Source organism: Marinobacter gudaonensis (assembly GCF_900115175.1).
Classification (GTDB): domain Bacteria; phylum Pseudomonadota; class Gammaproteobacteria; order Pseudomonadales; family Oleiphilaceae; genus Marinobacter; species Marinobacter gudaonensis.
Genome location: NZ_FOYV01000003.1, coordinates 131,224 through 188,894, shown reverse-complemented (window position 1 = coordinate 188,894; position 57,671 = coordinate 131,224). Strand labels below are relative to the sequence as shown.

At 59.0% G+C, this 57,671-nt stretch carries 50 protein-coding genes (2 of these 50 only partly in view); 17 read left to right on the top strand and 33 right to left on the bottom strand.

The genetic code is table 11. The features are described 5' to 3' along the window. From lpxD to rpsB, 11 genes are all read right to left on the bottom strand, one after another. Window positions 1-119: the 5' end (the start) of a UDP-3-O-(3-hydroxymyristoyl)glucosamine N-acyltransferase gene (gene lpxD, locus BM344_RS15650; RefSeq protein WP_091992179.1), read on the bottom strand. The gene continues 907 nt to the left of window position 1, outside the view; the window shows 119 of its 1,026 coding nt (coding positions 1-119); the start codon lies at window positions 117-119; its stop codon lies beyond the left edge, outside the window. 46 nt (window positions 120-165) lie between these two features. Beyond that, window positions 166-663, bottom strand: a complete 498-nt coding sequence (locus tag BM344_RS15645) for an OmpH family outer membrane protein (RefSeq protein ID WP_091992126.1) — start codon at window positions 661-663, stop codon at window positions 166-168. 45 nt (window positions 664-708) lie between these two features. After that, window positions 709-3,027, bottom strand: a complete 2,319-nt coding sequence (bamA, locus tag BM344_RS15640; protein WP_091992125.1) for an outer membrane protein assembly factor BamA — start codon at window positions 3,025-3,027, stop codon at window positions 709-711. Between the two features lie 44 nt (window positions 3,028-3,071). After that, window positions 3,072-4,421, bottom strand: a complete 1,350-nt coding sequence (gene rseP, locus BM344_RS15635; protein ID WP_091992124.1) for an RIP metalloprotease RseP — start codon at window positions 4,419-4,421, stop codon at window positions 3,072-3,074. A gap of 48 nt (window positions 4,422-4,469) precedes the next feature. Then, window positions 4,470-5,654: a 1-deoxy-D-xylulose-5-phosphate reductoisomerase gene (gene ispC, locus BM344_RS15630; protein WP_091992123.1), complete on the bottom strand. Its 1,185-nt coding sequence runs from the start codon at window positions 5,652-5,654 to the stop codon at window positions 4,470-4,472. Window positions 5,655-5,656: 2 nt separating this feature from the next. Continuing rightward, entirely contained in the window at window positions 5,657-6,496 is an 840-nt protein-coding gene (locus BM344_RS15625) for a phosphatidate cytidylyltransferase (RefSeq protein WP_091992122.1), read from the bottom strand. A 21-nt stretch (window positions 6,497-6,517) separates the two neighbouring features. Then, window positions 6,518-7,288, bottom strand: a complete 771-nt coding sequence (gene uppS / locus BM344_RS15620) for a polyprenyl diphosphate synthase (protein ID WP_091992121.1) — start codon at window positions 7,286-7,288, stop codon at window positions 6,518-6,520. A gap of 71 nt (window positions 7,289-7,359) precedes the next feature. Further along, window positions 7,360-7,917, bottom strand: a complete 558-nt coding sequence (gene frr, locus BM344_RS15615) for a ribosome recycling factor (protein WP_091992120.1) — start codon at window positions 7,915-7,917, stop codon at window positions 7,360-7,362. 64 nt (window positions 7,918-7,981) lie between these two features. Continuing rightward, on the bottom strand, window positions 7,982-8,710 hold the full coding sequence (gene pyrH, locus BM344_RS15610) for a UMP kinase (protein WP_091992119.1): 729 nt from the start codon (window positions 8,708-8,710) through the stop codon (window positions 7,982-7,984). Between the two features lie 187 nt (window positions 8,711-8,897). After that, the gene (gene tsf / locus BM344_RS15605) at window positions 8,898-9,767 is read right to left on the bottom strand and encodes a translation elongation factor Ts (RefSeq protein WP_091992118.1); all 870 of its coding nucleotides are present in this window, start codon (window positions 9,765-9,767) and stop codon (window positions 8,898-8,900) included. A 92-nt stretch (window positions 9,768-9,859) separates the two neighbouring features. Next, window positions 9,860-10,612, bottom strand: coding sequence for a 30S ribosomal protein S2 (rpsB, locus tag BM344_RS15600; protein WP_091992117.1), 753 nt, complete (start codon window positions 10,610-10,612; stop codon window positions 9,860-9,862). Between the two features lie 253 nt (window positions 10,613-10,865). Between rpsB and map the strand changes: the two genes are divergently transcribed. From map to dapE, 6 genes are read left to right on the top strand one after another with little or no spacing between them, the layout of a single operon-like run. Further along, on the top strand, window positions 10,866-11,636 hold the full coding sequence (map, locus tag BM344_RS15595; RefSeq protein ID WP_091992116.1) for a type I methionyl aminopeptidase: 771 nt from the start codon (window positions 10,866-10,868) through the stop codon (window positions 11,634-11,636). Then, window positions 11,637-14,282 (top strand): [protein-PII] uridylyltransferase, encoded by a 2,646-nt coding sequence (locus BM344_RS15590; RefSeq protein WP_091992115.1) that lies wholly within the window; start codon window positions 11,637-11,639, stop codon window positions 14,280-14,282. It abuts the gene before it with no gap. After that, window positions 14,279-15,481, top strand: coding sequence for a succinyldiaminopimelate transaminase (dapC, locus tag BM344_RS15585; protein ID WP_091992114.1), 1,203 nt, complete (start codon window positions 14,279-14,281; stop codon window positions 15,479-15,481). The genes BM344_RS15590 and dapC overlap by 4 nt, the downstream gene beginning before the upstream one ends. Then, window positions 15,478-15,819, top strand: coding sequence for an ArsC family reductase (locus BM344_RS15580; RefSeq protein WP_091992113.1), 342 nt, complete (start codon window positions 15,478-15,480; stop codon window positions 15,817-15,819). Before dapC ends, BM344_RS15580 begins: the two co-directional genes overlap by 4 nt. A 54-nt stretch (window positions 15,820-15,873) precedes the next feature. After that, window positions 15,874-16,902 carry a 2,3,4,5-tetrahydropyridine-2,6-dicarboxylate N-succinyltransferase gene (gene dapD / locus BM344_RS15575; RefSeq protein WP_091992112.1) on the top strand — a complete coding sequence of 343 codons (1,029 nt, stop codon included), beginning with the start codon at window positions 15,874-15,876 and terminating at the stop codon, window positions 16,900-16,902. Continuing rightward, window positions 16,889-18,025, top strand: a complete 1,137-nt coding sequence (gene dapE / locus BM344_RS15570; RefSeq protein WP_091992111.1) for a succinyl-diaminopimelate desuccinylase — start codon at window positions 16,889-16,891, stop codon at window positions 18,023-18,025. The genes dapD and dapE overlap by 14 nt, the downstream gene beginning before the upstream one ends. 78 nt (window positions 18,026-18,103) lie before the next feature. Here dapE and BM344_RS15565 read toward each other — a convergent pair whose 3' ends face one another. After that, window positions 18,104-18,322 carry a SlyX family protein gene (locus BM344_RS15565; protein WP_091992110.1) on the bottom strand — a complete coding sequence of 73 codons (219 nt, stop codon included), beginning with the start codon at window positions 18,320-18,322 and terminating at the stop codon, window positions 18,104-18,106. A 222-nt stretch (window positions 18,323-18,544) separates the two neighbouring features. Between BM344_RS15565 and BM344_RS17750 the strand changes: the two genes are divergently transcribed. Further along, a complete protein-coding gene (locus BM344_RS17750; RefSeq protein ID WP_091992109.1) occupies window positions 18,545-19,072 on the top strand; it encodes a cold-shock protein in 528 nt (175 codons plus the stop codon). 47 nt (window positions 19,073-19,119) lie between these two features. Here BM344_RS17750 and BM344_RS15555 read toward each other — a convergent pair whose 3' ends face one another. From BM344_RS15555 to BM344_RS15545, 3 genes are all read right to left on the bottom strand, one after another. Continuing rightward, the gene (locus BM344_RS15555) at window positions 19,120-19,494 is read right to left on the bottom strand and encodes a hypothetical protein (protein WP_091992108.1); all 375 of its coding nucleotides are present in this window, start codon (window positions 19,492-19,494) and stop codon (window positions 19,120-19,122) included. Continuing rightward, entirely contained in the window at window positions 19,466-20,890 is a 1,425-nt protein-coding gene (locus BM344_RS15550) for an ATP-dependent Clp protease ATP-binding subunit (RefSeq protein WP_091992107.1), read from the bottom strand. The genes BM344_RS15555 and BM344_RS15550 overlap by 29 nt, the downstream gene beginning before the upstream one ends. A 97-nt stretch (window positions 20,891-20,987) precedes the next feature. After that, a complete protein-coding gene (locus BM344_RS15545) occupies window positions 20,988-21,428 on the bottom strand; it encodes a VOC family protein (RefSeq protein WP_091992106.1) in 441 nt (146 codons plus the stop codon). Between the two features lie 74 nt (window positions 21,429-21,502). Here BM344_RS15545 and BM344_RS15540 point away from each other — a divergent pair, with 74 nt between their 5' ends. Next, entirely contained in the window at window positions 21,503-22,399 is an 897-nt protein-coding gene (locus BM344_RS15540) for a DUF1853 family protein (protein ID WP_091992105.1), read from the top strand. Between the two features lie 15 nt (window positions 22,400-22,414). Here BM344_RS15540 and BM344_RS15535 read toward each other — a convergent pair whose 3' ends face one another. From BM344_RS15535 to BM344_RS15500, 8 genes are all read right to left on the bottom strand, one after another. Next, window positions 22,415-23,491, bottom strand: coding sequence for a hypothetical protein (locus BM344_RS15535; protein ID WP_091992104.1), 1,077 nt, complete (start codon window positions 23,489-23,491; stop codon window positions 22,415-22,417). 144 nt (window positions 23,492-23,635) lie between these two features. Continuing rightward, a complete protein-coding gene (locus BM344_RS15530; RefSeq protein ID WP_091992103.1) occupies window positions 23,636-24,091 on the bottom strand; it encodes a hypothetical protein in 456 nt (151 codons plus the stop codon). A gap of 154 nt (window positions 24,092-24,245) precedes the next feature. Beyond that, a complete protein-coding gene (locus tag BM344_RS17670) occupies window positions 24,246-25,229 on the bottom strand; it encodes a hypothetical protein (RefSeq protein WP_228143664.1) in 984 nt (327 codons plus the stop codon). Between the two features lie 152 nt (window positions 25,230-25,381). After that, window positions 25,382-25,774: a hypothetical protein gene (locus BM344_RS15520; RefSeq protein WP_139229652.1), complete on the bottom strand. Its 393-nt coding sequence runs from the start codon at window positions 25,772-25,774 to the stop codon at window positions 25,382-25,384. Window positions 25,775-25,794: 20 nt separating this feature from the next. Further along, a complete protein-coding gene (locus BM344_RS15515; RefSeq protein WP_208603459.1) occupies window positions 25,795-26,778 on the bottom strand; it encodes a hypothetical protein in 984 nt (327 codons plus the stop codon). A gap of 143 nt (window positions 26,779-26,921) precedes the next feature. After that, window positions 26,922-30,392 carry a toxin VasX gene (locus BM344_RS15510; protein ID WP_091992099.1) on the bottom strand — a complete coding sequence of 1,157 codons (3,471 nt, stop codon included), beginning with the start codon at window positions 30,390-30,392 and terminating at the stop codon, window positions 26,922-26,924. Window positions 30,393-30,413: 21 nt separating this feature from the next. Further along, complete coding sequence (locus tag BM344_RS15505; protein WP_091992098.1) at window positions 30,414-31,220, bottom strand: DUF4123 domain-containing protein; 807 nt, start codon at window positions 31,218-31,220, stop codon at window positions 30,414-30,416. Next, window positions 31,217-33,289 carry a type VI secretion system Vgr family protein gene (locus BM344_RS15500; protein WP_091992097.1) on the bottom strand — a complete coding sequence of 691 codons (2,073 nt, stop codon included), beginning with the start codon at window positions 33,287-33,289 and terminating at the stop codon, window positions 31,217-31,219. Before BM344_RS15500 ends, BM344_RS15505 begins: the two co-directional genes overlap by 4 nt. 178 nt (window positions 33,290-33,467) lie before the next feature. Between BM344_RS15500 and BM344_RS15495 the strand changes: the two genes are divergently transcribed. Next, window positions 33,468-34,493: an NADP-dependent oxidoreductase gene (locus BM344_RS15495; RefSeq protein ID WP_091992096.1), complete on the top strand. Its 1,026-nt coding sequence runs from the start codon at window positions 33,468-33,470 to the stop codon at window positions 34,491-34,493. Between the two features lie 34 nt (window positions 34,494-34,527). On the opposite strand, the gene BM344_RS15490 is transcribed toward BM344_RS15495, so the two are convergent. The 5 genes from BM344_RS15490 to BM344_RS15470 all read right to left on the bottom strand — a co-directional run bounded on the left by BM344_RS15490 (window position 34,528) and on the right by BM344_RS15470 (window position 40,323). Then, the gene (locus tag BM344_RS15490; protein WP_091992095.1) at window positions 34,528-35,496 is read right to left on the bottom strand and encodes an NAD(P)H-quinone oxidoreductase; all 969 of its coding nucleotides are present in this window, start codon (window positions 35,494-35,496) and stop codon (window positions 34,528-34,530) included. 72 nt (window positions 35,497-35,568) lie between these two features. Beyond that, window positions 35,569-37,308: a sugar phosphorylase gene (locus BM344_RS15485; RefSeq protein WP_091992094.1), complete on the bottom strand. Its 1,740-nt coding sequence runs from the start codon at window positions 37,306-37,308 to the stop codon at window positions 35,569-35,571. Further along, complete coding sequence (locus BM344_RS15480; protein WP_091992093.1) at window positions 37,305-38,528, bottom strand: glycosyltransferase family protein; 1,224 nt, start codon at window positions 38,526-38,528, stop codon at window positions 37,305-37,307. Before BM344_RS15480 ends, BM344_RS15485 begins: the two co-directional genes overlap by 4 nt. Window positions 38,529-38,543: 15 nt before the next feature. After that, window positions 38,544-39,356, bottom strand: a complete 813-nt coding sequence (locus BM344_RS15475; RefSeq protein ID WP_091992092.1) for an HAD-IIB family hydrolase — start codon at window positions 39,354-39,356, stop codon at window positions 38,544-38,546. Window positions 39,357-39,369: 13 nt separating this feature from the next. Further along, the gene (locus BM344_RS15470; RefSeq protein ID WP_091992091.1) at window positions 39,370-40,323 is read right to left on the bottom strand and encodes a hypothetical protein; all 954 of its coding nucleotides are present in this window, start codon (window positions 40,321-40,323) and stop codon (window positions 39,370-39,372) included. 74 nt (window positions 40,324-40,397) lie between these two features. Between BM344_RS15470 and BM344_RS15465 the strand changes: the two genes are divergently transcribed. Beyond that, the gene (locus tag BM344_RS15465; protein WP_091992090.1) at window positions 40,398-41,852 is read left to right on the top strand and encodes a protein adenylyltransferase SelO; all 1,455 of its coding nucleotides are present in this window, start codon (window positions 40,398-40,400) and stop codon (window positions 41,850-41,852) included. Between the two features lie 77 nt (window positions 41,853-41,929). On the opposite strand, the gene BM344_RS15460 is transcribed toward BM344_RS15465, so the two are convergent. After that, window positions 41,930-43,444, bottom strand: coding sequence for a fumarate hydratase (locus BM344_RS15460; RefSeq protein WP_091992089.1), 1,515 nt, complete (start codon window positions 43,442-43,444; stop codon window positions 41,930-41,932). A 182-nt stretch (window positions 43,445-43,626) separates the two neighbouring features. Between BM344_RS15460 and BM344_RS15455 the strand changes: the two genes are divergently transcribed. Together BM344_RS15455 and BM344_RS15450 are read left to right on the top strand one after the other, a co-directional pair. Beyond that, a complete protein-coding gene (locus BM344_RS15455) occupies window positions 43,627-44,400 on the top strand; it encodes an enoyl-CoA hydratase (RefSeq protein WP_091992088.1) in 774 nt (257 codons plus the stop codon). A 306-nt stretch (window positions 44,401-44,706) separates the two neighbouring features. Next, the gene (locus BM344_RS15450; protein WP_091992087.1) at window positions 44,707-47,634 is read left to right on the top strand and encodes a hypothetical protein; all 2,928 of its coding nucleotides are present in this window, start codon (window positions 44,707-44,709) and stop codon (window positions 47,632-47,634) included. 149 nt (window positions 47,635-47,783) lie between these two features. On the opposite strand, the gene BM344_RS15445 is transcribed toward BM344_RS15450, so the two are convergent. Then, window positions 47,784-48,845, bottom strand: coding sequence for a CaiB/BaiF CoA transferase family protein (locus BM344_RS15445; RefSeq protein ID WP_091992086.1), 1,062 nt, complete (start codon window positions 48,843-48,845; stop codon window positions 47,784-47,786). A gap of 191 nt (window positions 48,846-49,036) precedes the next feature. Here BM344_RS15445 and BM344_RS15440 point away from each other — a divergent pair, with 191 nt between their 5' ends. Continuing rightward, window positions 49,037-50,056 (top strand): AraC family transcriptional regulator, encoded by a 1,020-nt coding sequence (locus BM344_RS15440; protein WP_091992085.1) that lies wholly within the window; start codon window positions 49,037-49,039, stop codon window positions 50,054-50,056. A gap of 10 nt (window positions 50,057-50,066) precedes the next feature. Here BM344_RS15440 and BM344_RS15435 read toward each other — a convergent pair whose 3' ends face one another. Both BM344_RS15435 and rmuC read right to left on the bottom strand, forming a co-directional pair. Beyond that, a complete protein-coding gene (locus tag BM344_RS15435; RefSeq protein WP_091992084.1) occupies window positions 50,067-50,912 on the bottom strand; it encodes a hypothetical protein in 846 nt (281 codons plus the stop codon). Window positions 50,913-50,917: 5 nt separating this feature from the next. Beyond that, the gene (rmuC, locus tag BM344_RS15430; protein WP_228143663.1) at window positions 50,918-52,543 is read right to left on the bottom strand and encodes a DNA recombination protein RmuC; all 1,626 of its coding nucleotides are present in this window, start codon (window positions 52,541-52,543) and stop codon (window positions 50,918-50,920) included. Between the two features lie 313 nt (window positions 52,544-52,856). Between rmuC and BM344_RS15425 the strand changes: the two genes are divergently transcribed. The 4 genes from BM344_RS15425 to BM344_RS15410 all read left to right on the top strand — a co-directional run bounded on the left by BM344_RS15425 (window position 52,857) and on the right by BM344_RS15410 (window position 56,664). Continuing rightward, the gene (locus BM344_RS15425) at window positions 52,857-53,264 is read left to right on the top strand and encodes a hypothetical protein (protein WP_091992083.1); all 408 of its coding nucleotides are present in this window, start codon (window positions 52,857-52,859) and stop codon (window positions 53,262-53,264) included. 139 nt (window positions 53,265-53,403) lie between these two features. Next, on the top strand, window positions 53,404-54,201 hold the full coding sequence (locus BM344_RS15420) for an ATP-dependent zinc protease family protein (protein WP_091992082.1): 798 nt from the start codon (window positions 53,404-53,406) through the stop codon (window positions 54,199-54,201). Next, a complete protein-coding gene (locus BM344_RS15415) occupies window positions 54,198-55,715 on the top strand; it encodes an inactive transglutaminase family protein (RefSeq protein ID WP_091992081.1) in 1,518 nt (505 codons plus the stop codon). Before BM344_RS15420 ends, BM344_RS15415 begins: the two co-directional genes overlap by 4 nt. Before the next feature lies 1 nt (window position 55,716). Further along, entirely contained in the window at window positions 55,717-56,664 is a 948-nt protein-coding gene (locus BM344_RS15410; protein ID WP_091992080.1) for an alpha-L-glutamate ligase-like protein, read from the top strand. A 71-nt stretch (window positions 56,665-56,735) separates the two neighbouring features. On the opposite strand, the gene BM344_RS15405 is transcribed toward BM344_RS15410, so the two are convergent. Next, window positions 56,736-57,671: the 3' portion of a BCCT family transporter gene (locus tag BM344_RS15405; RefSeq protein ID WP_091992079.1), read on the bottom strand. It continues 654 nt past the right edge of the window; only the last 936 of its 1,590 coding nucleotides appear in the window; the start codon falls outside the window, past its right edge — the gene reads right to left on this strand; the stop codon is at window positions 56,736-56,738.

The window sequence follows — 57,671 nt, the reverse complement described above, 5'->3', positions numbered from 1 at the left end:
TGTCCGGGGCCTGCAGCTTGCAGCGTGGCCAGACCCGAAACCCGGATGTCGGGATCGCCCCGAAGCTCCGCACCGAGGGCGCTGGCGACATCTCCCAGGCGATACGTCCGATCTTTCATCATGCACTCTCCAGCCACATTCCTGTCGACCCTCTGGGCGTCAGGATCAACGGTTCAGTTTGTCCAGAAGCTGGGAGGTCAGATTCATTTCCGGCTTCACGTAAACCACCGCTTCGCTGGGCAGGATCAGGTCCAGATCGTTCTCTTCGAGCAGCTCCTTTACAGCGGCGTCTACCTCGGGCCGGGCCTGCTCCAGGAATGCCTGCTTGCGCTGGTTGACAGTCGAGTCGAGGCGTTGCTTCAGGAAGTTGAATTCCTTGACCTTTTCCTGGAACTCGCTGGCCAGCTTGTTACGCTCACTTTCATTCATCATGGCACCGTCTTTCTCCAGGCGCTCCTGCAGTTTGCGCGCGGCTTCCTGGGCTTCACGCACACGAGCTTCATCCCCGGCGAAGTCTTTCTGAAGCGTTTCACTGAAGGCCTTGGCGTCGTTGGAGGAAAAAAGCGCCTGGCGCAGATCGACAACTCCGATCCGGGTCTCTGCCATGGCCGGCGACGCCATCGCCATAACCGCTGCAGTGATGATCAAAAGGAATCGGGACATTGGTTTTCTCCTGGTTTTCATCCGTAGGTTGTTATTATCCATGCTTTAGAAGGTCTGGCCCAGCGAGAACTGGAACACCTGGGTATCGTCGCCCGCCTTGTCGTTCAGCGGGTACGCCAGACTGAAGGCCAGTGGGCCAACTGCGGTAATCCACTGGAAACCAACACCGGCCGCCGTCCGGATCTCACCGAGTTCAGGATCGAAACCACGGGCGGTATCAAAGACCTGACCGGCATCCAGGAAGAACGACGTCCTCATGGACCGAGTGTCACCCGCAAACGGTGTCGGGAAGATCAGCTCCAGGCCACCCTCGGTGAGCAGGTTACCACCGAAGGGGTCCGGATCAGAAAGGTCGTTGGGGCTATTGGTCGCCCTCAGGCCCAGCGAGTTGGCCTCATAGCCACGAACAGATCCGTAGCCGCCAGTGTAAAAGTGCTCGTAGAACGGCATCTGGGTGCGATCACCATAACCGTCGCCATAGCCGATTTCCGACCGTGCCCGGAAAACCCAGCGGTTGTTATCCGTAATCGGGAAATAGAAATCGGTCTTGTGAGTGGCCTTGTAGAACGTAAGGTCGCTGCCCGGCACCGCCACATCCAGCGACAGTGAATGACTGTAGCCGTCGGTGGGAAGAACCCCGCGGTTCAGGGTACTGCGACGCCAGCTTCCGAACAGGAAATAGTTGGTGAAAGAGTCACCTTCCTCATCGATGAACTCGGTTACCTCCTGTGAGGTGAACAGGCCTTCCTTGATATTGGACTGGGTAACACCCGCACCAAAGTTCAACCGGGTAATGCTGTCTATCGGATAGCCGAAAGTTACCCGGCCACCGTATTCGTCGAGCAGGAAGGAGGAAATATCCTCTTCCTCATAGTCGGTTTCCCGGGCAAAAAGGCTGAAGCCACGGCTCACACCATCCACCGTGTAGTAGGGGTCGAGATAGGAAATGTTGGCACTCTTGACCGAGTCGCTGACATTCACCCCAAAGGAGACCCGTTTGCCGGTGCCGAAGAAGTTGTTTTCCGACACGTTGGCCCCGAGGATGACGCCGGAATCCTGGGAAAAGCCCACGGAGGCGGAGAGACTGCCGGTCGGCTGCTCTTCCACGGAATAGTTCACATCCACCAGATCATCCGTACCCGGCACAGGGACCGTATCGACGTTGACAGTCTGGAAAAAGCCCAGGCGCTCGAGTTTGGTCTTGGAGAATTCAATCCGGTCCGAGGAAGCCACACCCCCTTCCATCTGGGTCATTTCCTGACGGAGAACATCATCTCGGGTGGAAACGTTGCCCTCGAAGTTGATACGGCGCACATAGGCGCGCTTGCCGGGCTCTACAAAGAAAGTAACCGCCGCAGTGTTGTTCTCACCCGGCTCCGGTACCGCGTTGACATTGGCAAACGCATAGCCCTCGCGACCAAGCCGGAAGGCCAACGCCTCGGAAATCGCGGTCATGCGGGAGCGGGAGAACACATCGCCCTCCTCCACCGGAATCAGGGATCGCAGTTCTTCCTCGCCGACAATCAGTTCGCCCCTGAGCCGGATCTCGGAAATGGTGTACTGCGGCCCCTCGTTGAGGGCTATGGCGATAAACACCTTCTGCTTGTCCGGGGAAATGGACACCTGGCTGGACTCGACGTTGAAATCCAGATACCCGCGATCCAGATAGAAGGAACGCAGCGATTCCAGATCGCCGCTCAGACGTTCACGGGCGTATTTGTCGGAGTTGGTGATCGAGTTCCACCAGCTGGTGGTCTCAAGCTCGAATAGCCCCTTCAGTTCCTCGTCGGTGAAGTCCCGGTTGCCGATCAGGTTGATGTGATGAATGGCGGCCACGGAGCCTTCATTAATCTCAAGACGGATTGCAACACGGTTACGGGGCAGCTCCTCAGCCGTCGCCTTCACTCTGGCGTTATAGCGGCCCTGGGCGATGTAGGAGCGCAGAATTTCCAGTTCCAGGCGTTCCAGGGTGGCGCGCCTGAATACCTGGCCTTCCTGCAGTCCGGCGCCGGCCAGCGCATCCATGAGCATTTCGGTTTCGATATTCTTGTTGCCCTCGATTTCGATATCGCTGATAGAGGGCCGCTCGCGCACCGTCAATATGAGAACGCCCGCATCCCGACTCGCCTCTATATCGGTAAAAAGCCCTGTTCTGAACAGGGCCTTTATGGCATCGGCCAGCTCGGTTTCATCCAGCTGTTCGCCAATGTTCACCGGGAATGCGGAAAATACCGTGCCTGCAGAAACCCTCTGCAAACCTTCAACTTCAATATCCGAAACGGTGAACTGATCGGCCATGGCCGACATCGGAACGGACACTGCCGCAGCGAGGCCGACGGCTACACCTAGAAGAGAACGTCTCATTCAAATATTTCGCCTGGTTAATGCGCGTAAGGAGCTCGCAATTCTCACAACCGCATCAGGTCGTTGTAAAGAGCAAACACCATTAATGTGAGGATCATTGCCATACCGATTCGTAATCCGAACGCCTGGGCCTGCTCGGACAGCGGCTTCCCACGGAGCGCCTCAATGGAGTAGTACACGATGTGACCACCATCAAGCACTGGCACCGGCAGCAGATTGAGAATTCCCAGACTCACACTCAGGTAGGCCAGAAACCGCACGAAGTCCTCAAACCCGGAACTGACGCTGGCCTCGGCTACCCGGGCAATGGTGATCGGCCCACTGAGGTTGTTGGGTGAAAGCAGCCCGGTGATCATTTTCTGGATGGCCACCAGAGTGAGCCGCGTGTCGGCCCAGGTCTCACTCAGGGCAACCGGCAAGGCCGCAATCGGACCATAGCTGACGTCCCGCAGCACGTCCTCGGGCCAGGTTACCGCCTCGACGCCTGCGCCAATAAAGCCGATTGTCTCGCCTCCCTCTTCAGTTCGGGCTTCCGGCGTCACCTGGAACACCCGCTCCGAACCGCCTCGATCCACGGTGATCTGCAGCGTCTGCCCCGGGGCATTGCGAACGCGCTCCACCAGATCAAACCAGCTACTGACGGGCTCGCCTTCCACCGCCAGCACTCGGTCTCCTGTCTTCAGGCCGGCCGCCTGGGCCCTGCCGTCATCGGAAATCTGGCCGAGCACCGGTGGAATCGCCGGACGCCAGGGAGTAATGCCGAACTCCGCCAGCGGATTGGGCGTGTCTTCACTCAGTCGCCATCCATCCAGTGGCCCACTCACGGTTCCACGAGCGCCATCGTCGGATACGCTGAGGGCGATCTGCCCATGTTCGCCCGTGCGCTCGAGAATACGCATATTCACATCGCGCCAGGAGGACACCCGATGTCCGTCCACGGAGTGGATTTCCATGCCCTCCTGCAACCCGATGCGCTGGGCAACGCTGCCATCAGCAACCTCGCCAACAATGGGAGCAACGTGGGTAACGCCAACCACGCCCAGCAACCAATAGGCCGCGATGGCAAACAGGAAATTGGCCACAGGGCCCGCCGCCGCGATAGCAATGCGCTGCCCCGGAGTCTTGGAGGTGAAGGCCTGGTCGCGGAGCTCCTCCGGAACAGGACCTTCGCGCTCATCCAGCATCTTGACATAACCACCGAGCGGAATGGCCGCAACCGCAAACTCGGTGCCATGCCGGTCGTACCAGGAAAACATGGGCTTGCCGAATCCAACGGAGAAGCGCAATACCTTCACCCCACACCGCCGGGCCACCCAGAAGTGACCGAATTCGTGCAAGGTCACCAGGATGCCCAGGGTCAGCGCAAGCGCAAGAACGGTTTCGATAATCTGCATAATCTTTCCGATTGATGGCTTCTGCAGCGCGCTTTTATGCTGCGACTCTCAGACAGTTAACAACCCTATCTGTTCCCGGGCACGGATACGCGCCTCGGCGTCCCTGGCAAAGATGATGTCAAAACTGTTGGCCGGCTCGACGGCAATCGCTGCCAGTGTTCGCTCTATGATAACGGGGATATCCGCAAAACACAGGTCGCCTGCCAAAAACGCGGCAACCGCCACCTCATTGGCAGCGTTCAGCACCGCCGGTGCGGTACCGCCCGCCTCGAAGGCCTCGGCCGCCAGCCGCAGGCAGGGGAAACGCACCAGATCTGGCCGCTCGAAATGGAACCGCCCAATGGCAAACAAATCCAGAGGCGCCACGCCTGCGTCAATGCGTTCGGGCCAGGCCAGGCCGTTGGCAATCGGCGTTCTCATGTCCGGACTCCCCATCTGGGCCAACACCGAACCGTCGGCATACTCCACCATCGAATGAATGATACTTTCGGGGTGAACGTGAACCTCTACGTTGCGGGGTGTGGTATTGAACAGCCAGCAGGCCTCGATCAACTCAAGACCCTTGTTCATCAGCGTGGCCGAGTCCACGGAGATTTTCTGCCCCATGGACCAGTTGGGATGCGCACAGGCCTGGGCCGGAGTAACCGACCGCAACCGCTCGGCGCTGAACTCGCGAAAGGGTCCGCCCGAGGCGGTCAGAAGGATCCGGGTAATACCAGCACCCTCCGGATCCCTCACCTTGTCCGCCGGCATGCACTGGAAAATGGCGTTGTGTTCGGAATCAATGGGCAGAAGTTCGGCGCCGGAGGCGGCCACCGCATCCATAAACAGCTTGCCCGACATTACCAGGGCTTCTTTATTGGCCAGCAGCACCCGCTTGCCCGCCCGTACCGCCGCCAGCGTGGGAGACAGGCCGGCAGCACCGACGATCGCAGCCATCACGGTGTCGGCTTCCGGGGCCGACGCAACTTCACACAGACTCTCCTCACCGCCCAGCACCTGAATGTCAGGCACGTCGGCGAGCAGAGCGGCCAGGGTTTTCGCAGCCTCGGGACAGGCCATGACGGCTACCTGCGGGCGAAACTCCCGACACAACACCGCCATTTCGTCGGCACGGGTGTTCGCAGTGAGCGCATGGACGGTAAAGCGCTCCGGATGGCGACGAACGACATCCAGCGTGCTGAGTCCGATGGAGCCCGTGGCCCCCAGAAGACTGATTCGGCGAACGACCATAGTCACCACTGCCCGGCTGACAGCCAACCCAGTTTGGTCACGATGAGCGCAAACACCGGAATAGCGGCCGTCAGGCTGTCAATTCGATCCATGATCCCGCCATGGCCGGGCAGCAACTGGCTGCTGTCCTTGATCCCGCGATAGCGCTTGAGCATGCTTTCAAACAGATCCCCAAGGACCGACACCAGACCGGTCGCAAGACTTGCAATCACCAGCAAGAAAATCTCGGAGAGTCCGGCGGAGGCGAGGAAACCGATCAACAGAGCAAACAGGCCAACTGCAAGAAGCCCACCCCAGACGCCGGCCCAGGACTTACCGGGGCTTACCCGGGGCGCCAGTTTGGCCTTGCCAAAAGCCCGGCCCGCAAAATAGGCGCCGATGTCGGCTACCCAGACCACGCAGAACACGTACAGGATCAGCAGCAAGTTGCTACTGCTGTCACCGAACTGAAAGCCACCGGTGCGCATATGGTTGAGCCCGACCCAGGCCGGCACAAGCACCAGCAGTCCCATGGCCGCCCTGACCGGCAGACTGCCCCATCGCTCAGAGCCGGCCGGATAGCTGCGCACAAGAAGGAAACACACCAGCCACCACACCAGCGCCAGCCAGAGCACGACTTCAAAAGGAACGTTCAGCAGGGCGAACAGGATTGCCGCCGTTATCAGGGCGTAGACTACCCGGCCGGCGCCACTGCCCACGCCTGCCATGTTCGCCCACTCCCAGGCGCCAACGGTGATGATGGCACCCGTGAACAATGCGAAGCCCAGAGGCGGAAGGAAAAAAATCCCGCCAATTGCGATCGGGGCGAGGACCAGTGCAGTGATAATTCGGGTTTTTAACACGAGTAAAGTCGCTATCGTTCGTTATTGTTGTAGAGCCTTGGCGGCGATCTGATCGTCCGTCTGGCCAAAACGGCGCTGCCGACCGGCGTATGCCTCCAGCGCCTTGCGCATTTCCTCATGCTGGAAGTCTGGCCAATAGACCGGTGAAAAGTACAGTTCCGTATAGGCGAGGTGCCAAAGCAGGAAATTGCTGATGCGCTGTTCACCAGCGGTGCGGATCATCAGGTCAGGTACCGGAAGATCGCCGATACTGACGTGTTGCTGAATCAGGTCGTCGGTGATATCGGAAGGCTCGATCTGCCCTGCCCGAACCTTCTCGGCTATCTGGCGCGTGGCCTGGCTGATGTCCCAATGTCCGCCGTAGTTGGCGGCGATGACCAGCGTCATCTGAGTGTTGTTGCGGGTCAGTTCTTCTGCCGCCGCCATATGCTCCTGAAGCGTGGGACTGAAGGCCGAACGGTCACCGATGATACGAAGACAGATGTTATTGCGGTGGAGCTTGCGAACTTCGCGCTCCAGCGCCAGCAGGAACAATCTCATCAGCGCCGAGACCTCGTCCTTCGGCCGGCGCCAGTTCTCGCTGGAGAAAGCGAACAGGGTCAGCACTTCAACGCCTGCACGGGCACAGGTTTCCACAACCGCCCGGACAGCATCCACGCCGGCCTTGTGGCCTGCTACACCCTTCAATCGGCGGGCCTTGGCCCAGCGATTGTTACCATCCATGATTATGGCCACATGCCGGGGCCGACTGTCTGCCGACACCGGAAACTCTGCGGATACCGTTCCCGTCATGAAATCCCCTGTGCGGCCGGGACAGCTTGCCCTCCCGGCCAATCAGTTCGCTTGCAAGTGAACCCGGCGGGTCAGACCGCCATCAGGTCCTCTTCTTTGGCCTTGAGCATTTTGTCCACTTCCGCGATGTAGCGGTCAGTGAGCTTCTGGATCTCATCCTCACCCTTGCGCTCGTCGTCCTCGGTGATTTCCTTTTCCTTCAGCAGTTCCTTGATCATGCTGTTGGCATCACGACGGGCGTTACGGATAGAGACCCGACCGTGCTCGGCATCCGCCTTGGCCTGCTTGACCATTTCACGGCGGGTTTCTTCCGTCAGCATGGGCATCGGCACGCGGATGATGTCACCGCTGGTGGCCGGATTGAGCCCCAGATCAGACATCATGATCGCTTTCTCAATGGTGGGCACGAGGTTCTTCTCCCACGGCGATACCGTGAGGGTACGATTGTCCTCGATGTTAACACTGGCCACCTGCTTGAGCGGTGTTTCCTGGCCGTAGTAATTCACCATGACGCTGTCCAGGATGGACGGATGCGCGCGGCCGGTCCGGATCTTGTTGAATGCCGAATGCAGAGCGTCCAGGCTCTTCTTCATCTTTTTCTCGGCTTCTGCTTTGATGTCGTCAATCACTTCATCATCCTCGATTCGTTCGTCAGTTCATTCGCTGATCAGGCTGCTGCATCGGACAGCCGTTTTATTCAATCAGTGTACCTTCTTTTTCGCCGGTTACGATGCGGGTCAGAGCGCCCGGGCGGTTCATATCGAATACCCGCAGGGGCATGCCATGATCCCGAGCCAGGCAGATAGCGGTCAGATCCATCACCCCGAGCTTCTTGTCCAGCACCTCATCGTAGGTAAGGTAATCGTATTTCTCGGCACTGGTGTCCAGATGCGGATCGGCTGAGTATACGCCATCCACCTTGGTGGCCTTCAGTACTGCGTCCGCCTCGATCTCGATACCCCGCAGGCAGGCCGCGGAATCCGTGGTGAAGAACGGGTTGCCGGTACCGGCACAGAAAATCACGACATCGCCGTCCTTGAGGTCACGAACGGCGCGCCTGCGGTCATAGTGCTCAACAATCCCGCTCATGGGAATGGCCGACATTACACGGGTACGGATGTTGGAGCGCTCCAGGGCATCGCGCATGGCAAGACCATTCATGACCGTTGCCAACATGCCCATGTGGTCGCCGGTCACCCGGTCCATGCCGGCGGCGTTCAGGGCCGCACCGCGGAACAGGTTACCGCCACCGATAACCAGGCCAACCTGCACACCGATGCCGATCAGCGCGCCGATTTCAAGGGCCATGCGGTCGAGAACTTTGGGATCAATACCGAAATCGTGTTCCCCCATCAGGGCCTCGCCACTGAGCTTGAGTAGAACACGCTTGTATCTGGGCTGGGTTTTCGATGAAGTCGGCATGATGATCCCCTTGTCGTCTGTTGGCTGCGCTCCGGCGTGGTATCCGTTGCAGGCTTGTATCTGACATACTCCTCCCAAAAAGGGGTATCTCAGATACAAGCCCGCCACGAGAGCCGGAACACCCGGCTAACGTGGCAGACTCAGGTGACGCAGCAAGCCCGAAGACCCGCTGCGCCAGAACGAAGGATCAGGCCTTGCCTGTGCCAGCTGCAGCAGCAACCTCGGCAGCGAAGTCCACCTCTTCCTTCTCGATGCCTTCACCCACTTCCAGGCGAACAAACCCAACCAGCTCACCGCCGTTGGACTTGATCAGCTCGCCCACGGTCTGGTCCGGGTTTTTAACGAAAGGCTGTTCAACAAGGCTGTTCTCCTTGAGGAACTTCTTGATGCGGCCGCCCATCATCTTCTCGACGATCTCGGCAGGCTTGCCTTCCATATCCGGCTGGGCCTTGATGACTTCTTTCTCTTTCTCGAGCTCTTCAGCCGGCATATCTTCCGGCTTGCCAACACGCGGGTTAACAGCCGCAGCGTGCATGGCGATGTCACGAGCCACCTCAGGATCGCCAGCGGTCAGAGCCACAACGGAAGCGATCTTGTTGTTGCTGTGCACATAGCCACCAACAACCGGACCTTCAACCTTGACGATGCGACGTACGGTGATGTTCTCGCCGATCTTCTGTACCAGCGCCTCGCGCTTGCCTTCCAGATCACCATCCATCAGTTTGGCAACGTCGGTTTCGCCCTTGCTGAAAGCAACGTCCAGCACTTCATTGGCGAAGTTCAGGAAGTTGTCGTCACGAGCAACAAAGTCGGTCTCGGAATTCACTTCCAGAATGTAGGCCACGGTGTTGTCGTCGGAGATCTTGATCAGTGAAGCGCCTTCAGCGGCAGTACGGCCAGCTTTCTTGGCGGCCTTCAGACCAGAAGACTTGCGCAGCTCTTCGATTGCCGCGTCAACACTGCCCTCGGCTTCTACGAGCGCCTTCTTGCACTCCATCATGCCAAGGCCGGTACGCTCACGCAGCTCTTTGACCATTGCAGCGGTAATTGCAGCCATGTTCAATCCTCTCAACTGTTCCGAATTCGGTGGGAAGGAGCGCCCGCAACCACCGCGAGCGCACCTCAGATCTTCAACGTGAAGGTAAAGCGTTACTCAGCGGCCGGAGCAGCGCCCTCAGCGTCTTCGCTGACTTCAACAAACTCGTCAGCACCGGCACCGGCAGACTGGGCTGCTTCGATGCAGGTATCAGCAACGGCTTTCACGTAAATCTGGATCGCACGGATGGCGTCGTCGTTGCCCGGAATGATGTAGTCCACGCCGTCGGGATCACTGTTGGTATCGACAACACCGATCACCGGAATGCCCAGCTTGTTGGCTTCCTTGATGGCGATGCGCTCGTGATCCACGTCGATCACAAACATGGCGTCGGGCAGGCCACCCATGTCCTTGATACCGCCGATAGAGCGCTCAAGGCGGTCCATTTCACGGGTGCGGTCCAGGGCTTCTTTCTTGGTCAGCTTGTCGAAGGTACCGTCCTGGCTCTGAGTTTCCAGGTCACGGTAGCGACGGATGGACTGACGAATGGTCTTGTAGTTGGTCAGCATGCCACCCAACCAGCGGTGGTTCACGTACGGCTGGCCAGCACGCTCAGCTTCTTCCTTGATGATCTTGGCGGCGGCACGCTTGGTGCCAACGAACATGATCTTGTTCTTGTTCTCTGCCAGCTGCTGAACGAACTTCAGCGCGTCGTTCATGGCAGGAACAGTCTGCTCGAGGTTGATGATATGAATCTTGTTACGGGCGCCGAAGATGAACTTCGACATTTTCGGGTTCCAGTAGCGGGTCTGGTGACCGAAGTGAGCACCTGCCTTCAGCAGGTCACGCATATTTACCTGAGCCATGATAGTTACCTTCTTTAGCTTCGGGTTAGTCCTCCACGTGTCCGATCATCCCAACCTGACTCCTTGAAACCAGAAGCAGGCACCCTGGGATAACGTGTCGACACGTGTGTGAATTTGCCGGATTCGTTTCCAGCGGGCGCGTTTATACCATAATCGGCCCATCGGACGCCATTATTTTTGCGCGTCCGCTTCCTTGTACCCGGGCAGCAGGCCCCTTAAAATGCCGGTTTGACACACATCGACGGGAAACCCAATGCAGGTATCGATCAAGACTCCGGAAGAAATCGAAAAGATGCGCGTTGCAGGTCGTCTGGCGGCCGACGTTCTTGAAATGATCGGCGAGCATGTGAAGCCGGGCGTTTCTACCGAAGAACTGGACCGGATCTGCCACGACTATATAGTCAACGAACAGAAAGCGATTCCGGCGCCGCTGAACTACAAAGGGTTTCCAAAATCCATCTGCACCTCGGTGAATCACGTCATCTGTCACGGCATCCCGTCCGAGAAGAAAATTCTGAAGGACGGAGACATCCTGAACATCGACGTCACCGTAATAAAGGATGGTTACCACGGCGACACCAGCAAGATGTGGATTGTCGGCAAGCCCAAGCCAGGCACCGAGCGCCTGATCCAGATCACGCAGGAGTGTCTTTACAAGGGCATCGAACTGGTGAAGCCGGGCACACGACTGGGCGATATTGGCCACGTCATTCAGCAGCACGCCGAAAAGCATCGTTATTCGGTTGTGAGGGACTACTGCGGCCATGGTATTGGCGCTGTCTTCCACGAGGAGCCCCAGGTGATGCATTACGGCAAACCCGGCACCGGCATGGAGCTGAAGGAAGGCATGACCTTCACCATCGAGCCGATGATCAACCAGGGCAAGTACCAGACCAAACTGCTACCCGACGGCTGGACAGTGGTAACCAAGGACCACAAGCTTTCAGCACAGTGGGAGCACACCATCCTTGTGACCGCAGACGGCCACGAGGTTCTGACCAAGCGAACGGAAGAATCCTTCTAAGTGGACCTGAGCGAGCTGGAATCCCGCATCAGTAACGACCCCTCTCCGGTAAAGGCGGCACGTGAGCTATTAAAGGAGAGATACAATGCGGATGCCGAGGCGTTCCGGCAGGGTGCGGATGTCCGTGCCCTTGTCCACTCCCGGGCCGACACCGTCGACACCGTGCTTCGGCTGATCTGGAACCGCTACCCCTTTGCCCAATCCTCCGACATCGCCCTGATTGCCGTCGGTGGCTATGGCCGGGGAGAACTGCACCCCCACTCGGACATTGACCTGCTGATTCTTACCCGCAACGGCATCGACGAAGCCTGGCAGGAAGACCTCGGCGCCTTCGTAACCCTGCTCTGGGATCTGCGACTGGATATCGGGCACAGTGTTCGCAGCATTAAGGAAAGCAAGGCTGCGGCCAGGGAAGACGTTACCATCCTCACCAATCTGCTGGAAACACGCACCATTGCTGGCCCGGATGAGCTGCGCAGTGAGTTAAGCGAGCAAGTCTATTCCGACAATGTCAGCACCGACCGCGACTACTTCATTGCCAAGCGGGAAGAACAGAAGGAGCGCCACGAGAAATACGGCGACACAGAGTACAACCTTGAGCCCAATGTTAAGGGTTCTCCCGGCGCCCTGCGCGACATACAGACCATTGGCTGGATCACCAAGCGCCACTTTGGCCTGCAGAACATCGCCGACCTGACCCGGTTCAGCATCCTGACCGAAGAGGAACACCAGATTCTGTTCCAGGGTGAAACCTTCCTCTGGCAGTTACGGTTTGGCCTCCAACTACTGGCGGATCGCAACGAGAACCGGCTGCTGTTTGACCACCAGCGTGCCCTGGCCCAGATGCTCGGCTACAAGGATGAAGGCAAGCGCCTGGGCGTCGAGCTGATGATGCAGTCCTATTACCGAACGGTACTGGCACTGGCCGAGCTGGCCGATGTGATCCTGCAGTACTACGACGAAGCCATCCTCGGCAGTTCGTCCGAGGACGCCATCCAGCCCATCAACAAACGGTTCCAGATCCGCAACTACTACATTGAGGCGGTGAACAACCAGGTGTTCGCCTACGCGCCCTACGCCATTATGGAAATCTTCGTGCTGATGGCCCAGCACCCGGAGATCAAGGGCATTCGCGCCACCACCATCCGCTCGCTCCGGGCTCACCGCCATCTGATTGACGACGCCTTCCGGTCGGACCTGGCCGTCACCACGCTGTTCATGGAGCTGCTGCGCACCCCGCATGCGCTAGACCAGACCCTGTCGGCCATGAAGAAATACAACGTGCTGGGCCGGTACCTGCCGGAGTTCGGCCAGATCATCGGCCAGATGCAGCACGACCTGTTCCACATCTACACCGTGGATGCCCACACCATGCGGGTGATTCGCAACATGGTCCGCCTGGGGAGCGCCGAGGCCCGCACCGAGTACCCGCTCGCCTCGCGCCTGATCCACCGGTTACCGAAACTGGAAACCCTGTACATCGCCGGCATCTACCACGACGTGGCCAAGGGCCGGGGCGGAGACCACTCGGAACTCGGCGCCATTGACGCCGAGGCCTTTTGCGCGCGGCACCACCTGAGCGAACGGGACACCCAGTTGATCTCCTGGCTCGTAGAAAACCACCTGCTGATGTCGATGACCGCCCAGCGCAAGGACATCTCCGACCCGGACATCATTCACGGCTTTGCCCGGGCGGTGCCCAGCCAGGCGCACCTGGATTACCTCTACGTGCTGACCGTCTGCGACATCAGCGCCACTAACCCCAAGCTCTGGAATACCTGGCGTGCCTCGTTGTTGCGACAGCTCTACATCGAGACCAAGCGCGCCCTGCGCCGTGGCACCGAGACGCCCATCGACCGGCAGGAGTGGGTGCGGGCGACCCAGTCCGAAGCGCGGGAAATCCTCCATGCCCAGAACATGTCGGACGAGCAGATCGACGCCATCTGGGACACCGTCGACGAGGACTACTTCCTCCAGGACTCCACCGTCGATATCGCCTGGCAGACCGCGGCAATCATCCGCCATGGCGACAACCCGGACCCATTGGTGCTGATCCGCGACACCCGGGGCGGCCCCACCGACGGCTACTCTCAGATCATCATCTATATGAAGGACCGGGTGGCCCTGTTTGCCGCCACCACCGCGGTGCTGGAGCAGTTGAACCTGAACATCGTTGATGCCCGGATCAGCTCCAGCGAAGGGCCCTACTCCATCAGCTCCTACGTGGTTCTGGACGAGAAAGGCCAGCCCCTGGGCATCGACCCGGCCCGCAAAGAGCGCGTGCGCCTGCGCCTGATCGAAGAGCTGGACGACCCGGAGGACTATCCGGACATCATCCATCGTCGCACGCCCCGGCAGTTGAAACATTTTGCCTTTCCGACGGAGGTGACCTTCTCCAACGACACCATCAACCAGCGCACGGTGATGGAAGTCATTACGCCGGACCGGCCGGGCCTGCTGGCCCGTATCGGCCAGGTGCTGCTGGAGCACCGGGTTCGCCTTACCAACGCCAAGATTGCGACCCTCGGGGAGCGAGTGGAAGACGTGTTCTTCGTAACCGACGAACACGGCGAGCCACTCAGGGACCCCGCGGTGTGCCACAACCTGCAGCAAGATCTCTGTAAAATGCTGGACGACATTCAATGAATCCGAACCTGGACAGACTTCAGCCCTACCCGTTCGAGAAACTGGCCAAGCTGAAAGCCGGCATTACCGTGCCCACGCACCTCCGGCCGATTTCCCTGGGTATTGGCGAACCGAAGCACCCGTCGCCGGAATTCGTCAAGAACGTGCTTGCCAACAACCTCGACAAGCTTGCCAACTACCCCACCACGCGAGGTACCGACGAGCTGCGCGAGGCCATCAGCGCCTGGGCAACCCGGCGGTTCAACCTCGCTCCGGGCAGCCTGAGCGCGGCCCGCCACATCGTACCGGTCAATGGTACACGGGAAGCGATTTTCTCCCTGGTACAGGCGGTGGTCGATAGCAGCAAACCGGCGAAGGTGGTCAGTCCCAACCCCTTCTACCAGGTGTACGAGGGCGCGGCTTTCCTGGCCGGGGCAGACCCGGTGTACCTGCCATGCGACGGCTCCAACGGCTTCATACCGGACTTCGATGATGTGCCGGAAAGTACATGGCGTGATTGCCAGGTGCTGTTTCTCTGCTCTCCCGGCAACCCCAGTGGCACCGTGATTCCCAGGGAAACCCTGGCAAAGGTGATTGAACTGGCCGACCGGCACGATTTCATTGTCGCATCCGACGAGTGCTATTCGGAACTCTACCCGGATGAAGGCAACCCTCCTGAGGGCCTGCTACAGACCTGTGCCGCTCTGGGCCGGGACGACTACGCGCGCTGCGTGGTCTTCCACAGCCTGTCTAAGCGCAGCAACCTGCCTGGATTGCGCAGCGGCTTTATCGCCGGCGACGCCCGGATTCTCGACGGCTACCTCAAATACCGCACCTACCATGGCTGTGCCATGCCCATTCATAACCAGTTGGCGAGCATTGCCGCCTGGAACGACGAGGACCATGTGCGGGAGAACCGCGCTGCCTATCGGGCCAAGTTCGAGGCCGTGGTGCCGATTCTTCGAGAAGTTATGGCGGTGGACTTTCCGGACGCAGGCTTTTACCTGTGGCCAGAGACGCCTCTGGACGACGAAACCTTCGCCCGTGAGCTGTCAGCGCAGCAGAACGTTCATGTACTGCCCGGCCGCTACCTCTCCCGAACGGTCAACGGCCACAACCCGGGCGAAAACCGCGTGCGGATGGCCCTGGTGGCTCCGCTGGACGAGTGCGTGGAAGCCGCGCACCGGATTGTTGAATTCGTAAAGGCAAACAAGGCATGAAGCTCTACGGCATCAAGAATTGCGACACCGTGAAAAAAGCCCGCAAGTGGCTGGATGAAAACGGCATCGGGCATGAGTTCCACGACTTCAAGAAAGACGGCCTGGATAGTGATCGGCTCTCACAATGGGAACAGGCCGTTGGCTGGGAAACCCTGCTGAACCGGCGCGGCACCACCTGGCGCAAACTTCCCGACGAGGTTCGTGATACCATTAGCGCCCAAAGCGCCCACGACATCATGCTGGAAAATCCGTCCATCATTAAACGCCCGGTCGTCGACCGTGACGGCGAGATCTCCGTCGGCTTCAATGCCGACGAATGGGCAAACTGGCGCAACTGATTCCATTATCAATTCCGAGAACAGGCAATTTCAGACAACAGGAGCAACCATCAGATGAGTTTTGCATTCGGTATCGGCATCGGCACCCAGAACAACCAGGGCGAGTGGCTGGAAGTGTTTTACCAGCAGCCGGTCATGACACCCGACAACACCCTGATGGATGTGGTCTCCAACGCCCTGGACTATCGCGGTGGCAACCAGGCCATCAGTGCGTCAGCGGAGCAGCTCAGCCATCTTTCAACCGCGCTGCGACAGGCCGGGCAAACCGACCAGGCCGCACTTGCGGAGAAAGCGGCCGGCAGCAAGCGCCCGGTGGTGGTCACCATCCTGGAAACCGACGACACCGCCTCCAGCACTCCGGAGGTCTACCTCAAGCTGCACCTGATTTCTCATCGCATGGCCAAGCCGCACGGCCTTAAGCTGGACGGCATCTTCGGGCTGCTGCCGAACCTGGCGTGGACCAACGAAGGCGCCATCGACCTGAACGAACTGTCCGAGCGACAGCTCCAGGCCAGGCTTGAAGGTCGAACCCTGGAAGTGAAGTCCGTGGACAAGTTCCCGCAGATGACCGATTACGTGGTGCCCAAAGGTGTGCGTATCGCCGATACCGCCCGGGTTCGCCTGGGCGCCTACGTAGGCGAAGGCACCACCGTGATGCACGAAGGGTTCATCAACTTCAACGCCGGCACCGAAGGCACCAGCATGATCGAAGGCCGCATCTCGGCCGGCGTTATGGTGGGCAAGGGCTCCGACCTGGGCGGTGGCTGCTCCACCATGGGCACCCTCTCCGGCGGCGGCAACATCATCATTTCCGTGGGCGAGAACTGCCTGATCGGCGCCAACGCCGGTATTGGTATTCCGCTGGGTGACCGTTGCAAGGTGGAAGCCGGCCTGTACATCACCGCCGGCACCAAGGTGGCTCTGCTCGATGACAACAACGAGCTGGTGGAAGTGATCAAGGCCCGGGACCTGGCCAACCAGCCCGACCTGCTGTTCCGCCGCAACAGCCAGACCGGCGCCGTGGAGTGCAAGACCAACAAGTCCGCCATCGAGCTGAACGAAGAGCTGCATGCAAACAACTGATTCCCCGACACTCGATCTGGCCATCGACCTGATCCGCCGGCCATCGGTCACCCCCGATGACGCCGGCTGTCAGGAGCTGATGATGTCGCGACTTGCCCCCCTCGGCTTCGCCGGCGAGCACCTGCGCTTTGGCGATACGGACAACCTTTGGGCCCGCAAGGGCTCTGACGGCCCGGTGCTGGCCTTTGCCGGCCACACCGACGTGGTTCCCACAGGCCCCGAAAAAAACTGGGCCCACCCCCCGTTTGATCCGGTGATCCGGGACGGCTATCTGTACGGTCGTGGCGCTGCAGATATGAAGGGCAGCCTCGCCGCTTTCGTCACTGCCTGCGAGCGTTTTGTGGCCGCCTACCCGAACCATCGCGGCTCCATCGCCCTGCTGATCACCAGCGACGAAGAAGGCCCGGCCCAGCATGGCACGGTAAAGGTGGTGGAAACCCTCGAAGCCAGGAACGAAAAGATCGACTGGTGCCTGATCGGCGAGCCGTCCAGCACCCGCGAAGTGGGCGATGTGATCAAGAACGGGCGTCGCGGCTCCCTTCATGGTTATCTCACCGTTCGTGGTGTTCAGGGCCACGTTGCCTACCCGCATCTGGCCGAAAACCCGGTACACTCGGTGGCGCCGGCTCTGGACGCTCTGGCCAGGGAGTTCTGGGATAACGGCAACGATTTCTTCCCGCCCACAACGTTCCAGATCACCAAGCTGGAGGCCGGTGTCGGCAGCAACATCATCCCGGGCGAGTGCCTGGTGCATTTCAATTTCCGCTACTGCACGGAAAACACGGCAGAGAGTCTCGAAGAACGGGTGGTGGCCATTCTTGATCGCCACGACCTCAAGTACGACCTGCAGTGGCATCTGAGTGGTCGCCCTTTCCTCACCGATCGCGGCGCTCTGGTGTCCGCGAGCCAGGACGCCATACGGCGGGTAACGGGCCGTGAAACCGAGCTTTCCACCTCCGGCGGCACCTCCGATGGCCGCTTTATAGCCCCCACCGGCGCACAGGTAGTGGAACTGGGCCCGATCAACGCCACCATCCACAAGGTGGATGAGTGTGTGAAGGCCGAGGATCTGGACACACTTTCTGAGATCTACGAGCAGATCCTGATCGACCTGCTGGCCTGATTTCCGGGTCAGATCACTGAAAACAAAAAGGGAAGAGTTCCATCCTCTTCCCTTTTCCGTTTCAGGGGACTGTCACCCTCAGTAATGCGGGGGTGGTGTCTCTTCCTGCTCGGACTTGATGTTTGACGGCGAGACATCCTTGAGCTGTTTATGCAGCAGGCGCTTCGCCTCCCAGAGTTCCCGGATGTCCATCTCCTGTTTCGCCACCTGTTCACTGAGGGTATTGATCAGGTCATCCTGGAACGCGAGCCGCGTTTCCAGCTCTTCCAGACGGGTCTCCAGATCGTTCTGGCTCATTGGCTTCGGGCTCTCCCCTGGGTCGCTCTCTGAAGAATGTGATCGATACCACTGACTGCGCCGTTGCTTAGTCAGCGCTCGGGATAATCTGGTATCATGCCGCTTTTGCCCGCCAGCGCTCCCTTTTCACGGGAATTGGCGGTTTTCACCGGCCGGATGTGCGATTTTACCCGATATCCGGTTTTTACCGTTAGCGTTACAAGAATGGAGAATTTTCAGTCAATGCGTAATCCATCCAAAGCGATCCTTATTGCTCTCCTGATCGCCATTCCAGCTCCCCTGGTTCTTGCCCTGCTGCTCTCTCTGACCCCGGAGCCGCTGCGCCTGATTGCCGCCGGCCAGCTTGTTGAAGCTCTGGGTAGCAACCGCGGCGTCCTGGCCTATATCATCACGCTGGTCCTCTTCGGCATTGCCGGTTTTCTCGCCGTCGCCATTGTTGCCAAACAGCCAGCACGCCAGCGTTCTGCATCGCGGCCCCAAAACCGCGCCCAGAGCCAGGCAGATGATGACGACGATGGCTACGACGACACCGGCCCTGAAGGCAATGAAGAGGGCACCGTTAAATGGTTCAACGTGAAAAAGGGCTTTGGTTTCATCGTCCGTGACAGCGGCGACGAGGTGTTCGTGCACTTCCGCGCTATCCGGGGCCGTGGCCGCCGTGTTCTGCGTCAGGGCCAACTGGTTCGTTTCAACGTTGTTGAGGCCGACAAGGGCCTGCAGGCCGATAACGTTTCCATTCTGAGTGACTGAAGCGCACCAGATCGGAATGTAAAAAGGCAGCCCTCGGGCTGCCTTTTTCAGTTCCAGACTACCTGTTGCTCTCCTCGATGGTCCAGCCGCCACCATTTTCCGTCCTCAACTGGCTCGCCCTCTTTCCAGTCCCCGGGGCTGCATCGGATTTCGGTGTCCAATGTTCGCCAGGCGCTGCGTGCGCAGTCCAGGTCGGAGCTCCAGGGCACAGTGCTCCCCTCAATCAGCAACGAGGTGAATCGCTTCCCGAACGCTTGGGGATAAAGGGTGATTCGCAGACGCCGCCCCTCGTATCGGGCCTCTCCCTTCACCACCCCGCTCAGTTCGCGATCATCCAGTTCCAGCTCCTCAACATGGCTAACCAGCCACTCGGACACGGCACCCGGTTTGAGGTCACGAATGTAAATTTCCAGATCCTGCACCCGCTGAATCTCCATCCTGCTGATGATAATGCCGGCTATAGTGAACCGGCCCGGGCCGGGCTGCAACCCATCGCTCCAGTTCCTGCCTCAGATCGTCAATGGTCAGTTCGCGGAGAGTACCTGCAGCCCTCCGTTCATGCCAGGCCACTTCCGAGGCCGCTCGATGCAGGTGCAACTCTTCGAGGGATGCCTCGATATCCACCGTTGATTCCTTTCGAGCCAGCGCCACCAGAGACTGCCGCTTGAGGGTATCGCTCTGGGCAGAGAGCGCCTGGGCCTCGGACGGACCTCTTCGGGCAAACAGGTTCAACCTGGCCGCCGCGCGCTCCAGCCAAAGCAGCATTCCGCCCGGCGTACTGACGCAACGGCTCCGACGGGAAGCGACAAAACGAATAACCGTGCGGGGAATCTGGACCTGCCATTGCCGCTCAATAGCCGGCTGGTGCGCTGTCAGTATGGCCTGACGCTGCACCACGCTGGCAATGGGCAGGTCGAAGGCATCCAGAGCACGTCCCAGACGATGTTGCAGTGCCTGCACCGCCTCATGACTGTTTGGTCCGCTCGGACCCAGCAGGAGTATTGGCCCGGCCCAGCGAGGCACAAGGGCCTTAGCCAGGCCGTCCGGACTTGCCATCAACAACAGGAGATCATCGGGTGAGGTGTTATCCAGCACCAGAACGGGCCAACGCCGGCCCTCTCCCCCGGCTTCAACACTGTTTGCCCGCGCCGGTATGACCGGCAACTCGCTGGCCATGATCTCGGTTTCACGCCGCAGATCCAGTTCCAGGTAGTCCTGCTCAAGGGCGGATAACATCGACTGGAGCCAAGCTGTCTTGCCAGCCCCGCGCTCCCCTCGGATCCAGACCAGTGAAGACGGGCTTGCCCCGAGACTGATGGCAACGTCTTCCGCCAGCTCAACCCAGGCCGTATCGGCAACCACAACGGGCGCCCTCTGGGACTCCCCCACCGGTGGGGCTGCCCTGTCGTGAGCAGAATCCGGCCAGCGGGTGACCAGTTCCAGTACCGCAACATAGGCTTTTTCCTGAAGACGTTCGCTGGCACGAACCAGGGTCTCCAGCAGATCCGCCCAACCCAGCCACGCCGCGTCCCGAGCCTCCCGGGCACAGGCGAACCAATACATTAGCTGGGAAGACAGCTGGTCCTCGCCGGCCACTTCGGTAACGATAGGCTGCTCACACTGAATGGTTCGGATGAGCTCATCCATGTCCACGCCACAGCCCCGCAAAAATCGCGTGACAGAGGGGTCGGAGTCGAGCAGGGCAAGTAGATAATCTTCAACGGTAATGACCGAACCGCCCCGGCGTTCCACGCTTTCCCGGGCGTGTAACAGGGCGGTCTGGCACAGGGGATCCAGGCATCCTTGCCAATCTTCCATCAAACGTCTCCATGTTCTCACTGCATCGTCCTGATGCGAAAGCGTTGGTGAAGCCCTGAATCATATCACTTTTTGATCATTCAGGGCCTGCACGTGGCTACCAGGTGCCGGTATTCTCCATGCTGGCCCAGGGTTCCTTCGGTGGCAGGGCCTCACCCTTCTGAAGCAGTTCAATGGAAATGTTGTCCGGTGTGCGGATGAAGGCCATATGACCATCCCGGGGCGGCCGGTTGATGGTCACGCCGTTCGCCATAAGGTGGTCGCACAGCGCGTAAATATCATCGACCCGATAGGCCAGATGCCCAAAATTACGGCCGCCGGTGTACTCTTCCGGATCCCAGTTGTAGGTCAGCTCGATCATCGGCGCGCGGTCCTCGCGGGCCCGAGCCTCGTCTTCCGGGGCCGCGAGGAACACCAGTGTAAAACGGCCTTTGTCACTGCTTTTCCGGCTGATCTCAACCATACCCAGAAGATCACAGAAAAAATGCAGCGTTTCATCCAGGTTGCTCACCCGGATCATGGTGTGAAGATATTGCATAACGCCTCCTCAAAACCGGATCGATCGCAAATTCAGAGTCTTACCTTGCCCCTAGTTTACGGTATTCTGGGCCTATGGATGAAAAAACCGGGCTATACTCCCTCTTTGATCTGCACACCCCAGCCGTACGGCACCTGGCCTGGCTTTGCCAGGCGCCGCAATTGCTCCGCTCGCCCCTGAGTTTCGAGCCATCTCGTTACCTGCCAGATGGCTACCAGGCTCTGCTCAGACACTGGGACCAGCATCCCGACACCTTGCCTCCTCTGCTTCGAGAAACGCCGCCGAAGCGTCTGGGCTTCTATTTTGAACGTCTGTACCGGGTGCTTCTGGAGGACATTCTCGGGTGGGAGATCGTCATTCAGAACCGACAGATTCAGGCCAACGGCCGCACCCTTGGCGAGCTGGACTTCGTCGTCCATAACCGACACGAGGGGCGGCTTGAGCACCATGAGATCGCCATCAAGTATTATCTGGGAGTTCCGCAAACAAATGGCCATACCCGCTGGTATGGTCCTAACGCCAAAGACCGCCTGGACCTGAAAACCAGCCGTATGATCAACACCCAGAGCCAGCGAACCCGCCTGCCCGAAGCGCAGGCACTGCTGGCTGAGGCCGGCATCTCAGGGCCGATTACACCGCGCCTGTTCATGCCCGGGTATCTGTTCTACCCGCGCCAGCCGGATTACGCGATTCCCGATTATGTGCCAGAGGATCATCTGGCCGGCCGGTGGCGCTACGTTTCCGAGCTAGCCGCCTCATCTACCCGGCATTGGGTGGTACTGAACAAACCTGACTGGATAGGGCCCTGGCAACAGGTGGACGCGCCTCCGGAAGAGGCATCGGTCCTCGCTCTGGACACCATTGAGCAGAAGCACGTACCACTGCTGTTTGCCGCGCTCGCACAAAATGAGCCAGATGGCCCATGGCGGGAAGTGGAGAAGATCTTCGTGGTGCCGGAAAGCTGGCCGTAAGCCCTCAACAACGCCTCAGATCGGCCAGGCGTCCGCCGGCCGTAGCTCCCGATACTCTTCCATCGAAATCTTGCCCAGCTTCGGGGTGAGCTTGCAGGTTCGGCTGGCCCAGGGGTAGGAAACCTGTCGCCGGTACACTTCCGACCGGCCCTCGCCTTCCTTCCAGGATTCCAGGTCCAGATCACGCCAATACCTGGGATTTCGACCGGTTTTTCGGTCATGCGCCGCCGTCACCGGATCCAGGTGCCGGAAAGGCTCCAGACGAGGGGTATCGGGCAACGGCTGGCTCACGTCCATGTAACGGTGCAGCATGTCCCACATCGCCAACACCTCGGTCTTATCCGATTCAATGGTACTGAAGCCGGTTTTATTGAACGTTTTCTGGGTGTAGCGGTGCACCAGCATCAACCGGTAAAACACCCCGCTTTCCTGAATGACCCGCTCGATGTAAGCATCGAATTCCACGAACGGCGCTTCAAAAAACCGGCCGCGACCCAGGGCGATGCGGACCTGACCGGTGAGGCGATTGAATTCGCTGCACCCGTCTTCGAGAGTCTTATCCAATTTCTTGTTGATGGCTTCTTCGAAAGGCTTGAGGAGGAACCCGAGGCCGGTGCTCATGATCCAATTGGTGGTTGAGGGTGTGACCCAGATCGCGAAGCCGTACCACGCAATTGTCAGGATAATGCCGAGCAACCCGACCACTAATCCAGGTAGTTCCCTGACAGCATCAACTTCGGCAACCATCCAAACCATCACGGCCGGGCCCGCCAACCACAAGGACAGCACCCAGACCAATGGAATAATGAGCAAAAGGACCTTGAGTCCCATCTTGCCGTTGAGGAACCGAATTCGTTGATGATCCCACCACCAGTCCTTGGATTTGAAATCAGGATCAGTCTGCTCGTGTTCCTGAAGAGCTTCTACGTCTTGAATGGCCCCAAGAAAAGGAATCACTCCGGCATACACGCCGACAGGCTGAAGCTCTTCTCCAAATCGGTCGCGCTCCGTCGGAGCGACTGGTAGAGAATCTAATGATTGCGCTTGAAATGCTGTGACAGAGTATGCCAGCGTGGGAGAGGGTTCACTCATATGCTCACCTGAAAAAAGGGGCAATTATTGGAGTGAATCGCTTTCCTGCAACAATTATTATCCCCCACTTTGATTCCGCTCGGAAATAGCGACCCTAACTCGTCTATTTTCACTTTTGGCTCCCGCCTCCTTGCTTTGTTTTGATCAATAGTGAGAGCTAGTCGAATTACTCCAGAAAAGCCTCACTTCGTCATTACTGAAAATATGAACATGCAGATAAAACTCGCCCTCACGCCTTTCGGGTATTTGGACCATTATTTTCTCAGTTTGTTTTCTTAGGCCAGCATCGTATTGAGACTGAGTCACTCCAAAGGTCCAAGCCAACTCCCCTCCTCCGGAATCAATCCGGGCACAGCAAATCGATCCGCCTTTGACGCCCCGACCTTTTCCATTGCTGGCAGCCGCCCCTCCTAACCAATTTCCCGATAAATTTACATCATGTATCGGGCGGATGGTGTGGTTATGGAACATGAAAGCGGCGTCTTTTGCAGCAAAAGCGTAGACCCATGCAATTGCACCCAAAAGAGCGAGAACAATTGCCACCTGCAACCAAATGGGTAGCGGATCCATAATTTTGTTGATTAGCCAGCGATTGATCATTGATCCTTCCGCACTGTCTCAATCCCCAACCACTTCTCAGCACAATGCGCGAACTCTCTCACAAACAACTCGCCAACGCTCCAACAACCCTTTTTGAATAGTGCGCTCTGCAGCACCTGTCGTTGAAAACGCCAACGGATGTCCTTTTGCACCGTCATGCGGTCATTGAGGATGTCCCGGCAAACTCTTCGTCAACCTGCGCAAAGACCTCTAAAACAGATCTTCGCGGATCCGCTTTTTGCAACTCCAGCACCCGCCTGCTCTGGCGTTTCAGTTCCTCGCTGGGGCGGGCACACTGGTCTTCCGGGAGCGGTTCGGACCACTGAGCCATGGCCTTGGGAAGTGCCTTTTGGCTCATGCGTTTGATCTTTTTAACCTCCCACTCCACCAGCCGGTTCGGGATGGTCCAGAAGGTGACCAGGTGATACAGGTACCAGCCGATCAGGTAGAGCATGCCCCGCTTGCCGTTCCCGTACTCGTCATGAAGACGTTTGCGGGCGTTGCGGAAAACATGAACGCCTTCCCAGGGCGGATCGTCAGGCCCCTGAAGCTCCAAGGGGTCCTGAATGTCTTTCAGCGTGTGTACCTCGTACTCCATGTAAGCGCGGATGGCCTCCCAGGTGCTGATGGCCTGAGGTTGACCATAGGTTTCAAACTCCAGAGTGTATTTCTCGCCGGTTTCCGGGTGGTAGAAACCAATGCCAAAGCCGTACTGGCGCTGTACGCCGTATTCGGTAACGCCCTGGGCTTCGGTGACCCAGGCAACCAGCTCTTCCCAGGGGACGAAGATCGGTTCGTTCTGTCCCTTTGGGACGAAGCACACTTCGCGGCGTTGGCGGTTAAAGCGGGTTGGGATTGCATTTCTTAATTTTGCATAAGCCTGCCAGCGTGGGAGATAGAGCATGAAAAAACCAAAAAGCCCTCCCCACACAGCTATCGAGAACCCATAATCAAACATCTCCCAGAAAACTTCGACTGCAGTCTCCAGTTCTCTACCATGAGCCATCGCAAGCCCCGATAAAATAATTGGAAAACCAAAAGCGCCAAGCAAGAACAAGCCAAAAGGGCCGCCAAATGTCATTTGCCAACCAAACACCGACGTCGCCTTCGCTCCAAAATCCAGGTAGCCCACATTCATTTCTCCGACTGCATGGCCATGATCCACTGGCGGCAGGCCGGTTGGCAGGGGGCTGGGTGCCAGAAAGGTTAACCTTCCGCTCGGAAAAGCCTCGGTTCGCCCGGCACGGGGCGACTGTTCCGACTGGGTACTTATTGAGTTCATCAAAAACCTTACATTGTTATAAACGGCTGACGGAGCTGCCACCAGGTAACTTCCGCTTCCGGGGGCTCCTGTATAGGTGTCAGGGGATACTGACTATCCGGTGTCACCTTCAGCAAATATACAGAGGCGGTGTAATCTCCATCCTCCTGCAGCGTCTCCAGTTTGACCATCAGGCTCAGCTCTCGAGTGCGTATGCCGTGTCGGGTTTTCTCGTGGGCAGGGGGAGTGAAGATCAGTTGCAGGTGATCCGTATCGACCGGTTGCTCCAAGCTAACCAGGATGGCACCGGTACAGGAAACCCAGGTTTCCGGTTTGAGGGAGAACATCCCCCGTCGCCCGGGCTGGACCCGCCATGCTGCGATGGACACCCGGTGGGGTGCGTCGCCTTCGAGGGGCTCCATCAGGCTGTCCGCTGGCACCGTCATGCAATCATGGAGGATTTCCGGGAAAACTCCTCATCAACCTGAGCAAAGATCTCCAAGACAGGCCGGCTCGGATCCGCTGCTTGCAGTTCCAGAACCCGCCTGCTCTGGCGTTTCAGTTCCTCGCTGGGGCGAGCCCACTGGTCTTCCGGGAGCGGTTCGGACCATTGAGCCATGGCCTTGGGCAGTGTCTTTTGGCTGATGCGCTTGATCTTTTTAACCTCCCACTCCACCAGCCGGTTCGGTATGGTCCAGAAGGTGACCAGGTGGTATAGATACCAGCCGATCAGGTAAAGCATGCCCCGCTTACCGTTCCTGTACTCGTCATGAAGACGTTTGCGGGCGTTGCGGAAAACGTGGACGCCCTCCCAGGGCGGATCGTCAGGCCCCTGAAGCTCCAAGGGGTCCTGAATTTCTTTCAGCGTGTGTACCTCGTACTCCATGTACGCTCGGATGGCCTCCCAAGTGCTGATAGCCTGAGGTTGGCCATAGGTTTCAAACTCCAGGGTGTATTTTTCTCCGGTTTCCGGGTGGTAGAAGCCAATGCCAAAGCCGTACTGGCGCTGTACGCCGTATTCGGTAACGCCCTGGGCTTCGGTGACCCAGGCAACCAGCTCTTCCCAGGGGACGAAGATGGGTTCCTTTTGGCCCTCTGGGACAAAACACACTTCGCGGCGTTGGCGGTTGAAGCGGGTAGGGATGATGGACTCAAGTTTCAGATGCCCCCGGTACCAGATGCCGAGGCCCAACAGTAGGAAGAAACCACACCCCCAAGCCGCAATCCAGAACCCATAATCAAACATCTCCCAAAATACTTCGACTGCAGTTTCCAGCTCTCTACCGTGGGCGATCGCAAGCCCGGATAAGATTAGCGGAACACCAAAAGCAATAAACAAAAAGCAAAAAAAGGGCCCGCCAAGCGTCATTTGCCATCCAAAGACTGGCGGCGTGCCCGCTCCAAAATCCAGGAACTCCTCAGTCACTTCCCCCACCGCATGACCATGATCCATGGGCGGTAGGCCAGTAGGTAGCGGTCTGGGTGCCAGAAAGGTTAATCGTCCGCTCGGAAACGGCTCGGAACGCCCCGCGCGAGGCGGTATTTTGGGCTGGCTACTTCTTGAGTTCATCAAAAACCTTCCATTGTTATGAATGGCTGGCGGAGCTGCCACCAGGCAACCTTCGCTTCCGGGGGCTCCTGCACGGGTGTCAGTGGGTACCGACTGTCCGGGGTTACCTTCAACATAAACACGGAGGCGGTGTAACCCCCATCCTCCTGCAGAGTTTCCAGTTTGACCATCAGTCTCAGATCCCGGGTAAGGATGCCGTACTGGGTTTTCTCGTGGGCGGGAGGCGTGAAGGTCAACTGCAGATGGTCACCGTCGACCGGTTGCTTCAAACTGGTCAGAATGGCACCGGTACAGGGTACCCAGGTTTCCGGTTTTAGGGAGAACATCTCCCTTTGCCCCGGCTGGATTCTCCATGCGGCGATGGACACCCGACGGGGAGCATTGCCTTCAAGGGGGTCCATCAGGCTGCCCGCTGGCAAGCCGTGGCAATTCAACTCTAATCTGGCTGGCTCATCTTTCTCCACGGGCACTTCATCCAGAGTGATACTGTTGCCAATTCGGGCAAAGGCCTCTGCGTAGTCGTCCAGCGTGCCATTGTGGATCTGTGCGGGCTCCCGTGACCAAGGTGTGGTTTGTAGCCATTTATCCCGCTCGCTCAGGTTGTAACGGTTATACAGCCAGGTACCACCCAACTCAAATACCGTGAATACCAGCCCCGCCATATTCAGACGGAAAAACAGACGAGACAGGGTCTGGCCTGCCGTGGCCCAGGCTTCTGCCCGAGCGAGTCCCTTGCTGGCTTGGCGCACAGCCTGTGCCATTCTCAAAGTACGCGCGAATCCATACGCATTGGTAGCCGCCAGTCCACCACTGCCAACCATACCCAGCACTGCACCAACCTGGGCTTCTGAATTGCCCGTTCTGACAGCTTCCAACCAGTTCTCCCGATGCTTGTAGGCGCTGATGCCGGCACTGACCGCGCCAAGCAGATAGGCAGGAATCCCCAGCCCGACATGTAGCTTACCCATTCGGATATGCACACCAGTCACAGCAGTATGCTGCCAGGCACTGGCCAGGGCCTGCGCTCTGGCGCTGTATGCTGTATCCATCAAACCTTGGGCGGCCAGAAAACCTGCGGCAGAGGTAGCGAGGGCACTCTCATAAAGGCGCTGGTTATCCCCTGGGGACTCTGAATTCGAACCAATCTCACTGGAAACATTCCACAAATTAACCAACTGCACCAAGAACACCAAAACCCCAAGCCCATCCCCCATCAGGTTCACCCGGGGTGCCGAAGACAGACCCTGCCGGAAATGTCCAACCAGTCGTGCAACTTCCTGCTGGGCCAGCGGCGGCGGCACCAGCGTCAGGGCTGCACGGCCGGTGTCGGCGGTTTCCAGTTTCAGGCCCGTATCGGTCTCCTCAACCGGGCTTAGGCCGGCGGCCACGAGTCTGCCTAGTTCACGATGTTCTTCGCGGGTGGCTTTGAATTCAGCCACTAACCCCTGGGCTGCCTCGGAGCGATGGCCATGGGTGGATTTAGCAACTTCATGGTCGTTCTGAAGCTGCTTCATCTGTTGATCCAACTTCAGCATTTGCCTGAGGTTATCCCGGAACGTCTCCAATTCACTCGCCGAAGCAAAGCGAAATTCCGCTTTACCCTGGTCAATGGCATCCAGCATGCGCCGCTTGAAAAAGTACGGCAGGTCGCGGAAGAGATCATCCAGGTCGGGCAAACGTTGGCTGCCGATGACCTTGTACAGCTCTCCGACCGCTCGCCCCTTGGCTTCGGCAATGGCTGGAGAAATCGTATCTCCCAGCAACGCTGCCTTATCCTGAATTTGCTGAGTGAAGCGGGAAAAATCCGGAAGTTTACCTTCTTCTGCCGCTTTAATACGCTGCACCCAGCCCGCCGCTCGGGTGACTATTGCGTAGCCGGCGGAGCCAACCGCAACGTAGGTTTTGGCCAGTTCTCCGTCTTCGGAGCGGTCTTTCTTTGGAAGGGTCTGAAACAGGGGACGACTGTATTGGGGGTTCTGCTCGAGCCATTCCAGCACGCCCTCGCTGGACTCATCCGATCGGCAGATATCCTTCAGGCAGGCGTACTCCAGATCCAGGGCTGCTTCAATCTGAGCCTCGTCTGTCGGGTCAAAATACCATGCGGCCTGGTGATAGTGATTGTTCGTCACCAGCTCAAGGCGGTCACTGGTTATATCTGTTAACAGAGCCTGCCAGCGAGACAGTTTGGCGCGTTGACAGGCCATGAACTGGTCCATGGCCTCACGGTCGATCAGGTCGTTGACTCCACGATGGCCGAAACCGCGCCCTTCCAGAATCGCTTTCAGATTTTTGCGGTAATCCTTTTCCAAAGCGACAATGCCATCAATGTGGGAATCCACAAAATCCGGCTCGGCTCCTTCCATGGCCTGTCGCACATACCACTCGTCCACCGCTCGCTGCATTCTGGGAAGGATGCCGTAAGCATTGGTTCGGTTCGCCGTGGCTCGGATCTCTTCGACCCGCGATCTAGCCTCGGCGGGCAATGAGGGGTCGTTAGGGCCCGGCCTGCTCTCATCCTCAAGTTGTCTCAAGGCTTCCAGCAATGCCGCTTGGGTATCTGTGCGATCACTTTCCGACATGGCCTCCAGATCCTTCCGCATGGAGACAATGGCGGGATGATCCGAGTTGGTCATCATCGCACCCAGGCCCTGTTCATCCACCAGGGTCATGGACTCTATCAAGGTACCAAGAAAATAGTCCCGCTCCTCGTTTCCCTCCTCGGTCCAGCTTTCGAGCCACCCCACCACATCATCTTGATGCTGGGCAAGGTCAAGCATCACACCCACGTCGTCCCTCAACACAAGGCAGAGGCAATTGGAGACATCGTCGATGGCCTGCTGTTTGATCAGCTTGCCGAACCGGCTTTTGTGGTAATAGGGCTGATTTTCCCAGTGATAGGGTTCGTTTTCCTGCGGATGAGCACCTTCGAGGGCTTCCGGCGTGTAGTCCTCGGCAAATTCAGCCACCCATTGCTTGGCCTGTTCGGGCGTCAGTAAGTGCTTGCCGCCGTTCAGCGGCGAGGCATCGGCCAGCTCAACTTTCTGCAGCAACGCCTCACGCTCTTGTGGGTCATCCAGCACCTGCACTTTTTTACGGGCGGTCCATGCCAGTTCCGAGAAGGCAACGTAAAGCGTATGGGATACCGGGTATTCCAACTTGCCATCGTTGTGGCCGGTCAGTTCACCGTTTTCATGCAGATACTCATGGAGCTCCCCAGCATTGGCATCCAGCACATATAGGTAGCCATTCCTGAGAAGTCGGTAGCCGAGCGGGCGCGATGTCAGCGAGTATGGGTACCCCGGGTCAGTATCCTCAGGCGCGACCTCAACTCGCCCATACCGGATGGGCAGCAGGTGCACGGTTTTGAGCAGTGGGCAGGAAGCACTTTCATCAATGGGAGTGCCTGGCTGTTCCCAGCACAGGAGATCACTGTTTGCCCGTTCGTCAGAGGGCCGTTGTATCCGAGTCATGGTTCATCCTTGATCCAATAATCATGTCGCGTCAGGTAGAGCGCCGATGTCGGGCTGCTGTTCAAACTCCGCAAAAAGATAGTGCATCATAGCCCGTAGGTTATCGTGCCCGTTGTCGAGGGCGTCGCTCAGGAGTCTCTGAAGTTTCGGGTAAGCGTTCTGCAGATCAGGTCCACCGATCTGTTTACGCATGGAGTCATTCAGGCTGCTCCATACCTGCAGAACCCTCTGGCGCTGATTGAAGGCGTCAAAGGCGACCGTTAATTCGGGAGAAACGACCACTTTCTGAAGCGGCCTGGCGATGCGCCCGGCTTGCGATGCAGGCGGTTCCAAAGAAACCCACTGTCCGCTGATCCGGTCCGGGACAATCACCCGATCCACCACTCTGGCCGGGCAGCCGGATAAATTCTCCCCGATCACCGACCTGGCCAATGCAGGATGCGCGATGCGCATCAGATCCTCTATTCCTGGCGCAACCTCTACTTGCAGATGAGCACGCATCCATCGAGTGCAACTGGCACGATCCACGGCTGAAACCAGCAGGTATCCAGCTTCCTCCTCGGGTCCCCGATCAAGAAGACCTCCAAGTATCGGGTCCTCGGGTCCTTCAAGCCAGACGAGCCAGGGCGATACCTCGGTAACCACTTCCCAGCGCGTTACCGCGTAGAGGCACTCTGCATCTCCAACTTGTCCTTCGGCCCACTGATAGATCTTCTCTCCAAGGCGCGGAATGGCGACGCCGTCCAGAACCAACCCGACCTGATGGTCTTCGGGCCAGGCAAAATGGGTAAACGGAGACTCCGATATCGGGCAGGCATTCAAATTCATGCGCTTTGAGCCTCGCACACCGGACAGGTGGCATTGCCCTTCCGCAAAGCCGCGATCTGGGATTCAACGTTAATTGCCGGCGCGTTCTGCCGTTGCTGAACCTCCGCCAATGTAGTCTGCGCGGGCGCCTGGGGTTGGTCGGCTTCAATGATCCAGGGCATCTCCGGCGTTAAGCCACGTTGCCCCCTCCCACTCCCAGGAGCCCCACCCGAATTAATCTTTATCCCAGGACCACTTAACGTCACTCCACTCGGATCCAGTTTCAGGAGACTGCCACCTGCCGAAATGGTCAGCTCCGCACCAGCATCCAGAACCACCTTCGCACCGGCCTTGTGATGCACCTCGGTGCCCGCCTCGCTGAGGGTCCCCTGCGCAGATTTCTGGTGAAATGTGCCGCCGATGCTCTGGCTGCAATCACCACCAACAGCCTCCCGTTTTTCAGCCTCCACACTGCAATGGTGGTCACCTTTGATATGGCTGAACCGGTGGTTCTCCACGGTCAGGTGGCTATCGTTTTTGATCACCTCGGTGCGGTTGTGTTCGGTTAGCAGGTCCAGGTCTTTCTGGGCGTGCACGTAGATCTGTTCCTGGTCCGCTTCGTCCTCGAAGCGCAGCTCGTTGCTGCCCTCACCCTTGTGGGTTTTGGTTCTCAGGGTGGTGCGGGTTTTATGTTCCGGCAACGCGTAGGGCGGCGTGTTGGTGGCGTGGTGGGTTCTTCCGGTAATGATGGGCTGGTCCGGGTCGCCATCGAGGAATGAGACAATCACTTCGTGGCCGATGCGCGGCAGGGCCATGAAACCATACTGGCCGCCGGCCCAGCCCTGGCTGACCCGCAGCCAGGCGCTGCTGTGTTCGTCATTTTTCGAGTATCGATCCCACGGGAACCGGACTTTCACGCGCCCGTGCTCATCGCAGTGAATCTCTTCGCCCTCCGGGCCGGTCACGATGGCCATCTGCGGGCCGTCCATCAGCGGGCGATGTGGGGTCTGCGGCCGCCAGGTCCGGTCGGCGGGAATGGCCGTGAACCGGTTGTGGTAGCTCGTGGGTTCGCTGCCGCCCTCCTCTTCCAGGGCCTGGGGCTGGGTGCCGGTGTGGGTCACCGCCGTCAGCAGCCAGTCCCGGTTCAGGGGCTCGCTGTCGTGGTCGGTGAGGGCCACTTTGGCGCCGGCTTTGAAGTCCGGTCGGTTGCTGTCACCGGCGGCAGTGCTGGCGTCGTTGCGCAGGGCCTGCAGCCGGGCTTCGGTGAAGGGCTGGCCGCTGGCGTCGGCCTTGAAGCGGCCTGGGAAGTCGTAGTGCTGGTAGTCTTCCCGATGGTTTAATTCGCCCGCAGCCTGCTCGTGCATCAGGGCGTAGGCGGGGTTCTTGAAGGTGTAGTCCTTCATGGCCACGGAGGCCACGCGTACCCGTTCTTCATACCGGAAGCGGAAGACAGCCAACTGCCGGGTGCTGCCACCGGCTTTGGCGTTGTACTGAACCGGCTCCAGCACCGGGGCATCGCCGTGGTGGTCAGCGATGATCAGGGCGGGCTGGGTGTCGCCGTCCACGCTGCCGTGTTCGTAGCGGTAGTGCCAGCCCTCCTCGGCGGCCAGGCGGTCCAGGAAAGCCAGGTCGCTTTCCCGGTGCTGCACGCAGTACTCGCGCTCTTCCGGTGGGCGCTTGAGATCGAACACGGTGTCGATCAGGCCCCGCTCTTCGAGCAGGGTGCGCACGATGGCGTCGGTGCTTCGGGTCTGGAAGATCCGGCTGTTGTGCATCAACCCCAGGCGCCACAGGGGCGGCTGGATGACCAGTTCGTAGCGGGTGCGCCGGTGGCCGGTGTCGCCCCGGGCGAATTCATTGACCACGCCGGTGAAGCGCCGTAGCGGCTCGCCATCTTGCCAGACCACCAAATCCACCGGCTGTTCCAGAATCTCGGAGGCCTGGATCGACGGGTCAAAACTTGCCAGTTCCAGCCGACCGGAAAACACCTCGGACAGGCGCTCGGTGAGCGTGAAGCCAACCACTGAGAAAAGATCAGAAGGGAGATCGCCAACGCGGGCGGTAAACTGCAATCCACTTGCCTGGGGCATGTCTTCAATCCTTTGAAGATAAATCGGTTTCCGGCTCGTCCTGAGCTGTCCCTGATTATAGCGATCAGGGTGTAGAATGAAACCCCGTGCCCTGCCCGATCATTCAGGATGAGAGGTTGACCGGCGATTCGTTCTGCTGCACCCTAATCTGGTTTCATTATGCAACCGGAGAAAGCGAGTGACTGATTACAAGAACCGAGCGGTAGTGCTCAAACAACGCCCCCAGGGTGAGATCCAGGAAGGCGATCTGGTACTGGAAGAACGTACGGTGCGATCCCCGAACGAGGGCGAGGTGGTTGCCCAGGTACTCTGGCTTTCCCTGGATCCATACATGCGCCCGAGGATGAACGATGCCAAGGGCTACATGGACCCGATTGGCATCGACGAGCCGATCGTGGGCGAGAGCGTGGCCCGGGTGGTGGAATCCCGTTCCGACAAGCTCAAGGTGGGCGACCTGGTCACCTGCTACTCCGGCTGGCAGGAGTACGTGACCTTCCCGGCCGATGCGCCGATGGTGTACAAGATCCAGCAGCGCGACAACGTACCCCTGCAGGCCTACCTGGGCGTGGCCGGCATGCCCGGGCGCACCGGCTACTGCGGCCTAATGTACGTTGGCAAGCCCAAAGCGGGTGAGACCGTGGTGGTGTCTGCCGCCTCCGGCCCGGTCGGCACCGTGGTTGGCCAGACCGCAAAATCCGAGGGTTGCCGCGTGGTCGGCGTGGCCGGCGGGCCAGAGAAATGCAATTTCGTGGTGAACGAACTGGGCTTCGACGCCTGTGTGGACTACAAGGCCGGCAACCTGGACGCGGATCTGAAGGCAGCGTGCCCCGACGGTATCGACATCTACTTCGAGAATGTGGGCGGCGCCGTCACCCGGGCCGTGGCACCGTTGCTCAATCCAGGCGCGCGGGTGCCCATCTGCGGCTATGTGTCAGCCTACAACGCCACCGACATGGCCAGCGTGGAAACGCCCTTCCACGTGCTCAAGGCGCTGGATCCGGTTCCCGAGCACCGCTTTTTCCTGGTGACGGAATGGCAGGAACAGCACCAGGAAATCACCGATATCCTGGCATCTCGGGTGGCTTCCGGGGCGCTGAAATACCGGGAGACTGTGGCGGAAGGCCTGGAGAACGCCGTTGAAGCCTTCAAGGGCATGCTCAAGGGCCGCAACTTCGGCAAGCAGCTGGTTCACGTCGCCGACTGAACCAATCGAGCGGCCGGCCCCGAGCCATGGTCTATCACCCGGCGATCTGCAGGAGCACCTTGCCGGTGTTCTTGTTTTCGCCCACGTAGGCCATGGCTTCTTCGAGCTGCTCGATGGGCCAGGCGCTGTCGATGATCGGCTCAATCTGGCCTGCGCTGAGAAGCGGCCAGACATGCCGGTACAGCGCCTGCATCACATCGCCCTTGTCCTTCACCGTGCGAGAACGAAGCGTGGAGCCAATCAGGCGCTGACGTTTGACCAGCATCAGGCCAAGGTCCACTTCAGACATACGCCCGCCCATCAACCCGATCAGTACAATCCGGCCATCCACATTCAACACCCGCTGGTCCTCGGCGATGTAGCTGCCGCCCACCGGGTCCAGCACCATGTCCACGCCACCCCAGTGTTTCACCGCATCAACGAACGAGCCCTGGTTGCGGTTCCAGACGCCACTGGCGCCCAGCTTGCGGCAGGTTTCCAGCTTGGCGTCGTCGCCGGCGGTGGCAAACACAGGGTTACCGAACGCAGTGGCCAGCTGAATGACAGCAGTGCCCAGACCACTGGCGGCAGCGTGCAACAGCACCCGCTCCCCCGGCTTCAGCTGGGCTTCGTAGTACAGGTTCAACCAGGCGGTGGCGAAAACTTCCGGTATTGCCACGGCCTTTTCCAGCGACAGGCCTTTGGGTACCGGCAACACCTGAACTTCCGGCACCACCACCCGTGTCGCATAACCGCCACCGGTCAACAGGGCGCAAACCTCGTCTCCGGGCTGGAACCGACTGACCCCGGAACCAACCGAGGCAATCCGGCCGCTGACCTCCAGTCCCAGGATGTCCGAGGCGCCGGGCGGTGGTGGATACAGCCCTGCCCGTTGCATCAAATCCGCCCGGTTGATGGCTGTCCAGACAACTTCGATTTCCACGTGATCTGCCGGCGGCGTGCCCGGGCCATCCCAGTCCTCCCAGGTGAGATTGCCTCCGGTAACCTTGATTGCTCTGTTCATGTCTGACATCTCGGCCTTGCTGCTATGGCCACAGCATACCCTATGTTTTTCGGGCATTGCACAACCGGCGTCTCAGTTGGTTACGTCCCGGTTCGAGAGCCAGACACTCTGGTAAGGCTTGAGGGTAATGGAGCCGGAGAGGTCATCAACCTTGACGCCGGAAATGAGGTCCCGCCAGTGATCGGTGCCAATCAGGTTAATGTCGCTCAAGGCCACTTCCTGCAGCTGATCGCTGATGTTGTGAATGCAGAAGATGGACTGATCGCGGCGCATGCTCTGGCGCCAGAAGCCAAACAGCTTCAACCCCAGGTGGAGGGTGAACTGGGTAGCGTTGGGGTGGAATGCCGGCTGCTTGCGGCGGATGGCGATCAGACGCTTGAGTTCGGCAAAGGCCTTGCCGTGGTGGCTCAGGGGGTCGCCGAGCTTTTCTTCCAGATCGTCCAACTGCCACTGGCTGCGGTTGATAGAGCGCAGCCGCCCGGTGTGCTCCACCCGGGCCAGGTCGTTCTCCGTGGCCAACAGGCTGTGGATGTAGAACGCAGGAATGCCTTCGAGCGCCAGCATGATGGTGTGGGCACAGAGAAATCGTGGAAGCTGCCAGTGGTCGCGACCGGATTCGGCGGTGCCCTGCAGTGCATCGTAAAGGGCAATATTGATTTCGTAGGGCTGGTCCCGGCCATCGGGAGTACGACGGAACGACACCTTGCCACCAAAGGACTCCATGGTGTTGATCAGCCGCTGCTTCTCCTCCTCACTCAGCAGCCCGTCGGTGGGGCGCATGCCAACGCCGTCGTGGGAGGCGATGAAGTTCAGGTAGGTGGTGCCCATCTGCGCGGGCGGCATGCTCATCAGCCAGGTTTTCAGATGCTTGCAGTCGCCGGTCACCAGAGTATTGATCAACAGCGGCGGCAGGGAGAAGTTGTAGATGACATGGGCTTCGTTGGCGTTGCCGAAATAGGTCAGGTTCTCCCGGTTCGGCACGTTCGTTTCGGTGATCACCACCGCGCTCGGGCTGTGGTGCTCTATCAGCAGCCGCAGGATCTTGATCAGCTCGTGGGTCTGCTGCAGGTGAATACAGGGCGTGCCCGGCTCCTTCCAGAGGAAGGCCACGGCGTCGAGCCGGAACAGGATGATGCCCCGGTCGAGGTAGTAGCGGATGATGGCGGCGAACTCGATCAACACCATGGGGTTCGCGAAGTTCAGGTCCACCTGGTCCTCGCTGAAAGTGCACCACACGTAGCGCTCGCCGTCATCGGTCTGCACGGCGTTCAGAAGCGGGGATGTTCTCGGCCGTACTACGGCACTCAGGTCATCCCGGGGATTGCCCTCGAAGAAATAATCCTTGCCCGGCTCCACGCGCTTGCGGAAGTTCTCGAACCAGCGGCTACGGGCCGACATGTGGTTGATCACCAGGTCGGCCATCAGCTTGTAATCGCGGGCAATACGCTCAATGTCTTCCCAGGTGCCGTGGGATTCGTTCACCGCCAGGTAGTCCATCACCGAAAAGCCATCGTCCGAGCTGTAGGGGAAGAACGGTAGAATGTGCACTGCGGAGACGGTATCGGCAAGGCAGTCTTCCAAAAACTGGTGCAGGGTCACCAGTGGCTTCTCATCGGCCCGCTGCACGGTGTCGGCGTAGGTGATCAGCACCACATCGGATTCGTCCCAGTGGTTCTGGTGCGCCGGCGGTGGCTCCTGGTTAGGCTCCAGACCCATGGTGGCAAGCAACTGCTCCGCCAGGAAATCGCAGTCCAGCTCCGGGTAGACCACTTCCAGCATGGACTCCAGTTTGACCTTCAGCGGCTGGGTCATGGTTTGAATTCCTCGTTATCCAGCTCCACGGCCTCCAGCAACTGCTCCTTGATGTCTGGTATGGCGCTGGTTACCCGGTTCCAGCTGGGAATGAACGGCGTGTCCATGGGGTTGTCGAGGAAGTAGGCGCCGGCGCGCATCACATTCTGGGCAAACAGCTCCACCGCCTTCTCCTCTTTGTGCCGGTCGAAGGTCAGGCCATTGATGATGGCGTCGTTCTGGTAGGTCTCGACAAAATCCAGGGCAATCCGGAAATAGGTGGCCTTGATGGTGCGGAACTTCTCGTTGGAAAAGATCTCGCCGTTGGTGGCCAGTTTCCGGAACAGGGCCTTGGCGATGTCCATGCTCATCTTGGACAGGCCCTTGCTGGCGTCCTCCGGCGACAGGTCCTGGTGCTTGTGGTCGTACACATCGGCGATGTCCACCTGGCACAGGCGGTTGGTGGCGTAGTTGCGCTTCATCTCCGAGAGCACGCCAATCTCCAGGCCCCAGTCGCTGGGAATGCGCAGATCGTTGATCACATCGGTGCGGAAGGAAAACTCGCCAGCCAGCGGGTAGCGGTAGCTGTCGAGGTAATCCAGGAAATCGCTGGGGCCGCATACCTTTTTCAGGGAACGGATCAGGGGCGTGACCAGCAGGCGGCTGACCCGGCCGTTCATCTTGCTGTCTGCCACCCGGGCGTAATAGCCCTTGCAGAACATGTAGTTGAAGCCGGGATTCGCCACCGGGTAAATCAGCCTCGCCACCAGGTCCCGGGAATAGGTCAGGATATCGCAATCGTGCAGCGCCACGGATTTGCTCACACCCGAAGCCAGCACGTAACCAAAGCAATACCAGACATTGCGCCCCTTACCCATCTCCGTCGGCGCCAGGTTCTGTTCGCGCAGCTTCAGATCAATTTCGCGCAGCCTCGGGCCATCGTTCCAGAGTACCCGGAAGTTCTGGGGCAGTTCGGAGAAGTACTCCAGGGCATGGCGGTACTGCGACTCATCCGCTCGATCCAGGCCGATGACCACCTGGTCGAGGTATGGCACCTTGCCCAGTTCCTGGACGATGTTTTTCAGGGCCGGGCCTTCCAGCTCGGAATACAGCGACGGCAGCACCAGCGACATTGGGCGGGCCTTGCGAAAGCCCATCAGCTCCGCTTCGAGTTCCTCCACCGGGCGCCGGACCAGGTTGTGGAGGGTGGTGACAATGCCATTCTGGTAAAAGTCGCCCATGGCGGCTCTCCTTCGCTAGTAGCCGTACTCGAACAGCAGGTTGAGTACGCACTCGTTCCAGCCTTCGGGGCCGGGTTTGAGAGAACGCATGGCGTGTTTTGCCGAGGGCAACTGGACCTGCTCACTGTTCACGCCCCGGATCACCACCGGTATATCCGCCGCTTCCAGCATTTGCTGATCGTTGGGGCTGTCACCCAGAGCAATCGCAATCAGAGGCCCGTCGCCATGCTCCTGGTACTGCTCTTGATATTTCGAAAGCAAGAACCGGGCCCCGTCGGCCTTATCGAAGACACCCATGGCATGAAGGAACCGCCCACCGGCCACCAGCCGCAGGCCTTCCCGGGCCAATGCGGCCTCAAATTCCGCCCGCTCCTCTTCCGTGCCCAGCCAGAGCAACGGCTCGGTACCCACCCGCTGTTTGGCCATCGCCGCTGCGGCCACGTCCAGGCCTGCCTCACGCGCAAGCTCGTCGGCCGACATGTCTTCAAAGCCCCGAAAACGGGCACCCTTTTCCCGCAGCTTCTCAAGCACGGCCAGCACCTGTGCCCGGGTTGCACCAAAATTCACCACCTTCTCCTGGCTATTGCCGAAGATGTGGGGTGGTATGACCACTGCTGCACCGTTTTCGACGATGAACGGGTCGGTGTTTCCAATGTCCTCACGCAGGGCCCGAATCTCGGGGAGCGTCTTGCTGGAATTGAGAATGAGTGGAATACCGCTGGAACGCAGTTTGGCCAGGGCCGGCTGCGCGGCTCGCCAGTCGTAATTATCATGGTCGAGCAGTGTGCCATCGAGGTCTGAGAAGAGGATCAGGCGGGGCCTGGCCATGGTGAATTCTCCATCAATCTGAACGGAACGTCGGAAGTCCGAGAGAATGGTCTTCCGCCACTTCAATCAGCACATCCGCCCTGCCCGGCATCTCGGCGAGGCAGGCGCGGGTAACCCGTTCGTAATGCATCACGAAGCGGGCCACCTCGGCCTCGCTCATAATGCGCAGGTTTCGCGCGCCTTCGGGAACAGCGCCCTGTTTTGGTGCATCCCGCTCCAGAGCCGCTCCGGCTTTTCGGGCCAGTTTCTGCTCCTGAAGCCTCCGCCATTCCAGCACACAGTCCATGGAGGGCGCCTTCAGCATCACCAGGCAGTCCATCTGGCCGAAGAAATCCCGGTATCCGCCCTTGAGGCACTGGTTCACGTAACCACGCCAGGTGCCATGGGGATCCTCTTCCGATTCGAGCCGATTCACAGGGGCGATCAGCGCGGCTTCGTCCTCCGGCGAGGCGCCCAGACACCAGCCTTCTATCAAGATCACATCGGCCCGGCCCTGAAAGACCGGCCAGTCTGCCTCGGGAACCCGATCGTCCCGGGCCTTGTCGAAAGCCGGAATGGGTGTCTGGTCGTCTGACCCTGCTGAGCGCAACCGGTCCACCACCTGCTGCCCCAGGGCAAGGTCGTGGGTGCCCGGCACGCCGCGCGTGATGAACAGCGGGTGGACACGTTCGGCGAGGTCCTGGCGCTCGGCTCTGGTAAGGTAGATGTCATCCAGAGAGAAATTGGCCGTGCCCGTGCCGTAATGCCGGGACAGGATTTCTCGTAAAAACAGGGTCAGCGTGGACTTGCCGGTACCCTGGGCCCCGTGTATACCCACCACGACCGGCCGCTGCTTCGACCGGCGCAATGCTAGGATGTGGTTTGCCAGGGGCAACAGGGTCTTTTGAACGGTATCTGCGTAGCTCGCTGGCAGGTCTTCCCGGGCAATCAGGTCAAGAACGGTTTGTTGTAAAGCGTGTTCAGGCACGTTGAGTTTTCCGATTTTGTCAGCAGTTAGAAGATAGGCAGCAGAATTCATACCAATGGGAGTATAGGCGTTTTATGAGTGGCAACGGTTTTCGCGTGGAGCACCGCTACCTGGAACTCCCGAACAGTTTCTATACCCGGGTAAAACCTACTCCCCTGAAGGATGCCAGAATGGTGTGCTTCAACCATTCCCTGGCCGAGGACATGGGGTTTCGGGCGGATTCGGAAGCCAACTGGACCGGTATCGGCGCCGGCACTGAACTTCTGGAAGGAATGGACCCGGTCGCCATGAAGTACACCGGGCACCAGTTCGGCGTGTACAACCCGGACCTGGGCGACGGCCGTGGCCTGCTGCTGTGGGAAACGGTGGGGCCGGATGGCCGCCGTTGGGACTGGCACCTCAAGGGCGCCGGCATGACCCCCTACTCCCGCTTCGGCGACGGCCGGGCGGTCCTGCGCTCCACCATCCGCGAATACCTGTGTAGCGAAGCCATGTACGGGCTGGGCATACCCACCACCCGGGCCCTGTTCATGGTGAGCGCCAGAGACCCGGTGCGCAGGGAATCCATCGAGACCGCCGCCGCGCTTGTGCGGGTCGCCCAGAGCCACATCCGCTTTGGCCACTTCGAGTTCGCTGCCCACCATGAGGGGCCGGACGCCGTCAAAACGTTGCTGGAACATGTTATCGCCCTGCACTTCCCCCACCTGATTGACCTGCCGGAGGACGAACGCCGCAGCCGCTGGTTCGAGGAAGTGGTGGAGCGTACCGCCCGGCTGATCGCTGACTGGCAGGCCGTCGGTTTCTGTCATGGCGTGATGAACAGCGACAACATGTCCATTATCGGCGACACCTTCGACTACGGCCCCTACGCCTTCCTGGACGATTTCGACGCCGGCTACATTTGCAACCACACCGACCAGGGCGGCCGATACGCCTACAACCGCCAGCCCCAGGTGGGCTTCGAGAACTGCCGGTTCCTGGCCACCGCGCTGCTGCCCATCATGGATGAAGACGACGTGCGCCGGGGCCTGCGCCGCTACGAGGTGGCCTACAACGACCGTTTCCTGCAGAACATGCGCGACAAGCTGGGGCTTGCCCAGGAGGAAGAGAGTGATCTGAGCCTGATCATGGATACCTTCAGCATGATGCACGAGCACCACGTGGACTACACCCTGTTCTTCCGGGCCATTTCCAACCTGCACAGCCGCGGCCACGCCCCGGTGCGGGACCTGTTTGTGGACCGCAGCGTGGCAGACCAGTGGCTGGAGCGGTACGAGGAACGGCTGCTGAAAGAGCCCCGCGCCCACGATGAGCGGGAATACGCCATGCGCGGAGTAAACCCGAAGTACATCCTGAGAAACTACCTGGCGCAGCAGGTGATTCAGGAAGCCCAGAACGGGGATTACGAGCCCATGAAGGCGCTGTTGAAGGTATTGGAGAGGCCTTTTGATGAGCAGCCCGAGAACGAGGCTTATGCAGCACTACCGCCGGATTGGGGCAAGCACCTGAGCATCAGCTGTTCAAGCTAGGTCACCGGGGCGGGCAGACAAAAAAGGCCGGACGATTGCTCGCCCGGCCTTTTTCGTAGCTTCTCTGGCTCTGGCGATCAGACCGCCTTCGCAGCAATGATCTTCTCGTGCCACTCGGCCGGGCCGGTCTGGTGCACAGACGAGCCACGGGAATCCACCGCCACGGTCACCGGCATGTCTTCCACCTCGAACTCGTAGATGGCTTCCATACCCAGCTCGGGGAAGGCAACCACTTCCGCCTGCTTGATGGCCTTGGACACCAGGTAGGCAGAACCACCCACGGCCATCAGGTATACCGCACCGAATTCCTTGATGGCATCGATGGCCACCTGGCCACGCTCTGCCTTGCCGATCATGCCGGTGAGGCCGGTTTTCTCAAGCATGGTGTGGGTGAACTTGTCCATGCGCGTGGCGGTTGTCGGGCCCGCAGGGCCAACCACTTCCTCCCGCACCGGGTCGACCGGGCCCACGTAATAGATGAAGCGCCCCTTCAGATCGACCGGCAGTTCCTCGCCCTTCTCGATCATGTCCACCATCTTCTTATGGGCAGCATCGCGGCCGGTGAGCATCTTGCCGGACAGCAGCACGGTTTCGCCCGGCTGCCAGTCCTTCACATCTTCCGGGGTGACGGTGTCCAGGTTCACGCGGCGCACGTTCTCGCCCACTTCCCAGGTGATTTCCGGCCAGTCGTCCAGGCTCGGCGGCGTTTGCAGCGACGGGCCGGTGCCATCCAGGGTGAAATGGGCGTGGCGGGTAGCCGCACAGTTGGGAATGATCGCCACCGGCTTGTTGGCGGCGTGGGTGGGATAGTCCTTCACCTTTACATCCAGCACCGTGGTCAGGCCGCCCAGGCCCTGAGCGCCGATGCCCAGATCGTTCACCTTCTCGAACAGCTCCAGGCGCAGCTCTTCGGCGCGGTTGGAGGCGCCACGGGCTTTCAGATCATGAATATCGATCGGGTCCAGCAGGGCTTCCTTGGCCAGTTCCATCGCCTTCTCGGCGGTACCACCAATGCCGATACCCAGCATGCCCGGCGGACACCAGCCAGCGCCCATCTGCGGAACCATCTTGAGCACCCAGTCCGCCACCGAGTCTGACGGGTTCAGCATGGCGAACTTGGACTTGGCCTCGGAGCCGCCGCCTTTGGCCGCCACGTGCACTTCCACTTTGTCGCCCGGCACCATCTTGTAGTGAATGATGGCGGGGGTGTTATCCTTGGTGTTCTGGCGCTTGCCATCCGGATCGGCCAGCACCGACGCCCGCAGCACGTTGTCCGGATGAGTGTAGGCGCGGCGTACGCCCTCGTTGATCACGTCATCCAGCGGCCGATCGAAACCCCACTGAACCTGCATGCCGACATTGACGAACACCGTCACGATACCGGTGTCCTGGCAGATGGGGCGATGGCCCTGGGCGCACATGCGCGAGTTGATCAGGATCTGGGCCATGGCGTCCTTGGCCGCCTGGGACTCTTCCTTCTGGTAAGCCTCATAAACGCCCTGGATAAAATCCTTGGGGTGGTAATAGGAAATGAACTGCAGCGCGTCTGCGACGCTCTCAATCAGGTCGTCCTCGCGGATTACGGTGGTCATAGGCGCCTCATCAGGTGAGTATCGTTATGTCGTGTCGTCAAAAAACGGAGGCGAGAGTTTACCAGAAAAACCGATGAGCGAGTGATTGGACGGAAGGCGGAACGCTTGAGAAAAGCCGTTAAACCTACCCGAGAAAAAAGGTATCATCCTAACCAAACCACAAGAACAACCGAGGAGATCCCGTGACCGACCTCGTCCAGACCGAGACCAAAGACCGCATTCTCACCGTTCGAGTGAACCGCCCGGACCGCAAGAACGCGCTCACCCACGACATGTACACCGCTATGGGCAATGCCCTCGAGCAGGCCCGGGACGACGCCGGCATTCGTTGCGTGCTGTTCACCGGCACCAGTGAATGTTTCACGGCCGGCAATGATCTTGGCGAATTCGCTGCGGGGCTTCCGGGCGATTTCGAGCACACGCCGGTCGGCCGCTTCCTGCTCCTGTTGGCAACCGCCAGCAAACCGGTAGTAGCGTCGGTAAATGGCCCCGCCGTTGGCATTGGCACCACCATGCTGCTGCACTGCGATATGGTGTTCGCCGGCAATAACGCCAAATTCCAGATGCCCTTTGCCAGCCTCGGCCTGTGCCCCGAAGGCGGTTCCAGCCTTCTGCTCCCGGCCTGGCTCGGACGGGTGCGCGCTGCTGAACTGCTGATGCTTGGCGACGCCTTCAGCGCCGAGGAGGCCCTGGCCTTCGGGCTGATCAACCGGGTTTGCGAGCCAGAACACACCGAACAGGCCGCCCTGGACACCTGCCGCCGACTGGCCAGCAAGGCCCCCGCCGCGATCCGGGCGACGAAAGAACTGCTCAATCGTCCCAACCTTGAGGCGCTGCGCGCCACGATGCTGCAAGAGGGTGAGCTGTTCAGCCAAAGGCTCAAATCCCCGGAAGCTGCAGAGGCCTTCAGAGCCTTCATGGAGAAACGGCCACCGGATTTCTCACGCTTCGAGTAACCCGCCGGAATGCATCACAACCCGGCGCCCGGCTACTCGACAAACCGGTAACCCGGAACTATTTTTCAGAAAGGCCGAACGACAACCGCCCGGGGAGGGTTGTATCCATAAGAATCACACTTTTGGCTGATCAACACTTGCCATACTGTCGCTATAGTCAGAGTTACAGAAATTGGCTCAAAGCGCTGGCTACAATTTCAGACAACAGTTCAAGCAGAACAGGCCGCTGACAACGGGCTTACCGGATCAGACCGGCTCCCTCAGCTGCCGAACATAACGACACAACAACAGGAAAAGGTTCCACCCATGTTCAAGAAAACTCTAATAAGTCTTGCCGTGGCGTCTTCCCTTGGACTCACAGGCTGCTTTGATAGCGGTAGCACCGGGAAGAATGCGAATCCGGATTATAGAATCAGCAACCCGGCGATTGATGGCAAAACCTGGCCGATTTTCAACCCGGTCACCAGTGAACTGCCGATTCCTAATGATTTGATTTTTGATTCGGTTGCGAGTGACGGGACCTTCCGTGTTGCGGACACTAGCCCTCCCGTGACTACTGCTCTCAACTCTTTGAGCGGCGCTTCAACCGTTGCGCCAGCTGTTATCAGGTTTAACGGCCAAATCGACGAGAATTCGGTCGATTCTCGAGCCTTCATCTTCACTGATCCGACTGATCCCACAAGCGTCATCCCGAACCCTAACCAAAACGTTTTCCTCATTGAGCTCGACTACGCCAGTGGAGATCCTGTTCGCGGATTGAGCGCAGGCGAACCGCCCACAATTCCCTTGGCCCTCACAGTACAACAAGCCGCTGGGGGAGATGCCGGAGCGGGTGCGGAGCTTGCCGGACTAGCGGCTTCCCCTGACTACAAAGCCGAAGTGGTTCAGCTGGATGGTCAATCTGCTATTCGCATCAATCCGTTGAAACCTCTCGACCCACAGAAACGTTACGTGGTTGTGGTGACCAACGAGGTGCTTGACATCAACGGCGACCCGGTCATCCAGTCTCCGAGCTACGGAAACCTTACAGACGAAAATCAACCGCTGGGCTCCTCTACCCTCGCGCCTGTCCGTACGCTAATCAACTCCTTCTGGGAGAATATCGCGGCAAATTACTTCCAAGTGACGAACAGCGCCCGCCCCTCAGGTAATGCTCTCAGTGCAGCCAACGTGGCGATGTCCTACAGCTTCACTACCTCAAACGACGAAAAGGTACTTCAGTACATTGCTGAGCCTCAGGCCTGGTTCGCTGATCAGTTGACCTCTTTCCTTCGCACCAGCGCTGCTTCTTCGGTGGTCGATGACGAGCTTGATCTGAACTCAGATGGCAAGGTTGACTACAGTGACGTGCTTGCAGCTGCGGACGGCGCAGTTACCAATTTTCCGACGGCGGAAATTGAGGCAGCCTTGGATCCGATCTTTGCAGCAGCGCCGCCCTCGGGATGCGCAGGTCTCACAGGCCAAAATGCGATCAACTGCGTTGGCTTCGCACTTGCGAACACCCCATCTGCAAACAATGGGTTTGCTGATTTGCTGCCCACGCCAAAGGCGCGCAGCGTGACACTCGATCTGGCAGGCACGAACGACGTTACACTTGCGTCAACGCCGCTCGGCCAGATTGTTTCCTCTGGGCTCGTTAATATTGTCCAAGGCACAATAGAAATTCCGTATTTCCTGGGTGTGCCCAGCGGCACCAATGGTTCCCCGCTGCAAACGGCATCATGGAATGCAGACAACACGCTGGCATCGGCTTTGAATACCGCGTTCCAAGGCCTTGGCCTTGAAATTCCGCAAGCGGATCAAACCGTCAGCGACGTTGTCAATTATGTCTTCCCGTTCCCTGAGGAAACGCAACTCGTTGAGGTGCCGCTGCTGGTTCTTTATCCGTCAGACGGTGATGTCAGCGGAGGAACGGTCATTTACCAGCACGGCATTACCACTGACCGCAGCGCTGCGCTGACCTTCGGAAGTGCTCTTGCTGACGCCGCAAAGGTGGCAGTTGTCGCAATCGATCAACCCCTACACGGTGTAACACCAGTATCTCAGGAGTCTCTTGAAGAGCTAGCGACCGACCTTCTGGAAGCCGGACAAGATAACGGCCTGCCTGCGAGCTTGGCTCCATCGGACTCTACAGTAAGCGCCCTTATTGCTGGCCAGCTTAACCTCAGCTTCGTAATGTCCGCTACTGGGCAGAACGCGACTGACTCTCAGGCGACAATTGACTCTGTCCTGTCAGGCGGAACGACAGGTGATGCAGGTCTGGACGCTGCTATTGGCTTCTTGGGCTCTGCAGAAAATACTGTAGCAAATGCGGGAAGTACGGTACCCGGTATCGCGGCTACCGATAACGAGCGCCACTTCAACTTCTATGCTAACGCGGCTAACCGGCCGGTTCAGATGAACTTCGATCCCGCGGTTGCAGCTGGAGAAGATGAGTCTGGAAGCCTCTTCATCAACTTGACCAACTTCCTCAACGGAAGGGACAACCTCAGACAGGGTTCTGTGGACTTGATGAACCTTCGTGCAAGCCTTGGCAACATTGACTTTAACGGTGGTGCCGCTGGCGGTACGCTCGACACGACTAACGTTTACTTCGTTGGGCATTCCCTTGGAACCATCAACGGCTCGCCGTTCGTCGCCGCGTCTAACCAGAACCAGATTAATCTGGGACTTCCTGGCGCACCAAAAACGAGCGACGACGTTGTTGCCGCAAACCTGTTGACTCCAGGTGGAGGAATCGTTCGTCTGCTCGAAAATTCTCCGACCTTCGCACCTGAGATTCTTGGCGGACTTTCGGCCGCTGCCGGTTTGGAGCAAGGGGACGCAAACCTGGAGACATATTTCAACGTGTTCCAGGCCGCACTCGACACTGTTGATCCGATCAACTTCTCGGATAATCACCTGAATGGAGGCTCCCCTGCTGGAATTCTCCTTTCCGAGGTGATTGGAGATACTGTAATTCCTAACAGCGCCGGTGAGGGAAACACCCTTGGAGATGCTTTTGCAGCTCCGCTCGCGGGCACGGAACCGTTGGCAACCACTCTTGATGCATCCAAAACAGGTGTAGATGGAACGCTGCCTGCTATTACTCGCTACACAGCGGGCACTCACGGAACACCAGTTTCTGCAGACAATGCGAATGTGTTTGCTGAAATGGTGACACAAGCTACGCTCATGATTGCAAACTTTGGTGCATCTACCTCTGTCGTAGACGACACTGTGGTCGAAGACTGAGCGATTCCATGGTGAAAAGAAAAAGCCCTCGCGAAGCGAGGGCTTTTTTGTCTCTGGATTCACCGACAGAGTCATTAACAATTTAGCCAAACAATAGCGACATAACGGTGAACCCAGAACATAAACAGACAACTTTGCAAGATGGAGACTTAATTTGCGAATTTAATAGCTAATCCTATCTGCCTCTGCTCATTGCCGTCTCCTCTATCAACATCCAATGTGACGCCGCGACCTGCAATTTGAGGATGCTCCGCCGCCTCCTCAATCGTCAGAACCGGCTCCACACACGCATCCACATCCGCAAAAATCTCCCGCCACTCGGCTAGAGTCTTCTCCCCTACTTTCTCTTTGATCGCCGCCTTCAGGGCTTTCTGATGTTCAGGCTTCTGGCTGGTCGCCAGGCTTTTCATGTCACCGATTCCCAGGGTATCGCACAGCCGCGCCGAGAACTGGGGTTCCAGGCTGCCCACGGAAAGCCATCTGTCGTCACTGGTCCGGTAGTAATCGTAGAAAGTGCCGCCATTCAGCATACCGGTCTCGGGCGCCTGGTGCTGGCCGCCAGCTAGAGCGGCGGCGCCTGCCATGGCGTTCAGGGCGAATGCTGCGTCGGTCATGCTTATGTCGATGAACTTACCCTCGCCGGTATTCTGGCGATGGATAACGGCGGCCAGGATGCCCATGACGGCATGGTGGGAACCGCCGGCCACGTCGGCAATCTGGATACCCATGGGCGGGGGGCCGCTGTCGGCGCGCCCGCAATGGCTGGCGACGCCTGAGATGGCCAGATAGTTGATGTCGTGGCCCGCCCTGTCCCGGTATGGCCCGCTTTGGCCGTAGCCGGTGATGGCACAGTAAATCAGCTTCGGATTGATTGCTTTGAGCGTCTCATAGCCGATACCCAGGCGATCCATGACGCCCGGCCGGAATTGCTCCACCACAATGTCGTAGTCTTTGACCAGCTCCTTGACCTTCTCGACGCTTTCCGGCTTCTTAAGGTTCAGCTGGATGGTTTGCTTGCCCCGGGTCAGATAGGAAAAGGCGGTGCTGAACTTTCCGTCGAACGGTGGCATCACCTTGGTCAGATCCACCCTGTCCGGCGCCTCCACCCTCAGCACTTCCGCCCCCATATCCGCCAGCATCATGGTGGCGTAGGGCCCCGGTAACAGGGTGCTGAAATCCAGGACTTTCAGTGAAGACAGTGGTCCTGCCATGGCAATCTCCTTTAGGTTGGATCGGTTGAAACGGGCTTGATGATTTCATGCTGCCCGGTTTTGCCGACCGGGCCAACTGCCGGTTGCATCATTCCTATTGGCCGTTTCTACCAGCGTGGCCGGCGTTGGTCGGTTGCATTGTTCCACCGGGGTTTTATGATGGGTTTCGTTTTCTTGGAATGGCGAGCGTAATGTCCGATCTGACGGTTTCCCGGCACTTTGTTCAGGCCGCTCTGGTGGGTGCGGAAAGACTGGGTTTCGATACCCACGAGATGCTGCGTGATGCGGGCATTTCACCGGATCTTTTGCGCATCGAGATGGCCCGGGTGAGCAGTGACCAGTTCAGCCGTTTGATGCAGGTGCTCTGGAGCCGCATGGGCGATGAGTTCATGGGCCTTGGTCCCAGGCGTGCCCGCGCCGGCACCTTTGCCACCATGTGCGCCCTGGTGATCGACTGCCCCAACCTCGAGTCTGTGTATCGCCAGACGTTCCAGTTCTCGCGGCTTTTCGAACCGATGGTGTCCATGGAACTTGAGGTGGGTGAGGATAAGGCGCGTCTGGTGACACGGATTGAAGGCGAGATCCACGACCCGTGCTTCTTCCTTCGGGAGAGCATCCTCGTGATCTGGCACCGCCTGGGCAGTTGGCTGATCGGGCAGCCTGTAGAGCTGGAGCAGGCGGAGTTCGACTATCCCCGGCCCGAGCATGGCGATGAGTACCGCCACATCTTCCACTGCCCGCTTACCTTCGAGTCCGACACCACCGCGCTTACCTTCGACAAGCGCTTTCTGTCTGCACCCGTGATTCGCGATAAACCGGAGATGCGTCAGTTCCTGAAAACCTCACCGGCCGATCTGCTGTCCCGGCCAGACGAGAGCAACACCTTTACCGGCCGCATTCGCGCGCTGATTGGTCGGGACTTTTCCAAACCACTGCCGGATTTCGAGTGGATCGCGGCGGAGATGCACACCAGCCCGCAAACCCTGCGGAGAAGGCTCAAGCAGGAAAACACCTCGTTCCAGGAAATCAAGGATCTACTGCGCCGGGATATGGCGATCTACTACCTGGCACGGCAGGAGCTGCCCATCAATGATATTGCGGCAAAGGTGGGCTTCACCGAGCCCTCCACTTTCCACCGTGCGTTCAAGAAATGGACAGGCGTGACGCCCGGAGCCTATCGAGAGGGCGAGCGCGGCAACCTGGCGAGCTGAGTCAGGAACGCTAGGGCGACTGCACCGCGCGAACCAGCTGCCCCAGGGTCTCAGCAATCTGCCGTGCCTGGTCCCGGTTGGCAGCCAACTGGAGCAAGCGAGAGCCATCCCGGGGATCGTAGACCCAGCAGGTTGCTGCGGCGGCTTCACAGCGCCACTCCACCTGAGGATTAATACCAAAAACCTGGATCTGTTCGGTGCTTCTCAGGATCCGGCCGGCTTCATCCCGCCGGATCTCCTGAATGTGGATTTCGCTGCCCTCGGTGGTCACACGGTATTCCACATCCGCCGGGCGATCGAGCCGTACGATGGCCTGATCTCGACGCCAGCCCGCCAGCTCCAGCAAGCTGTTGAGGTGCAGTGTCAGCGCCTCGCGGTCGGTATCCGCCAGGTACAGCTTCTTCAGCGATGCCAGTTGGCCGTCGCCCGCCGGCTCAATCACCGCGACCTGTTCGCTCTCGGCGGCGGCCTGGGGCGTCACGCTGTTCTGCTTGCGGGTCTTCTCAATGGCTGTGATCAGCTTCAGGGCCTCCTGATAATGAGCACCCTCGGCGCCGGCCCGGGATACATAGGTTTCCAGGGCCGACTGCGCCTCGTTCAGATGCGACGCCTGGAACATTACCCGGCCACGGTAAAAGTGGTAATCGGCAGGTTTCTCACCCTCCAGTTGCTGAAGCTGGTTCAGGTACTCGCCGGCCTCGCCCCAGTTCTTGGCCATGACGGCCTCCTCGGTGGCCAGCATCAGCCTGCGGGTTTCGTGTTCAGGCGCCAGGGCATGGGCCTGGGCGGTCACCAGGAAGGACGCAAGGAGGGCGCCACGGACAATCCGGCGACCTGTTGCAAACGATACTGCCATGGCATTCACTCCTGCTCGTTATCTGCACCAACTGCCTGCTCAGAGGCTTCAGGCAGTTCATTGTCTTCGGTCGTGTCTTCAACGGTGTCCGCGTCGTCCCGGTCGTCGACTTCGGCCTGGTCGATGATGCCTTTCGGCAATTCCTTCTTCACCCTCACCCCAAGTTCAACAAACCGGTTGGCCTGAGAAATCAGGTTACCACGGCCCCGGGTCAGGGTATTCATGGCCGAGTCGTAGGTGCCCTGGGCCGTATGCAACTGGCCGCCAAGGCGCTCCATGGCCTCAACAAACACCCTAAGCTTGTCGTAGACGGCACCGGCCCGCTCGGCGATGCGCCGGGCATTCTGACTCTGGCGCTCATAGCGCCAGATGTTCTCGATAGTGCGCAAGGTGGCCAGTAATGTGGTTGGTGTTACCACAATAATCTTTCGCTCGAAGGCTTCTGCGAATAGGTTCTCGTCCTGCTGAAATGCCGCCACAAACGCCGGTTCTATCGGCATGAACAGCAGCACGAAATCCGGCGAATGCAGCCCGTGAAGCTGGCTGTAGTCCTTCTCGCTGAGGGTGCGAATGTGGTTGCGCACCGCCTCCACGTGCTGCTTGAGCGCCTCGTCCTTGACGGTCGAGTCCTCTTCTTCGGTCACCCAGCGTTGATAGGCGACCAGTGACACCTTGGAGTCGATAATCAGGTTGCGGCTGTCTGGCAGGTGCACAATCACGTCGGGCCGATACAGCTGATTATCGCTGTCCCGGTAGCTGCCCTGGGTTTCGTATTCAACGCCCTTACGCAGCCCGGATTTTTCCAGCACCCGTTCGAGAATCAGCTCACCCCAGTTGCCCTGGATCTTCTTGTCGCCCTTGAGTGCCCGGGTAAGATTGGAAGCTTCCTCGGTGATCTGGCGATTCAGCTCCTGCAGGGATTTGATCTCGCTTCTCAGGGCCTGGCGGTCACGGGTCTCCGTGGTATAGACATCCTCCACCCGCTTGCGGAAGTCCTGTAACTGGTCGCGGAACGGGTTCAGTAGGGTATCCAGGCTGGTTCGGGTCTGCTGGCTGAACCGCTCGCTCTTCTGCTCGAAGATCTTGTTGGCGAGATTCTCGAATTCCTGTTTCAGGGCATCGCGGTTGCGCTCGAGCAGTTCCAGTTTCTCGTTGGCAGCTCGACGCTCCTTGTCCAGAGTCACCTCCTGCTCCCGCAGTGTCACACGGGCCTCGTTCAGCTCGCGGCCGAGCTCCTCAGTACGTGACTGGAGAGACTGGCGCTCGCGCTCGAGCTCGACGGTGCGCTCCCTGCGGGCTTCCAGATCCGACTCCAGACCGGCCACGCGGTTCTCGAGGCCGGTCGCCCGCTGGCGCCACTGCTCGATATCCTGCTCAATACGGGTGCTCCGCTCACGCAATTCAGAGGCCGCCTGCTCGAGTTGGGTCTGGCGCTGGGCGTCCAACGCGCGCTCGTGCTCTGCATCGTTCAACTGCCGCTCAAGGTCGGCAGCGCGGCCTTCGAGCGCGGACAATTCGTCGGACAGTCTGCGTTTTTCCGCCAACGACCTTACCAACAATCCCGCCAGTACCGGGATGGCAATCGCCAGGATGATTACCAGCCCCGCCATGGTTTCCGGCCAGGACATCATCAACTGCGTGATGGCTTCGGGCACTGAACTGCACTCCCTTCCTCAAGATCTGTATATGTTCGCGCTTTCGCTCAGGTGTACCTGCGTGACAGTCTAACCCAGTTATGGAACCTTTTTCCCGACGCGCCGTGATTCGTTGTGATGACCCGAGAACGAACCACGACTGTTTGGCAATTATTCACTGAGCCGCCATCCAGCTCTGGACGCCCGTCGTAAGATAATCTAAAAGGTTAGAATGTTCGCTGGCTCCGGGGCTATTACGCTTTGTTAACCGGCCGCCGGTCTGAACCGGATCAGAAACGGATTACCGATCATGCTGAAAGAACTCTGGCGAAAACTGGGTGCGGAATTCCTGCAGGCCGACGAGGGCTATTCGGCACATCATGGCCACTCAAACGGCCACTCAGGGTTGTTCGGCAAGGGATCGGCGAACCAGGACGACGCGTTCAGATTGCTTCCCCACATTACCCACACTGGTGAGTTTCACCTGGAGCGCCTCACCCACCTGCTCAAGGCGCGGTACGGAAAGAGCTTTGGCGAACCGGCTACTGCCTCGGAAAGCGATGAAGAGATACGTGAGCTGATCAGCTTTGCAGCCCGCATTCAGGACCAGGATGTGCAACGGGAACTGCTCCTTTTCTATCTCAATTGCTCGCCGGTCATTCAGGAGTATCTCCGGTCCGAGACAATCCTTGGAGACGGGAACTTCTTCTCACTATAGCCCCCTTAACCATCTGTAAATCAACCACACAGATCGGATGTTGTATACTCCCCTTTCCTAAATCACCGGGTTCTACCCAATTGAACAGGTCACGGGCAGGATTGCCCGGGGTGACCGTTTGCCAGTTCAGAGGTTCTTGATGGGTTCTAAAATGTTTCGGGTCGCACTGCCAAAGGCGCCGCTGCTCGCCCTGGCAGGCATTCTGATGCTCTCAGGCTGCTCCGCAGACCGCTATTTCATGGTGCCGAAGACAGATCTGGAAGAGCTTGGAACCTCGATCAAGACGCAACGGGCAACCCTGGTGACCATGGAAGACAATGCCGCGGTTCGCCACAACCAGGTAATGGACCTTAGTCGCTCATCAACCCAAACCATCCTGGATGCCATTGCAACCCAGGTGGAAAAGCCCGAGTGCCCGCCAGTACCAGTCCAGAAGCAGTGCGTTGCCAACGAAAGGTCCAAAGGCCGGGCAGACAGACTCAAGGGCAAGGTGGTTGTGGGTGAGGTCGAGAACTTTTATCTGGCCGGCCCCGGGCTGATCTACAAGGCTCGAATCGACAGTGGCGCAGAGACCTCGTCGATCCATGCAGAGAACATTACCCGTTTTGAGCGGGATGGCAGTAACTGGGTGCGCTTTGATGTGGTTGTGCCAGGCACCGAGCGCCATGTCACCCTGGAAAAGGAAATCTCCCGCCGGGTAAGGGTCATTCAGGCCAGCGCCGATGAGGCTGAGCGACGCGTGGTGGTTGAGCTTCAGTTCTTCATCGGCGACCATCAGCAGGTAGCCGAGTTCACACTGGCCGACCGAACCAACCTCACCTATGAGGTGCTCATTGGTCGAAACATCCTGCGCGACGTTATGTTGATTGATGTCGGCAAGGAGTACGCGACCGAGTTACCGGAATCACTCAGCACCAATAACGGAAACGAATCGTGACCACCCGTTCGCGCCTGCCTTTTTACATTGCCGTCTTCCTGCTCATTGCCGCGGGTATTTCCCTTGCCGTTTGGCGGCATGTGGAGTTTGGCATTCCCTGGCTGACCGGGGAACAGCGACCGGTGTGGATGGTGGAAGCAAGGGTAGACTTCGAGGCCGAGGAGGGCCCTGCCCTGGTGAGCCTGAACATACCGGAGCAGCCACCAGGCTTCCGCATCCTGACCGAGCAGGCTGCCTCGCCCGGCTACGGCTTCTCGATCATTGACAGCTCTGAAGGTCGGCGTGCCGAGTGGACCAAGCGGGAGGCCAACGGCCCACAGACGCTGTATTTCAAAGCCCAGTTTGTGCCGGATGCATCGGCAGAGACCGAGATACCCAGTCGCACCCCCGCTACGCCTCGCACTTTCTGGGAGGAGCCACAGGCGACCGCTGTGCAGGAAATTCTGGACCAGGCGAGAGCCCGCTCCAGCACTCCGGAAAGCATGACCCGTGAGCTGATCCGGCTGATGCAGCCCGACACCCGAACCCAGAACACCACCCTTCTGGTGTCCGAGGATAACTACCTCCAGCTGTTGGTTGACATGCTCAACCACGCAGGTATTGCCGCCCGAACCGCGGATGGCCTGAAGCTCGAGGACGCTCGCAGGCGACAGCAACTGACACCTTACCTGCAGATCTACAACGGCAAGCGCTGGCTGACCTTCGACCCGAAAACCGCCGAGCAGGGTGTTCCTGAGGATCTCCTGTTGTGGCGACAGGGCTCTACGTCTCTCCTGGATGTGGTCGGCGGCGAGAACTCCGAAGTCAGTTTCTCAATGCTCCGGCAGACGGTTCCGGCGTTGCAATTGGCCACTCTGGAATCCGCCTCCGACGGTCTCGGCGTTCTGAGTTTCTATGAGCTGCCCATTGAAGAGCAAAGCATGTTCCGCATGCTGCTGCTTCTGCCGCTGGGTGCCCTGATGGTGGCCTTCATGCGGATAGTAATCGGCATTCGCACCTCGGGTACCTTCATGCCGGTTCTCATTGCCGTGGCGTTTGTCCAGACCACGCTGATTCCGGGCCTGATCGCTTTCCTGTCGGTGGTGGCAATCGGTCTGCTGATGCGAGGCTATCTCTCCAGTCTCAACCTGCTCTTGGTGTCCCGGATATCTGCCCTGATTATCCTGGTTATTTTCATCACCGCAGGGCTCAGCATCATTGGTTACCAGATGGGCTTCAACACCGGCATGACGGTCACCTTCTTTCCCATGGTGATCATCGCCTGGACCATCGAGCGCATGTCCATTCTCTGGGAGGAGGAAGGCGCCCGGGAAGTCATGGTGCAGGGTGTGGGCAGCCTGTTCGTTGCCATCTGCGCCTATCTGCTGATGAGCACACCGCTGGCCGGGCATCTCACCTTCAACTTCCCCGAGCTGCACCTGGTCATCCTGGGTCTGATCCTGCTGATGGGCCAGTACACCGGGTACAAGCTCAGCGAGCTCAAGCGGTTCACGCCCATGAAGGTCTACGACTGATATGGACTGGATTTCACCGCGGGCGCTTAACCGGCTCGGCATGCTGAACATGAACCGGCGCAATGTCGATTACATTGCGCGGTACAACGAACGGTCCGCTTTTCCGCTGGTGGACAACAAGCTGAAAACCAAGCTGGTTGTGGCGGAATACGGGGTAAAAACGCCGAAGTTGCTGCAGGTAGTTCGCCAACAGCATGAGATTTCCCACTTCAAGGAAATGGCAGAGGATCTGGCCGGCTTCGCCATCAAACCGGCCAAAGGCTCCGGCGGCAAGGGCATCACGGTGATTACCGGGCGGGATGGAGACGACTACATTAAGGCCTCCGGAGCCCGGGTCGACTCGCCCTTTCTGCAGCGACACCTGACCAACATCCTGGCAGGCCTCTATTCCCTCGCCGGAACACCCGACGTAGCCATCGTAGAGTCCCTCGTGGAATCCGTTCCCTCCCTGGCGAAGTATTCCCATCAGGGAGTGCCGGATATCCGCATCATCGTCTTCCAGGGCTACCCCGTGATGGCCATGCTGAGGCTTGCGACAACCGCATCTGACGGCAAGGCCAACCTGCACCAGGGAGCAGTGGGGGTAGGACTGGACATTGGCACGGGCCGAAGCCTGAATGCCGTTCAGTTCAACCGTCCCATCAAGCTCCATCCAGACACTGGTCTGGCGCTGGAAAACATCCAGATAGAAGCCTGGGATGAAATGCTGGAGATGGCAGCGCGCTGCTACGAAGCGACCGAGCTTGGCTACATTGGCGTCGATCTCGTTGTCGATGCCACCCAGGGCCCCCTGCTGCTGGAGCTGAATGCCAGGCCCGGGCTTGCCATCCAGATGGCCAATGGCCGTGGCCTCCTCCCTCGCCTGAGAACCATTGAAGCAATCAGGCGACCGCACTTCTCGCCGCAGGACCGGTCCCGGTTCGCCATGGAAACCTTCGCCAGCCTCTAAGCGCTAGATCACAACGGGCAGACACAAAAAAACCGGGGTCGAAACCCCGGTTTTTTCTGACCGTCAGACTGTCAGAGTTCGCCCCTGGCAACCAGGAGCTTGCGCTCGTGGGTCAGCCCCTTGAGCAGCCCCCAGGTCATGATCAGCAGGATCGCCGTGAACGGCAGACCAGCACTGATCGCGGTTGCCTGAATGGCGCCCAGGGCATCCTCGCCGCCCCCGAAAATCAGGGCTGCGGCAATCGCACCTTCTGCCACCACCCAGAACACACGCTGTGCTGTCGGCGCGTCGGTCTTGCCACCGGCAGTGATGCTGTCGATAACCAGCGACCCGGAATCAGACGAGGTCACGAAGAACACCAGCACCAGCACGATGCCCACGAACGAAATGATCTCGGTAAGCGGCAGGTTGGAGAACATCTGGAACATGGCCAGAGAGACCTCGGTCAGGCCGTTCTCTGCCAGGGCTCCAATGCCATCCTGAATCTGCTCAAGTGCGGTACCGCCGAAGGCGCTCATCCACACCACCGTGATCACGGTGGGAATGATCAGCACTGCCGTCACGAACTCACGTACAGTACGCCCCTTGGACACGCGCGCGATGAACATACCCACGAACGGTGACCAGGAGATCCACCACGCCCAGTAGAATACCGTCCAGCCCTGGAACCAGGCTTCGTCCTCACGGCCAAACGGATTACTCAAGGGCAGCGCGTTGGCGATATAACTGGAGGACGTAACCCAGAGCGTCTCCAGAATGGTCATAGTCGGGCCGGCGAAGATGATAAAGAACAGCAGGATGCCGGCCATGCTCATGTTGATGTTACTGAGGATCTTCACGCCGCCGTCCAGGCCCCGCAGTACGGAAACCAGCGCAACGGCTGTAACACCGACGATAATCGCCATCTGGACGTTGACACCACCGCCCGTGTCGAACAGGTAGTTGAGGCCTGAGGCCGCCTGCTGGGCACCGAAACCGAGTGAGGTGGCCAGACCAAAGATGGTAGC

Excerpts from the sequence above, each read along its gene's own strand:
- BM344_RS15645 (WP_091992126.1), bottom strand. The coding sequence starts at position 663 with ATGTCCCGATTCCTTTTGATCATCACTGCAGCGGTTATGGCGATGGCG.
- bamA (WP_091992125.1), bottom strand. The coding sequence starts at position 3,027 with ATGAGACGTTCTCTTCTAGGTGTAGCCGTCGGCCTCGCTGCGGCAGTG.
- rseP (WP_091992124.1), bottom strand. The coding sequence starts at position 4,421 with ATGCAGATTATCGAAACCGTTCTTGCGCTTGCGCTGACCCTGGGCATC.
- ispC (WP_091992123.1), bottom strand. The coding sequence starts at position 5,654 with ATGGTCGTTCGCCGAATCAGTCTTCTGGGGGCCACGGGCTCCATCGGA.
- uppS (WP_091992121.1), bottom strand. The coding sequence starts at position 7,288 with ATGACGGGAACGGTATCCGCAGAGTTTCCGGTGTCGGCAGACAGTCGG.
- pyrH (WP_091992119.1), bottom strand. The coding sequence starts at position 8,710 with ATGCCGACTTCATCGAAAACCCAGCCCAGATACAAGCGTGTTCTACTC.
- tsf (WP_091992118.1), bottom strand. The coding sequence starts at position 9,767 with ATGGCTGCAATTACCGCTGCAATGGTCAAAGAGCTGCGTGAGCGTACC.
- rpsB (WP_091992117.1), bottom strand. The coding sequence starts at position 10,612 with ATGGCTCAGGTAAATATGCGTGACCTGCTGAAGGCAGGTGCTCACTTC.
- map (WP_091992116.1), top strand. The coding sequence starts at position 10,866 with ATGCAGGTATCGATCAAGACTCCGGAAGAAATCGAAAAGATGCGCGTT.
- dapC (WP_091992114.1), top strand. The coding sequence starts at position 14,279 with ATGAATCCGAACCTGGACAGACTTCAGCCCTACCCGTTCGAGAAACTG.
- BM344_RS15580 (WP_091992113.1), top strand. The coding sequence starts at position 15,478 with ATGAAGCTCTACGGCATCAAGAATTGCGACACCGTGAAAAAAGCCCGC.
- dapD (WP_091992112.1), top strand. The coding sequence starts at position 15,874 with ATGAGTTTTGCATTCGGTATCGGCATCGGCACCCAGAACAACCAGGGC.
- dapE (WP_091992111.1), top strand. The coding sequence starts at position 16,889 with ATGCAAACAACTGATTCCCCGACACTCGATCTGGCCATCGACCTGATC.
- BM344_RS15565 (WP_091992110.1), bottom strand. The coding sequence starts at position 18,322 with ATGAGCCAGAACGATCTGGAGACCCGTCTGGAAGAGCTGGAAACGCGG.
- BM344_RS17750 (WP_091992109.1), top strand. The coding sequence starts at position 18,545 with ATGCGTAATCCATCCAAAGCGATCCTTATTGCTCTCCTGATCGCCATT.
- BM344_RS15550 (WP_091992107.1), bottom strand. The coding sequence starts at position 20,890 with ATGGAAGATTGGCAAGGATGCCTGGATCCCCTGTGCCAGACCGCCCTG.
- BM344_RS15545 (WP_091992106.1), bottom strand. The coding sequence starts at position 21,428 with ATGCAATATCTTCACACCATGATCCGGGTGAGCAACCTGGATGAAACG.
- BM344_RS15540 (WP_091992105.1), top strand. The coding sequence starts at position 21,503 with ATGGATGAAAAAACCGGGCTATACTCCCTCTTTGATCTGCACACCCCA.
- BM344_RS15535 (WP_091992104.1), bottom strand. The coding sequence starts at position 23,491 with ATGAGTGAACCCTCTCCCACGCTGGCATACTCTGTCACAGCATTTCAA.
- BM344_RS15530 (WP_091992103.1), bottom strand. The coding sequence starts at position 24,091 with ATGATCAATCGCTGGCTAATCAACAAAATTATGGATCCGCTACCCATT.
- BM344_RS17670 (WP_228143664.1), bottom strand. The coding sequence starts at position 25,229 with ATGAATGTGGGCTACCTGGATTTTGGAGCGAAGGCGACGTCGGTGTTT.
- BM344_RS15520 (WP_139229652.1), bottom strand. The coding sequence starts at position 25,774 with ATGGAGCCCCTCGAAGGCGACGCACCCCACCGGGTGTCCATCGCAGCA.
- BM344_RS15510 (WP_091992099.1), bottom strand. The coding sequence starts at position 30,392 with ATGACTCGGATACAACGGCCCTCTGACGAACGGGCAAACAGTGATCTC.
- BM344_RS15505 (WP_091992098.1), bottom strand. The coding sequence starts at position 31,220 with ATGAATTTGAATGCCTGCCCGATATCGGAGTCTCCGTTTACCCATTTT.
- BM344_RS15500 (WP_091992097.1), bottom strand. The coding sequence starts at position 33,289 with ATGCCCCAGGCAAGTGGATTGCAGTTTACCGCCCGCGTTGGCGATCTC.
- BM344_RS15490 (WP_091992095.1), bottom strand. The coding sequence starts at position 35,496 with ATGAACAGAGCAATCAAGGTTACCGGAGGCAATCTCACCTGGGAGGAC.
- BM344_RS15485 (WP_091992094.1), bottom strand. The coding sequence starts at position 37,308 with ATGACCCAGCCGCTGAAGGTCAAACTGGAGTCCATGCTGGAAGTGGTC.
- BM344_RS15480 (WP_091992093.1), bottom strand. The coding sequence starts at position 38,528 with ATGGGCGACTTTTACCAGAATGGCATTGTCACCACCCTCCACAACCTG.
- BM344_RS15475 (WP_091992092.1), bottom strand. The coding sequence starts at position 39,356 with ATGGCCAGGCCCCGCCTGATCCTCTTCTCAGACCTCGATGGCACACTG.
- BM344_RS15465 (WP_091992090.1), top strand. The coding sequence starts at position 40,398 with ATGAGTGGCAACGGTTTTCGCGTGGAGCACCGCTACCTGGAACTCCCG.
- BM344_RS15460 (WP_091992089.1), bottom strand. The coding sequence starts at position 43,444 with ATGACCACCGTAATCCGCGAGGACGACCTGATTGAGAGCGTCGCAGAC.
- BM344_RS15450 (WP_091992087.1), top strand. The coding sequence starts at position 44,707 with ATGTTCAAGAAAACTCTAATAAGTCTTGCCGTGGCGTCTTCCCTTGGA.
- BM344_RS15445 (WP_091992086.1), bottom strand. The coding sequence starts at position 48,845 with ATGGCAGGACCACTGTCTTCACTGAAAGTCCTGGATTTCAGCACCCTG.
- BM344_RS15440 (WP_091992085.1), top strand. The coding sequence starts at position 49,037 with ATGTCCGATCTGACGGTTTCCCGGCACTTTGTTCAGGCCGCTCTGGTG.
- BM344_RS15435 (WP_091992084.1), bottom strand. The coding sequence starts at position 50,912 with ATGGCAGTATCGTTTGCAACAGGTCGCCGGATTGTCCGTGGCGCCCTC.
- rmuC (WP_228143663.1), bottom strand. The coding sequence starts at position 52,543 with ATGATGTCCTGGCCGGAAACCATGGCGGGGCTGGTAATCATCCTGGCG.
- BM344_RS15425 (WP_091992083.1), top strand. The coding sequence starts at position 52,857 with ATGCTGAAAGAACTCTGGCGAAAACTGGGTGCGGAATTCCTGCAGGCC.
- BM344_RS15420 (WP_091992082.1), top strand. The coding sequence starts at position 53,404 with ATGGGTTCTAAAATGTTTCGGGTCGCACTGCCAAAGGCGCCGCTGCTC.
- BM344_RS15410 (WP_091992080.1), top strand. The coding sequence starts at position 55,717 with ATGGACTGGATTTCACCGCGGGCGCTTAACCGGCTCGGCATGCTGAAC.